At 73.5% G+C, this 57,671-nt stretch carries 44 protein-coding genes (1 of these 44 only partly in view); 19 read left to right on the top strand and 25 right to left on the bottom strand.

The genetic code is table 11. The annotated features are described in order from the left end of the window. Positions 1-388, top strand: partial view of an ATP/GTP-binding protein gene (locus tag ACFZB3_RS29815; protein ID WP_391380583.1) — the 3' portion only. 218 nt of this gene lie to the left of the window's left edge; 388 of the gene's 606 nt are visible here — the last part of the coding sequence; its start codon lies off the left edge, out of view; the stop codon is at positions 386-388. 3 nt (positions 389-391) lie between these two features. Here the strand turns inward: ACFZB3_RS29815 and ACFZB3_RS29810 are convergent, their stop codons facing one another. Further along, entirely contained in the window at positions 392-820 is a 429-nt protein-coding gene (locus ACFZB3_RS29810; RefSeq protein WP_391380581.1) for a TIGR03618 family F420-dependent PPOX class oxidoreductase, read from the bottom strand. A gap of 95 nt (positions 821-915) precedes the next feature. Here ACFZB3_RS29810 and ACFZB3_RS29805 point away from each other — a divergent pair, with 95 nt between their 5' ends. Both ACFZB3_RS29805 and ACFZB3_RS29800 read left to right on the top strand, forming a co-directional pair. After that, positions 916-1,329 carry a roadblock/LC7 domain-containing protein gene (locus ACFZB3_RS29805; protein ID WP_391380579.1) on the top strand — a complete coding sequence of 138 codons (414 nt, stop codon included), beginning with the start codon at positions 916-918 and terminating at the stop codon, positions 1,327-1,329. A gap of 125 nt (positions 1,330-1,454) precedes the next feature. Next, positions 1,455-2,324, top strand: coding sequence for a DUF6397 family protein (locus ACFZB3_RS29800; protein ID WP_391380577.1), 870 nt, complete (start codon positions 1,455-1,457; stop codon positions 2,322-2,324). Positions 2,325-2,400: 76 nt separating this feature from the next. Here the strand turns inward: ACFZB3_RS29800 and ACFZB3_RS29795 are convergent, their stop codons facing one another. Together ACFZB3_RS29795 and ACFZB3_RS29790 are read right to left on the bottom strand one after the other, a co-directional pair. Then, positions 2,401-3,267, bottom strand: a complete 867-nt coding sequence (locus tag ACFZB3_RS29795) for an acyl-CoA thioesterase domain-containing protein (protein WP_391380575.1) — start codon at positions 3,265-3,267, stop codon at positions 2,401-2,403. A 67-nt stretch (positions 3,268-3,334) separates the two neighbouring features. Continuing rightward, complete coding sequence (locus ACFZB3_RS29790) at positions 3,335-5,848, bottom strand: DUF3516 domain-containing protein (RefSeq protein ID WP_391380572.1); 2,514 nt, start codon at positions 5,846-5,848, stop codon at positions 3,335-3,337. Between the two features lie 145 nt (positions 5,849-5,993). Between ACFZB3_RS29790 and ACFZB3_RS29785 the strand changes: the two genes are divergently transcribed. Continuing rightward, positions 5,994-6,788, top strand: coding sequence for a metal-dependent hydrolase (locus ACFZB3_RS29785; protein WP_391380570.1), 795 nt, complete (start codon positions 5,994-5,996; stop codon positions 6,786-6,788). 41 nt (positions 6,789-6,829) lie between these two features. On the opposite strand, the gene ACFZB3_RS29780 is transcribed toward ACFZB3_RS29785, so the two are convergent. From ACFZB3_RS29780 to ACFZB3_RS29765, 4 genes are all read right to left on the bottom strand, one after another. After that, the gene (locus ACFZB3_RS29780) at positions 6,830-7,090 is read right to left on the bottom strand and encodes a type B 50S ribosomal protein L31 (protein ID WP_391380568.1); all 261 of its coding nucleotides are present in this window, start codon (positions 7,088-7,090) and stop codon (positions 6,830-6,832) included. Between the two features lie 45 nt (positions 7,091-7,135). Then, positions 7,136-7,606: a DUF5709 domain-containing protein gene (locus tag ACFZB3_RS29775; RefSeq protein WP_391380565.1), complete on the bottom strand. Its 471-nt coding sequence runs from the start codon at positions 7,604-7,606 to the stop codon at positions 7,136-7,138. A 249-nt stretch (positions 7,607-7,855) separates the two neighbouring features. Next, on the bottom strand, positions 7,856-9,637 hold the full coding sequence (locus ACFZB3_RS29770) for an ABC transporter transmembrane domain-containing protein (protein ID WP_391380563.1): 1,782 nt from the start codon (positions 9,635-9,637) through the stop codon (positions 7,856-7,858). After that, entirely contained in the window at positions 9,634-11,487 is a 1,854-nt protein-coding gene (locus tag ACFZB3_RS29765; RefSeq protein ID WP_391380561.1) for an ABC transporter transmembrane domain-containing protein, read from the bottom strand. Before ACFZB3_RS29765 ends, ACFZB3_RS29770 begins: the two co-directional genes overlap by 4 nt. 195 nt (positions 11,488-11,682) lie before the next feature. Here ACFZB3_RS29765 and ACFZB3_RS29760 point away from each other — a divergent pair, with 195 nt between their 5' ends. Then, positions 11,683-12,534, top strand: coding sequence for a L,D-transpeptidase family protein (locus ACFZB3_RS29760; protein WP_391380560.1), 852 nt, complete (start codon positions 11,683-11,685; stop codon positions 12,532-12,534). A 26-nt stretch (positions 12,535-12,560) separates the two neighbouring features. Here ACFZB3_RS29760 and ACFZB3_RS29755 read toward each other — a convergent pair whose 3' ends face one another. Together ACFZB3_RS29755 and ACFZB3_RS29750 are read right to left on the bottom strand one after the other, a co-directional pair. After that, the gene (locus ACFZB3_RS29755; RefSeq protein ID WP_391380559.1) at positions 12,561-14,624 is read right to left on the bottom strand and encodes an N-acetylmuramoyl-L-alanine amidase; all 2,064 of its coding nucleotides are present in this window, start codon (positions 14,622-14,624) and stop codon (positions 12,561-12,563) included. 225 nt (positions 14,625-14,849) lie between these two features. After that, positions 14,850-16,364 carry a M1 family aminopeptidase gene (locus tag ACFZB3_RS29750; protein ID WP_391380558.1) on the bottom strand — a complete coding sequence of 505 codons (1,515 nt, stop codon included), beginning with the start codon at positions 16,362-16,364 and terminating at the stop codon, positions 14,850-14,852. Between the two features lie 143 nt (positions 16,365-16,507). Between ACFZB3_RS29750 and ACFZB3_RS29745 the strand changes: the two genes are divergently transcribed. Further along, entirely contained in the window at positions 16,508-18,106 is a 1,599-nt protein-coding gene (locus ACFZB3_RS29745; RefSeq protein WP_391380557.1) for a peptide-N4-asparagine amidase, read from the top strand. 199 nt (positions 18,107-18,305) lie between these two features. Further along, entirely contained in the window at positions 18,306-19,655 is a 1,350-nt protein-coding gene (locus ACFZB3_RS29740) for a cation:dicarboxylate symporter family transporter (RefSeq protein ID WP_391380556.1), read from the top strand. Between the two features lie 53 nt (positions 19,656-19,708). Here ACFZB3_RS29740 and ACFZB3_RS29735 read toward each other — a convergent pair whose 3' ends face one another. Next, positions 19,709-20,161, bottom strand: coding sequence for a MarR family transcriptional regulator (locus ACFZB3_RS29735; RefSeq protein WP_391380555.1), 453 nt, complete (start codon positions 20,159-20,161; stop codon positions 19,709-19,711). A 95-nt stretch (positions 20,162-20,256) separates the two neighbouring features. On the opposite strand from ACFZB3_RS29735, the gene ACFZB3_RS29730 reads away from it, so the two are divergent. Both ACFZB3_RS29730 and mltG read left to right on the top strand, forming a co-directional pair. Further along, positions 20,257-22,170 (top strand): ABC transporter transmembrane domain-containing protein, encoded by a 1,914-nt coding sequence (locus tag ACFZB3_RS29730; protein ID WP_391380553.1) that lies wholly within the window; start codon positions 20,257-20,259, stop codon positions 22,168-22,170. Positions 22,171-22,427: 257 nt separating this feature from the next. Next, positions 22,428-23,336 (top strand): endolytic transglycosylase MltG, encoded by a 909-nt coding sequence (gene mltG, locus ACFZB3_RS29725; RefSeq protein ID WP_391380551.1) that lies wholly within the window; start codon positions 22,428-22,430, stop codon positions 23,334-23,336. Between the two features lie 12 nt (positions 23,337-23,348). Here the strand turns inward: mltG and ACFZB3_RS29720 are convergent, their stop codons facing one another. Continuing rightward, complete coding sequence (locus ACFZB3_RS29720; protein ID WP_391380549.1) at positions 23,349-24,425, bottom strand: NAD(P)-binding domain-containing protein; 1,077 nt, start codon at positions 24,423-24,425, stop codon at positions 23,349-23,351. A gap of 100 nt (positions 24,426-24,525) precedes the next feature. Here ACFZB3_RS29720 and ACFZB3_RS29715 point away from each other — a divergent pair, with 100 nt between their 5' ends. Continuing rightward, on the top strand, positions 24,526-24,954 hold the full coding sequence (locus ACFZB3_RS29715; RefSeq protein WP_391380547.1) for a secondary thiamine-phosphate synthase enzyme YjbQ: 429 nt from the start codon (positions 24,526-24,528) through the stop codon (positions 24,952-24,954). A gap of 48 nt (positions 24,955-25,002) precedes the next feature. Here ACFZB3_RS29715 and ACFZB3_RS29710 read toward each other — a convergent pair whose 3' ends face one another. After that, entirely contained in the window at positions 25,003-26,487 is a 1,485-nt protein-coding gene (locus tag ACFZB3_RS29710; protein ID WP_391380544.1) for a glycoside hydrolase family 76 protein, read from the bottom strand. Between the two features lie 131 nt (positions 26,488-26,618). Further along, entirely contained in the window at positions 26,619-28,130 is a 1,512-nt protein-coding gene (locus tag ACFZB3_RS29705; RefSeq protein ID WP_391380542.1) for a glycoside hydrolase family 3 N-terminal domain-containing protein, read from the bottom strand. A gap of 280 nt (positions 28,131-28,410) precedes the next feature. On the opposite strand from ACFZB3_RS29705, the gene ACFZB3_RS29700 reads away from it, so the two are divergent. The 5 genes from ACFZB3_RS29700 to ACFZB3_RS29680 are packed head-to-tail and all read left to right on the top strand — an operon-like array spanning position 28,411 to position 33,815. Next, positions 28,411-29,484: a phytanoyl-CoA dioxygenase family protein gene (locus ACFZB3_RS29700; protein ID WP_391380540.1), complete on the top strand. Its 1,074-nt coding sequence runs from the start codon at positions 28,411-28,413 to the stop codon at positions 29,482-29,484. Next, positions 29,466-30,785 carry a DUF6271 family protein gene (locus ACFZB3_RS29695; protein WP_391380538.1) on the top strand — a complete coding sequence of 440 codons (1,320 nt, stop codon included), beginning with the start codon at positions 29,466-29,468 and terminating at the stop codon, positions 30,783-30,785. Before ACFZB3_RS29700 ends, ACFZB3_RS29695 begins: the two co-directional genes overlap by 19 nt. 8 nt (positions 30,786-30,793) lie before the next feature. Further along, positions 30,794-31,978 carry a type III PLP-dependent enzyme gene (locus ACFZB3_RS29690; protein WP_391380647.1) on the top strand — a complete coding sequence of 395 codons (1,185 nt, stop codon included), beginning with the start codon at positions 30,794-30,796 and terminating at the stop codon, positions 31,976-31,978. Continuing rightward, the gene (locus ACFZB3_RS29685) at positions 31,975-32,652 is read left to right on the top strand and encodes a GNAT family N-acetyltransferase (RefSeq protein WP_391380536.1); all 678 of its coding nucleotides are present in this window, start codon (positions 31,975-31,977) and stop codon (positions 32,650-32,652) included. Before ACFZB3_RS29690 ends, ACFZB3_RS29685 begins: the two co-directional genes overlap by 4 nt. After that, a complete protein-coding gene (locus ACFZB3_RS29680) occupies positions 32,652-33,815 on the top strand; it encodes an MFS transporter (protein WP_391380534.1) in 1,164 nt (387 codons plus the stop codon). Before ACFZB3_RS29685 ends, ACFZB3_RS29680 begins: the two co-directional genes overlap by 1 nt. Positions 33,816-33,836: 21 nt before the next feature. Here the strand turns inward: ACFZB3_RS29680 and ACFZB3_RS29675 are convergent, their stop codons facing one another. From ACFZB3_RS29675 to ACFZB3_RS29640, 8 genes are all read right to left on the bottom strand, one after another. Then, a complete protein-coding gene (locus tag ACFZB3_RS29675) occupies positions 33,837-34,577 on the bottom strand; it encodes a methyltransferase domain-containing protein (RefSeq protein WP_391380531.1) in 741 nt (246 codons plus the stop codon). Beyond that, on the bottom strand, positions 34,564-35,424 hold the full coding sequence (locus ACFZB3_RS29670; RefSeq protein ID WP_391380528.1) for a LuxR C-terminal-related transcriptional regulator: 861 nt from the start codon (positions 35,422-35,424) through the stop codon (positions 34,564-34,566). The genes ACFZB3_RS29675 and ACFZB3_RS29670 overlap by 14 nt, the downstream gene beginning before the upstream one ends. A 196-nt stretch (positions 35,425-35,620) precedes the next feature. After that, positions 35,621-37,483 (bottom strand): hypothetical protein, encoded by a 1,863-nt coding sequence (locus ACFZB3_RS29665; protein WP_391380525.1) that lies wholly within the window; start codon positions 37,481-37,483, stop codon positions 35,621-35,623. After that, positions 37,480-40,971 carry a DUF5682 family protein gene (locus ACFZB3_RS29660; RefSeq protein ID WP_391380523.1) on the bottom strand — a complete coding sequence of 1,164 codons (3,492 nt, stop codon included), beginning with the start codon at positions 40,969-40,971 and terminating at the stop codon, positions 37,480-37,482. Before ACFZB3_RS29660 ends, ACFZB3_RS29665 begins: the two co-directional genes overlap by 4 nt. Before the next feature lie 4 nt (positions 40,972-40,975). Continuing rightward, positions 40,976-42,139 carry an AAA family ATPase gene (locus ACFZB3_RS29655; protein ID WP_391380521.1) on the bottom strand — a complete coding sequence of 388 codons (1,164 nt, stop codon included), beginning with the start codon at positions 42,137-42,139 and terminating at the stop codon, positions 40,976-40,978. Between the two features lie 46 nt (positions 42,140-42,185). Then, positions 42,186-47,138: a hypothetical protein gene (locus tag ACFZB3_RS29650; RefSeq protein WP_391380519.1), complete on the bottom strand. Its 4,953-nt coding sequence runs from the start codon at positions 47,136-47,138 to the stop codon at positions 42,186-42,188. Then, positions 47,135-47,989, bottom strand: coding sequence for a DUF4132 domain-containing protein (locus ACFZB3_RS29645; RefSeq protein WP_391380517.1), 855 nt, complete (start codon positions 47,987-47,989; stop codon positions 47,135-47,137). Before ACFZB3_RS29645 ends, ACFZB3_RS29650 begins: the two co-directional genes overlap by 4 nt. Before the next feature lie 208 nt (positions 47,990-48,197). Continuing rightward, positions 48,198-48,590: a DUF5997 family protein gene (locus tag ACFZB3_RS29640; RefSeq protein ID WP_391380515.1), complete on the bottom strand. Its 393-nt coding sequence runs from the start codon at positions 48,588-48,590 to the stop codon at positions 48,198-48,200. A 173-nt stretch (positions 48,591-48,763) separates the two neighbouring features. Between ACFZB3_RS29640 and ACFZB3_RS29635 the strand changes: the two genes are divergently transcribed. After that, on the top strand, positions 48,764-49,564 hold the full coding sequence (locus ACFZB3_RS29635) for a LysR substrate-binding domain-containing protein (RefSeq protein ID WP_391380513.1): 801 nt from the start codon (positions 48,764-48,766) through the stop codon (positions 49,562-49,564). A gap of 141 nt (positions 49,565-49,705) precedes the next feature. Then, positions 49,706-50,737: a methyltransferase gene (locus ACFZB3_RS29630; protein WP_391380511.1), complete on the top strand. Its 1,032-nt coding sequence runs from the start codon at positions 49,706-49,708 to the stop codon at positions 50,735-50,737. A gap of 153 nt (positions 50,738-50,890) precedes the next feature. On the opposite strand, the gene ACFZB3_RS29625 is transcribed toward ACFZB3_RS29630, so the two are convergent. From ACFZB3_RS29625 to ACFZB3_RS29615, 3 genes are all read right to left on the bottom strand, one after another. Continuing rightward, entirely contained in the window at positions 50,891-52,372 is a 1,482-nt protein-coding gene (locus tag ACFZB3_RS29625; protein WP_391380509.1) for a DHA2 family efflux MFS transporter permease subunit, read from the bottom strand. Between the two features lie 154 nt (positions 52,373-52,526). Then, entirely contained in the window at positions 52,527-53,204 is a 678-nt protein-coding gene (locus tag ACFZB3_RS29620; RefSeq protein WP_391380507.1) for an HAD-IA family hydrolase, read from the bottom strand. 15 nt (positions 53,205-53,219) lie between these two features. Next, positions 53,220-53,696, bottom strand: a complete 477-nt coding sequence (locus ACFZB3_RS29615; RefSeq protein WP_391380505.1) for an Lrp/AsnC ligand binding domain-containing protein — start codon at positions 53,694-53,696, stop codon at positions 53,220-53,222. Positions 53,697-53,910: 214 nt separating this feature from the next. Between ACFZB3_RS29615 and ACFZB3_RS29610 the strand changes: the two genes are divergently transcribed. After that, a complete protein-coding gene (locus tag ACFZB3_RS29610; protein WP_391380503.1) occupies positions 53,911-55,398 on the top strand; it encodes an FUSC family protein in 1,488 nt (495 codons plus the stop codon). 123 nt (positions 55,399-55,521) lie between these two features. Next, a complete protein-coding gene (locus ACFZB3_RS29605) occupies positions 55,522-56,553 on the top strand; it encodes a beta-propeller fold lactonase family protein (RefSeq protein WP_391380501.1) in 1,032 nt (343 codons plus the stop codon). A 175-nt stretch (positions 56,554-56,728) separates the two neighbouring features. Here the strand turns inward: ACFZB3_RS29605 and ACFZB3_RS29600 are convergent, their stop codons facing one another. Further along, positions 56,729-57,652 carry a sirohydrochlorin chelatase gene (locus ACFZB3_RS29600; RefSeq protein ID WP_391380499.1) on the bottom strand — a complete coding sequence of 308 codons (924 nt, stop codon included), beginning with the start codon at positions 57,650-57,652 and terminating at the stop codon, positions 56,729-56,731. Positions 57,653-57,671: the final 19 nt, after the last annotated feature.

The following is a 57,671-nucleotide window of genomic DNA, read 5'->3' as shown; positions in this document are numbered from 1 at the left end:
CTTCGGGCGGATCACCATCCGCTCCGGCCTCTCCCTGTACCTCTTCGGCACTCCGGGCCAGGACCGCTTCTGGTTCCTCTGGGACGAGCTGTCGCAGGGAGCACTCGGCGCGGTCGTCCTCGCCGACACCCGCCGCCTGGAGGACTGCTTCCCGGCGGTCGACTACTTCGAGCACCGGCACATCCCGTTCGTCGTCGCCGTCAACTGCTTCACCGGGGCCCGCTCCTACGGCGCGCACGACGTCTGCCGCGCCCTCGACCTGGACCAGGGCACGCCCGTGGTCCTGTGCGACGCCCGGGACCGGGACTCCGGCAAGGAGGTGCTGATCCGGCTCGTCGAGTACGCCGGGCGGATGCACACCGCCCGGCTCCTCGACTCGGTGGGCTGAGCCTCAGCCCGTGAGGTCCTTGAGCGCCACCACCTTCTCCACGGTGACCCGGACCAGCAGCTCGCCGGGGACGCCGTTGCGGGCGCCGAACTCCTCCGCGCGCTCCGGCCCCATGTAACGGGCCGAGATCCGGGTGGCCGAATCGCGCAGTTCGCCCAGGTCCTCCGACAGCCGGGCGCGCCCGTTCAGCACCACGAAGTGGAAAGGGGGCCGGTCGTCGTCCACACAGAGGGCGACACGCCCGTCACGGGCGAGATTGCGCCCTTTGACCGTGTCCTTGCCGGTGTTGAAGACCAGTTCGTCACCGTCCAGCAGGAACCAGACGGGCGCCACATGGGGGCTGCCGTCTGCGTTGACGGTGGACAGTTTGCCGGTGCGGGTGCCGTGCGAGACGAACGCCCGCCATTCCTCGTCGGTCATCTTCTCTGCCATGTCCCCATCCTCCTTGCCCGGACGCCGGTGGTGGGGAAGGCTGGCGGGGAGATCCTCCAGCCAGGGGGAGACGGCACACGGGGAGACGCTACGACATGGCCCAGAACCAGGGACTCGGCTGGCTGCTCGACGACCTGACCGAGCGCGTGGAGCACGTACGGCACGCGCTGGTCCTGTCGAACGACGGGCTGGTCACGGGAGCGAGCACCGGCCTTCGCCGGGAGGACGCGGAGCATCTGGCCGCGGTCGCCTCCGGGCTGCACAGCCTCGCCAAGGGCTCCGGACGGCACTTCGGGGCGGGCCAGGTCCGCCAGACGATGATCGAGTACGACGAGGCGGTCCTGTTCGTCACCGCGGCGGGGAGCGGCAGCTGCCTGTGCGTGCTCAGCGGTGCGGAGGCCGACATCGGCCAGATCGCCTACGAGATGACCCTGCTGGTCAACCGGGTCGGCGAACACCTCGCAGTGGACGCCCGGCAACCGGAGCGTTCCTCCGCCATAGACCTCTGACCTGCGGATTCACCCCTGCCGTGGAGTTATCCACAGGCCCGCCACGGGTCTCGCCGAACCGGCTACGGTTTTTCCACGGCGAGCGCACCCGGCGCGAGCCACCCGCTCCACGGGGGAGTACGACCATGTCCGGCACCACCCTTGCCCACAACCGCCAGCCCACCTGCGCGCCGAGCCGCGCCGCCCGCGAACTGGGCCTCAAGCGGGGTGAGTTCGACCTCGCGGTACATCTCGGACGGATCCGTACCGTGCCCGACGAGGGAGGCGGCGGAGGCCGCCGTGTCCCGCGGACCGAGATCGACCGGCTCCGGGGCCGATCCGCATCCCTCGGCGAGAGCGTGCGGGTCGTGGGGACGGCCGAGGGCGCGGCCCTGATGGGGATCCCGGCGGGCAGGTTCACCCGTGTCGCCAAACTCGGCCTGGTGACTCCGGTCAAGTGGTACCCGAACCGCTACCGGGCCGTGGTCTGGCTCTACCTTGCCGAGGAGCTGAGGCGGTTCGCGGCCGACGAGAAGAACACATGGCTGCTCACCGGCCGTACGCCCGCGGAGCTTGCCGACCGGCTGAGGGCCGGCGCGGACCAGCGGGCCAGGAACTGGCGCGGACGCCACTGCGGCTTCCTGCTGCGGCAGGCGGCCGGACCCTGGGAGCGGGCCGGGGTGGTGGCCGGCTTCCTGGACCCCGGCGAGATCGACGACGTGCTCCCCGACCCGCACGAGCGTGCCCACGTGACGGCCTTGCGGCCGGCCCCGCCCGCCCACGGCGCACCGGGCTCGCCGGCCGCGCAGCTCGCCGAGGACATCATGACGGCGGCCGACCCGGACGAGATCGACTGGTTCCGGCACGACCTGGCGCGGGAAGCGGCCCAGGCCCGCACAGGCCGGCCCGCGCCCCGCCCCGCCACACCGGCCCGGCACCCCGCGCCCGACCGGTCGGTACCCGCCCGCGGCCTGCGCGGCTGGCTGCTGCGCAGAAGCCCCCGGCCCGCCCACTGACCGACGGCCAGAACCGCACCCACACCGGCACCCCTGTCCCCGTCCCCGTCCCCGTTCGGTTCGGCGTCGGCGACGGCTAGAGCGAGCGGAACAGGCCCTCCTGGACGACCGACACCAGCAGCCGCCCTTCGAGGTCGTAGACCCGCCCGCGGGCCAGGCCGAGGCCGCCCGTGGCGATGGGGGACTCCTGCTCGTACAGGAACCACTCGTCCGCGCGGAACGGACGGTGGAACCACATGGCGTGATCCAGCGAGGCGATGTCGAAGTTCCGCGGCCCCCACAGCGGTTCGACGGGGACACGGACCGCGTCCAGGAGCGTCATGTCGCTGGCGTAGGTCAGTGCGCAGGTGTGCACCAGCGGATCGTCGCCCAGCGGGCCGACCGCGCGCATCCACACGGCACTGCGCGGCTCGGCGCCGGTTATCTCCTCGGGATGCCAGCGCAGCCGGTCGACGTAGCGGATGTCGAAGGGCTGGCGGCGCGCCATCCGCTCCAACTGCTCGGGCAGCTCGCCCAGATGCTTGCGGATCTCCTCCGCGAGCGTCGGCAGCGACTCCGGGTGCGGCACCTCGCGAAAGGGCGGCAGCTGGTGCTCAAAAGCACCCACCTCAGGCTTGTGGAAGGAGGCGGTCAGATTGAAGATCGTGCGGCCCTGCTGCACGGCGGTGACCCGGCGCGTCGTGAACGACCGCCCGTCCCGGACCCGTTCGACCTGGTACACGATCGGCACGCCGGGCCGGCCCGGGCGCAGGAAGTACGCGTGCAGCGAGTGCACCGGACGGTCGCCCTCCACGGTGCGGCTGGCGGCGACCAGCGCCTGGCCGGCCACCTGGCCGCCGAAGACCCGCTGGAGGGACTCCTGGGGGCTGCGGCCGCGGAAGATGTTGACCTCGATCTGCTCCAGGTCGAGCAGGTCGACCAGTCTCTCGGCCGGGTTGGTCATCGGTTGGATTCTCCTGTGCTGGGACCTGTGCGCGGACCTGTGCTCGGACCTGTTCCGGGGCTCGTGCTCAGAGCTGGCCGACGTCGGTGACACGGACCACCGCGCGGCCCTCGGTGTCGGAGGCCGTCAGGTCGACCTCCGCGCTGATGCCCCAGTCGTGGTCGTCGTTCGGGTCGTCGAAGATCTGCCGGACGCGCCACAGCGCGTTCTGCGGCTCCTCCTGGATCACCAGCAGCTTGGGGCCACGGGCGTCCGGTCCGGTGCCCAGGTCCTCGTACTCGTCCCAGTACTTGTCCATCGCCTCGCCCCAGGCCTCGGCGTCCCAGCCCGAGTCCGCGTCCATCTCGCCCAGCTCGTCGACCTGGTCGAGGGCGGCGAGCTCCACCCGGCGGAACATCGCGTTGCGCACCAGGACCCGGAAGGCGCGCGCGTTGGCGGTGACCGGCTTGACCTCGTCGGCCTTCTCCTGGGCCTCCTCGGCGGTCATCTCCTCCGGGTTGGCGAGCTGCTCCCACTCGTCCAGCAGGCTGGAGTCGACCTGGCGGACCGTCTCGCCCAGCCACTCGATCAGGTCCTGCAGGTCCTCGGACTTCAGGTCGTCCGGGATGTTGTGGTCGAGGGCCTTGTAGGCGCTCGCGAGGTAGCGCAGCACGATGCCCTCGGTGCGGGCCAGCTCGTAGAGCGACACCAACTCGGTGAAGGTCAGCGCCCGTTCGTACATGTCCCGGATGACCGACTTCGGCGACAGCGGGTGGTCGCCGACCCAGGGGTGGCTCTTGCGGTAGGTGTTGTACGCGTGGAAGAGCAGCTCTTCCAGGGGCTTCGGGTAGGTGATGTCCTGGAGGCGCTCCATGCGCTCCTCGTACTCGACGCCGTCCGCCTTCATCAGGGCCACGGCCTCGCCCTTCGCCTTGTTCATCTGGGCGGCCAGGATCTGGCGCGGGTCGTCCAGGGTGGACTCGACGACGGACACCATGTCGAGAGCGTAGGACGGCGATTCGGGGTCGAGGAGTTCGAACGCGGCGAGGGCGAACGTGGACAGCGGCTGGTTGAGCGCGAAGTCCTGCTGGAGGTCGACCGTGAGCCGGACGATGCGGCCGGTGGCGTCGGGCTCGTCCAGCTTCTCCACGATGCCGCCGTCGAGCAGCGAGCGGTAGATGGCGATCGCCCGGCGGATGTGCCGCAGCTGCTGCTTGCGCGGCTCGTGGTTGTCCTCCAGCAGGTGGCGCATCGCCTCGAAGGCGTTGCCCGGGCGCGCGATCACGGACAGCAGCATGGTGTGCGTCACCCGGAACCGGGACGTCAGCGGCTCCGGCTCGGACGCGATCAGCTTCTCGAAGGTGTTCTCCGTCCAGCCGACGAAGCCCTCCGGCGCCTTCTTGCGCACCACCTTGCGCCGCTTCTTCGGGTCGTCGCCCGCCTTGGCCAGCGCCTTCTCGTTCTCGATGACGTGCTCGGGCGCCTGCGCGACGACCAGACCGGCCGTGTCGAAGCCGGCCCGGCCCGCGCGGCCGGCGATCTGGTGGAACTCGCGGGCGCGCAGGGTGCGCACCCGGTTGCCGTCGTACTTGGTGAGCGCGGTGAACAGCACCGTGCGGATGGGCACGTTGACGCCCACGCCCAGGGTGTCGGTGCCGCAGATGACCTTCAGCAGGCCGGCCTGGGCGAGCTTCTCCACCAGGCGCCGGTACTTGGGCAGCATGCCGGCGTGGTGGACGCCGATGCCGTGCCGGACGTAACGGGAGAGGTTCTGGCCGAACTTGGTGGTGAAGCGGAAGTTGCCGATCAGCTCGGCGATCTGCTCCTTCTCCTCCTTCGAGGACATGTTGATGCTCATCAGCGCCTGCGCCCGCTCCACCGCCTGCGCCTGCGTGAAGTGCACGATGTACACCGGCGCCTGCCTGCTCTCCAGGAGCTCGGTGAGCGTCTCGGTCATCGGGGTGAGCTGGTACTCGTAGGAGAGCGGCACCGGGCGGGTCGCCGAGCGGACCACCGCGGTGGGGCGGCCGGTGCGGCGGGTCAGGTCCTTCTCGAAGAAGGAGACGTCGCCGAGGGTGGCCGACATCAGGATGAACTGCGCCTGGGGCAGTTCCAGGAGCGGGATCTGCCAGGCCCAGCCGCGGTCGCCCTCCGCGTAGAAGTGGAACTCGTCCATGACGACCTGGCCGACGTCCGCCTGCTTGCCGTCGCGCAGCGCGATGGAGGCGAGCACCTCGGCGGTGCAGCAGATGACGGGCGCGTCGGAGTTCACGGAGGCGTCGCCGGTGAGCATGCCGACGTTTTCGGTGCCGAAGAGCTTGCACAGCTCGAAGAACTTCTCCGAGACCAGCGCCTTGATCGGGGCGGTGTAGAAGGTGACCTCGTCCCGGGCCAGCGCGGCGAAGTGCGCACCCGCGGCGATCATGCTCTTGCCGGAGCCGGTCGGTGTCGACACGATCACGTTCGCCCCGGAGACCGCCTCGATCAGCGCCTCCTCCTGGTGGGGGTAGAGCGTGAGACCGCGCTCCTGCGCCCAGGCCTCGAAGGCTTCGTACAGGGCGTCGGGGTCGGCGGTCGGCGGCAGCTGATCGATGAGGGTCACGCCCCCATCTTGCCTGCCCCACCCGCCCAGGGGGGAATCGGCTTCGAGCACGAAGATCATGGCCGCTACGCTGTGTCGCCGACGGAGCGTCAACGCACCCGGTCAACTGGACAGCGGGATACGAGGAATGGGGCGGGGAACGGCCATGATGGGACCAGCACACTCACTGTCGGGAGCCGCCGCCTGGCTCGGCGTGGGAGCCGCGGCGGCAGCGACCGGGCATACGATGCCCTGGCCGGTGCTCCTGGTAGGGGCGCTGATCTGCGCGGGCGCCGCGCTCGCCCCGGACCTCGACCACAAGGCGGCGACCATCTCGCGGGCCTTCGGACCGCTGTCGCGCTGGGTCTGCGAGATCGTCGACAAGCTCTCCTACGCCGTCTACAAGGCGACCCGGATGTCGGGCGACCCGCGCCGCAACGGCGGGCACCGGACGCTGACCCACACCTGGGTGTGGGCGGCGCTGATCGGCGGCGGCTGCTCGGCCGCGGCGATCCTCGGCGGCCGCTGGGCGGTGCTGGCGATCCTCTTCGCGCACATGGTGCTGGCGATCGAGGGCCTGCTGTGGCGGGCGGCGCGGGGCTCCAGCAGCGACATCCTGGTGTGGCTGCTGGCGGCGACCAGCGCCTGGATCCTGGCCGGCACCCTGGACAAGCCGGGCAACGGCTCCGACTGGCTGTTCACCCAGCCCGGCCAGGAGTACCTGTGGCTGGGACTGCCGGTGGTGCTGGGGGCGCTGGTGCACGACCTCGGGGACGCGCTGACCGTCTCCGGCTGCCCGGTGCTGTGGCCCATCCCGATCGGCCGCAAGCGCTGGTACCCGATCGGCCCGCCGAAGGTGATGCGGTTCCGCGCGGGCAGCTGGGTCGAGCTGAAGGTGCTCATGCCGGTGTTCATGGTGCTCGGCGGCATAGGCTGCGCGGCGGCTCTGAACGTGATCTGACCCGTGGCCCGGCCGGCCACGGGCCCGGTGTGCCCCGAGGGTCAGCCCGTCGTCCCCGAGCCACCGCCGTAGCGGCGCTCGAACGCGGCGACGCGGCCCTCGGTGTCCACCGTGCGGGCCTTCCCGGTGTAGAAGGGGTGGCTCTCGGACGAGATCTCCACGTCGACCACCGGGTAGGTCTGGCCGTCGTCCCACTCGATGGTCTGGTCGCTGGTCGCGGTGGACCGGGTCAGGAAGGCGTATCCGGCGGCGCGGTCGCGGAAGACCACGGGGTGGTAGTCGGGCTGCTTGTCCTGCTGCATGGCGGCTCCTCGAAGGACGGGGCGGTGGGGCGGGGACGGGCGGGCTCAGCCGTAGGCGGTGTCCTCGTCGACGATGTGCATCGCGGCCTCCTCAGCGGAGGCCCCGGCGCCGTCGATGCCGATGTCGGTCGCGACCAGGCCGCTCTCGTCGTCCTCGTGCGCCCCCTCGTTCGGGGCCACGAGCCGGCCGGAGCGCAGGTCGCCGACCTCGTTGTCCAGCAGCTCGCCGTCGCTGCCCTGGCAGTCGCCGATGCCGTCGCCGTCGGGGACCGCCGGTTCGGGCAGCTCCTCGGCGAGCCGCTGGTCCAGGGTCTCGCCCCGGTGGCGCTCCGCCGCGGTCACCCCGGTGTGCTCCACCGCCCACGGCCGCTCGGGCGGGGACCAGCCACGGTCCAGGGGATCGCTGACGCCGTCGGACTCCAGCGTGTCCTCCACGTCGAGCAGCCCCGTGTCCTCGCGGATCTCGGATCCGTCGGGCTGGTAGACGTCGTCCCCCCATCCGTCGGCGGTGGTCACGGCTACCTCCAGGGAGTGAGGACGCGGTCCGTACGGCGGGCCGCCGGCATTCCGGCCGACGGGCGCGTGCGCCGAGAACCGGAAGGTTCCCGGCCGGCCCCCGAACCGGTGCCGCTCTCCAGCCTTCCACCCCTGCTCGCACCCGCGCAACGGCACGGGGCGCGACCTGCGGTGCGCCGCACCCCGTGCTCAGGCCGCAGCACCCCGTGCCCGGGCCGGTGGAGCCCATGCCCCGGCCGCCCCGGCCCGTCACCCGTGCCAGGACCGCCAGAGCGCCGCGTAGGCGCCGTCCGCCGCCACCAGCGCGTCGTGGCTGCCGAGCTCGCTGATCCGGCCGTTCTCGACCACGGCGATGACGTCCGCGTCGTGGGCGGTGTGCAGCCGGTGCGCGATCGCGACCACCGTCCGGCCGTCCAGGACCCGGGCCAGGGACCGCTCCAGATGGCGGGCCGCGCGCGGGTCCAGGAGCGAGGTCGCCTCGTCCAGGACCAGCGTGTGCGGGTCGGCCAGCACCAGCCGGGCCAGCGCGATCTGCTGCGCCTGTGCCGGGGTCAGGGCGACCCCGCCGGAGCCGACCTCGGTGTCCAGGCCCTCCTCCAGCGCCCGCGCCCAGCCGTCCGCGTCGACCGCCCCGAGCGCCGCCCACAGCTCTGCGTCCTCGGCTCCGGTCCTGGCGAGCAGCAGGTTGTCGCGCAGGGAGCCCACGAAGACGTGGTGCTCCTGGTTGACGAGGGCGACGTGGGAACGGACCCGCTCGGCGGTCATCCGGGACAGTTCCGCGCCGCCCAGGGTGATCCGGCCGTCCCGGGGCGCGTAGATCCCGGCGAGCAGCCGGCCGAGGGTCGACTTGCCCGCGCCGGAGGGGCCCACCAGGGCCAGCCGGGTGCCGGGTGCCACCTCCAGGGAGACCTGGCGCAGCACGTCGACGCCCTGCAGGTAGCCGAAGCGGACCTCGTCCGCGTGCACCTCCCGGCCGGCCGGGGCCAGCGCGGCGTCCCCGGCGTCCGGCTCGATGTCCCGGACGCCGACCAGCCGGGCCAGCGACACCTGGGCGACCTGGACCTCGTCGTACCAGCGCAGGATCAGGTTCACCGGATCGACGAGCATCTGGGCGATGAGTGCGCCCGTCGTCAGCTGGCCGACGTCGATCCAGCCCTTCAGGACGAAGACGCCGCCGATCATCAGCACCGAGCCGAGGACCGTGGTGTGGGTGGCGTTGACCGCCGGGAACAGCACCGACCGCAGCCACAGGGTGTAGCGCTCCCACGCCGTCCACTCCTTGACCCGGCGCTCGGACAGGGCGATGCGGCGGGCGGCGAGCCGGTGCGCCTCGATGGTGTGCCCGGCGTCCACGGACTCCGCGAGGGCGGCGGCCACGGCCGCGTACCCGGCGGCCTCGGAGCGGTAGCCGGAGGGCGCCCGCCGGAAGTACCAGCGGCACACGATCACCAGGAGCGGCAGGGCGAGCAGCACGGTCGCGGCGAGCGGCGGAGCCGTGACCACGAGGCCGCCGATCAGCAGCACGACCCACACCACGCCGATCGACAGCTGCGGCACCGCCTCCCGCATGGCGTTGGCGAGGCGGTCGATGTCCGTGGTGATCCGGGACAGCAGGTCGCCCGTGCCCGCCCGTTCCAGGACGCCCGGCGGCAGCCCGACCGACCGGACGAGGAAGTCCTCGCGCAGATCGGCCAGCATCCGCTCGCCGAGCACGGCGCCCCGCAGCCGCACCTCCCGGACGAAGACGGACTGCACGGCGAGCGCCAGCAGGAACAGGCCGATGGTCAGGCCCAGATGGAGCTCGCGGGCGCCGTCGGAGACCCGCTCGACGAGCCCGCCCAGCAGGTAGGGGCCGGCCATGGAGGCGACCACGGCCACCGTGTTGACGGCGATGAGGAGGACGAAGGCCCGGCGGTGCCGGCGGAACAGTTCGGCCACGTAGGCACGCACGGTCGCGGTGGCGCCGACGGGGAGGGTGGTGGCCGTGGTCGGGGCCGCCGGGTCGTAGGCCGGTGGCGCGACGCCGATCATGCGCTCTCCTCGATCTCTTCCAGTGCCCTGCGGCCCCGCAGCGCGGCTTCGCTCTCGTCCGCCCTGCCTCGCAGCGCGGCTTCGTTCTCTTCGGGTGCCGTGTCCTGCAGCACGGCCTCGTCGTCCGTCTCACGTGTCACCACCGCCCGGTACCGCCGCTCGGTGCGTACCAGTTCGCGGTGCACGCCGACCGCCGCGACCTCGCCCTCGTGGACGAGGACCACCCGGTCGGCCAGGTCGAGCAGCAGCGGCGAGGACGTGAACACCACGGTCGTCCGGCCGGACCGCAGTGCGCGGATGCCCTCCGCGATCCGGGCCTCGGTGTGCGAGTCGACGGCGGAGGTGGGTTCGTCGAGGACGAGCACTCCGGGGTCGGTGATCAGCGACCGGGCCAGCGCGAGCCGCTGGCGCTGCCCGCCCGACAGGGACCGGCCGCGCTCGCTGATCCGGGCGTCGAGCGGGTCGGTGACGTCCAGCGAGCCCTGGACCAGAGCCTCCAGGACGTCGGCGCACTGGGCGGCGGCCAGCGCGTCCTCGGCGCGCACGGACCCGGAGGCCGGCACGTCGAGCAGCTCCCGCAGCGAACCGGACAGCAGCACCGGGTCCTTGTCCTGCACGAGCACCGCGGTACGGGCGGCCTCCAGGGGGACTTCGTCGAGCGGTACGCCGCCGAGCAGCACCGAGGTGCCGGCCTCGGCGGGGTGGCCGCCCAGCCGTTCGGCGAGGCGTCCGGCCGTGTCGGGGTCGCCGCAGACCACGGCGGTCAGTCGGCCCGCGGGCGCGAGCAGACCGGTGGCCGGGTCGTACAGGTCGCCGTCCGGCACCGTGTCCGGCAGCGAGCCGCCGGTGTCCGTGGCCCGGTCCAGGGAGAGCACGCGAGCCGCCCGTTTCGCCGACGGGCGGGAGAAGGAGTAGGCCATGGCGATCTCGGTGAAGTGCTGCAGCGGGTAGTTGAGGATCATGACCGCGCTGTAGACGGTGACCAGTTCGCCGACGGTGACGCGGCCCTGCCGGGCCAGGTGGACGCCGTGCCAGACGACCGCGATCAGCAGCAGCCCGGGCAGCAGCACCTGGATCGCGGAGATCAGCGACCACATCCGGGCGCTGCGCACGGCGGCGTGCCGTACCTCCTGGGAGGCGCGGCGGTAGCGGTCGAGGAAGAGGTCCTCGCCGCCGATGCCGCGCAGCACGCGCAGTCCCGCGACGGTGTCCGAGGCCAGCTCGGTCGCCCGGCCGGCCTTGGTGCGCTGGAAGTCGGCCCGGCGGGTGGCCCGGGGCAGCAGCGGCAGCACGGACAGCGCGACCAGGGGCAGGCCGGCGGCGACGACCCAGCCGAGGTCCGGCTGGTAGAAGACCAGGGCGACGCCGACCACGACGACCGTCAGCGCGGCGGCGGTGAAGCGGGAGACCGCCTCCACGAACCAGCCGATCTTCTCGACGTCGCCGGTGGAGACCGCCACCACCTCGCCGGCCGCCACCCGTCGGGTCAGCGCGGAGCCCAGCAGGGCGGTCTTGCGGGCGAGCAGTTGCTGGACCCGGGCGGCCGCGGTGATCCAGTTGGTGACGGCGGCCCGGTGCAGGAAGGTGTCGCCGACGGCGATCGCCGTGCCGCACAGCACCAGCAGACCGCCCGTCAGGGCCAGCCGGGTGCCGGAGCGGTCGACCACGGCCTGGACGGCGAGGCCGACGCAGAACGGGAGCGCGGAGACGGACACGAAGTGCAGCAGTCCCCAGGCCAGTGCCTTGAGCTGACCGCCCAGCTGGTTCCGCCCCAGCCACCACAGGAACCGGGGACCCGATCGCGCGTCCGGCACGCCCGGATCGGAATACGGAAGATCTTGAATCTGCATGACGTCCCAGCGGCTCGGGTCGGGGGAGGTGGCGACAAGCCGTGAAAGGTTCGCGTCGGAGCGTCGTCGAAATCAAACGGTTTTTCCTGCCGGCCGTCGAAATCCGCTCCCTTCAGGCCAGGGCGCACTGTCCAACACGCGGTTTATGTCATGAAATTCAACTAGTTGCTCGGTATGTGATGCCAGGATGGCCGGGTGAAGATCAAGAGCGTCCGGCGGGCGACCGTCACGGCGGCGGCGGTCGTCGGGACCGTCCTGGTGACCCTGAGCGCCTGTCAGGCGCCACCCGGCGGTGGCGGGAAGAACGGCCTGCCGGGGCCGCGCTCCACAGCCCCGAGAAGCAGCCCGTCGGCAAGCACCCCGTCAGCAAGCCCCCGGTCAGCAGGCAGCCCGTCAGCCGCGCGGACCGCCGCGGCGGGCCCGGACTGGCAGCAGCCGGACCGGGCCGGGACCGTCGGGGAGCGGGTCCGGCTGCCGGGCGTCGGTGAGCTGTTCCAGGCGGAGATCCCCGCGGACTCCCGCCAGGCCGTCGCCGTGTACGGGGAGGGCGCGGACTCGGCCGACTCCACGGTCGTGCTGTACACCCGGGAGGACCGCGGCTGGCGGCCGGTGGCCAGTTGGCCCGCCCACAACGGGCGGTCCGGATGGAGCATCGACCATCACGCGGGTGACGGGCGCAGTCCGGTCGGCGTGTTCACCGTCACCGATGCCGGCGGAGTCCTTCCCGACCCGGGCACCCGGCTCTCCTACGCCCAGGGCCGGGCCCTCTACACACCCCCGCACTACTGGCGCCCGGCGTACCGGCACGACTTCGACTACGTCATCGCCATCGACTACAACCGCCTGCGGGGCACACCGCCGCACGACACCACCCACCCCTGGGGCAACAGCCGGGGCGGCGGCATCTGGTTGCACCTCGACCACGGCAGCGGCACCTCGGCCTGCATCGGACTGCCCAAGGAGGCCATGGCGCACCTGCTGCGCACCCTCGACCCGGCCCTCGATCCCGTCGTGGTGATGGGGGACCGGCCGAGCCTGCTCTCCTAGCGCGGCACCGCGCCCCGGTCCGGCGGTCACTGTCCGTCCGGGACGGCCTCGCTCCCGGCCGAGCCCGACGAGTCCGCCGAACCCGCCGAGTCCGCCGAACCCGCCGAGTCCGTCGAACCCGCCGTGCCGGTCGTGCCGGTGCTGCGCGAGTCCAGCACGTCCACGTCGTCCGCCCGGACGTAGGCGAGGCGGTGGCCGAACTGGATCTCGTAGTACCTCTGCTGACCCACCACCACGGGCTGGGGCGTGGCGGAGAAGGTGGACCGGTCGACGTAGGAGCCGCCGAGGCCGGACTGGGTCACGTACCGCTGGCCCGCCCGCAGGCTGTACGGCAGCGGCGACTCGTCCTCCTCCTCCATTCCGTCCGGGTAGGCCTCCTCCTCCGGCAGGGCCCGTCCGAACACCGGGATCTCGTCCAGGCCCTCCTTCGGCGTGACCATGCGGCCGGCGGCACCGACGGCCGTCGGGTGCACGGCGGGGTTCTTGAACCACGCCTTGTTGCCCTGGTACCAGATCGCCGTCCACTCGCCGCGGCGGTCGGCCACGGCGAAGGTCTGGCCGGTGGAGGCCCGCGAGCCCAGGTCGCTCACGTCCTCCGTGGACGGGTCGCCGTCCGGCCTGCGGCCGGGGTCCTGGATCAGCGGAGCCTTCTCGTCCGGCCGGGTGTACAGGCGGACGGCGCTGGAGCCGTGCGGCCGGCAGGGTTTGCCGTCGCCCTCGCAGCCGGTGTACCGCGGTTTGTGGGTGGCGTAGTCCGGCAGGATCATCACCATGGGGCTGTCCGGTCCGGCCGTCGCCTTCAGCGGTGCGCCGAGGAGGTCGAAGTAGTGCCGCCAGTCCCAGAACGGTCCCGGGTCCTCGTGCATCTCGGGGATGCTGTCGCCGGTCGGGGACGGCACGTTGTCATGGCCGAAGATGTGCTGCCGGTCCATCGGGACGCCGTACTTCTTCGCCAGGTAGCGCACCAGGCGGGCCGAGGAGCGGTACATCTGCTCCGTGTACCAGGTCCCGGGGTGGCTGAGGAAACCCTCGTGCTCGATGCCGATCGAGCGGGCGTTCACGAACTTGCTGCCGGAGTGCCAGGCCTCGTCCTTGGTCCTGACGTGCTGGGTGATGTGGCCGTCGCTGGAGCGGATCGAGTAGTGCCAGGACGCCTCGGTCGGGTCCTGCACGGTCTGGAACATGTTCGGGAGCGTCGACTCGGTGTCGTGGATGACGATGTACTCGATCCGCTGGTCCCGGGGCCGGTCGGCGAGGTCGTGGTTGCCGTAGTCGCCGTCGTCGTCGATCTGCTCGTAGGGCGCGGCGAGCCAGTCGCAGGTCAGGTCGGGCGGGCACTCGACCTCCTTCGGCCGTTTGGGGGCCTGCGGGCCGTGGTGCGGGCTGACACCCGGGGTGGCGGGGAGGGTGACCTCCTGTCCTTCGTCGGTGGTCCGGTGGGCGCCCCGGCGGATCAGGCCGAACACGTCGTTGGCGTAGGTCGTCGCCGACGTGATGTCACGGGTGCCGGGGAAACGTTCCACCGCCTGCCACCAGTCGTCCGGGTCGGCGCTGAGCGGCTTGCCGAGATGCCGTTGCGTGGCGGCCAGCAGTGCCGCGCCGCCGCGTACGTTGGCGGTGGCGTCCGTCCGCAGCTGTCCGGCGGGGACCTTGATCAGCCGTGCGGCGCGTTGCAGGTCCGCGGGCTGCACGGCGTGACCGTCCGCGGTGAACGCCGTTCCGGCGAGCGGGTCGGCCCGGCCGCCGTCCGGCGCCGCCGGGCCCGGTGCGGGTGACTGTGCCGGGGTGCGGGCGAGGGTGGTGTCCATCAGGTGCATCGGACCGTAGCCCCCCGCGACGCTGGGGGTGCCCGAGTGGGTGTCCCAGCGCGACTGCATGTAGGACACGCTCATGAGCACGCTGCGCGGCACGTGGAACTCGCGCGCGGCGTCCGTGAAGGCGGTCTGCAGACGCTGGTCCTCCGCGTCGTGGGCGCCGGACGCATGGAGGACCAGCAGGGGTGGCAGCAGCGCGGCCGTCGCGATCAGGCAGGCCGTCAGACGGCACGTCCGGAGGGCACTGGGCACACGTGGAGCGACAGTTCTTCTCATACCAGAGGGTCTCCAACCGCTTGCTGAGGGTCTCCAAGAACGCTCGTCGCAACCAGGGCAAGGGGGTTGCCCTTCACGTCACCCCTCGTACGTTTCCGTGCCCGGCGCGACACGGCGCGCCGAGCGTCGACCGGGTGGCCCAGCGCTCCGGCAGAGGCCACCCGGTCGGCGGGCAACGGCCCGGCGGCCGGCGCCGGCCGTGCGCCGGCCGTGCACCGGGCGGTCTCAGTCCTCGACCGGGTCCACCTGCCAGTCGGGATGCCCCGGCATCGGCGGCGTGTCGGGCCCGTACAGCCACGCCGTCAGAAACGGCGTCAGATCCTGGCCCGCGACCTCGGAGGCGAGCGCGACGAAGTCCCGGGTACCGGCCGCGCGCCCCCGGTAGCGGGTCACCCAGGTGCGTTCGATCCGGTCGAACGTCTCGTCACCGACCTTCTCCCGCAGGGCGTACAGCACCAGCGCCGAGCCGTCGTAGCGCATCACCTTGAACAGCGTCGGCTCCGTGGGCTCCGCCGGGGCGCCGTCGTCGTGGCGCCACTGGTCGTGCTGCTCGTACGCCGCCCGCATGGCGTCCGCCATGCTGACACCGCCGTGCTCGGCGGAGTACAGCCGTTCGTAGAAACGGGCATGACCCTCGCTCAGCCACAGGTCGGACCAGCGCCGGACGGCGACGCTGTCGCCCGTCCAATGGTGTGTCAGCTCGTGGACGAGATTGCGTTCGGCGTCGACCGGGTCGCCCAGCAGGTCGTCCTTCGGTACGAGGGACAGCGACTGCGTCTCCAGCGCCACCGGCAGCTCGGTGTCCCCGACCAGCACGCCGTAGCGGCGGAACGGGTACGGGCCGAGCCGCTGTTCCAGCCAGGCGAGGTGCTCCGGGGTGTGCGAGCGTGCCTCCTCGGTGTCCGTGACCAGGTCGTCCGGCACCACGTCCCGCACGGCCAGCCCGCCCGGCCCCCGGCCGGCGACGAAGGTGAACTTCCCGATCGCCAGCTGGACCAGCTGTGTCGCGATGGGATCCTCGGAGTCGTACGTCCACTGCACCCGCCCGTCGGGCTGCCGGACGCGTTCGACGAGCCGGCCGTTGGCCACCGCGCTCAGACCGGGCGGGGTGGTGATGTGGAAGGTGACGGGCGCCCGGAGGCTGGGGTGGTCGTCGGCCGGGAAGAGCATCTTGGCGCCGTCCGGCTGACCGCAGATCAGGGTGCCGTCGGGGGTGGGCACCCAGCCGTAGTCGCGGATCGCGTCGCTGCGGTGCCGTCGCTGGGTCGGGTCGGCCGTGTAGGCGACGCGGACGGTGAACGTCCTGCCGCGCGGGATCGGCCGTGCGGGGGTGACGACGAGTTCGTCGCCCTCGCGTACGGCGGTGGCCGGCGCGCCGTCGACGGTGACCCGGTGCAGGGTGTTGCCGGCGAAGTCCAGGTCGAATCGGGACAGGGCCTGGGTGGCGGTGGCGCTGATGGTGGTACCGGCCGGGAAGGGTGTCCCGGGGGCCCGCCAGTCGAGGTCGAGCGTGTAACGGCGGACCGTGTAGCCGCCGTTGCCGTCCAGCGGCATGAGCGGGTCGCCGATGCCGGGGGCGCCGGGGGAAGGGGCGGGCCCGGCCGGGGCCGCCGAGGCGCCGGGGGCGGCGGAGCCGTGGCCCGGGTGCGGGACACCGCCCGCACAGCCGGTGCCGGTGAGCGCGACGGCGCCGGTGAGGGCGAGGGCGGCGCGCAGGGCGCGAGCGGTCGTGATCTCCATGGCAGCACTGTGGCAGTGTCATCCGCTTATAGCACCATTTGTGGCAATGGTGTGCGCCCGTCCGGGCCGGGATGGCCGAACGGCCTGCTGTCGGTCGGTCCCGCCGTTGCGGTCGGCGGCCAACTCCCCGTAGAACACCGGCCATGAGAAGACGGATAGTCATGTCCATGCTCGCCGGAGCGACCCTCCTGGCGAGTGCCCTCCTCGGTACGGGGGCACCCGCCGCCCGCGCCGCCGACGTCCCGGCCGAGTTCGGCACCGACTGGCACGACCCGGTGACCGCGGCCCCGCCGGTGTCCGTGCCCAAGGGCGCCAGGACCTGCCAAGTCACCCTGGCCGAGGCGCAGTTCCGCGACTTCACCCCGTACCGGGGAACGTTCACACCCCCGCAGGGCTGCGGCGACCGCTGGAGCAAGGTCGTCCTGCGGCTGGACGGCAAGGTGAAGGGCCGTCAGTACGACCGCCTGGGCTACCTGCACGTCGGCGGCGTCGAGGTGCTGCGCACCTCCACCCCCGAACCCTCGCCGGACGGCATCGAGTGGCACGTGGAGAAGGACGTCACCCGCTACAGCGACACCTTCCGCTCCACCCAGGATGTCGAGATGCTCATCGGCAACGTTGTCGACGACACCTACACCGGTGTCATCGACGTCAGGGCCACCCTCACCTTCTACGCGGGACGCCCCGAGGCCTCGGTCCCCGACAAGGTGCTCACCCTGGCCGACGACGGCACCACCCTCACCACCCCGCGCAACAGCGAACGCATCGTCGCCGAGGTGTACGCCACCGGATCCGGCGGCGGCTGCGAGGAGTTCTGGTACCTGACGGTGGCCGACCCGGCGTCGTACTCCTGCAAGGCGGACAAGGGGCCCTACCGGGAGGTGCAGATCAAGGTCGACGGCCGACTGGCCGGGATCGCCGCGCCGTTCCCGAACGTGTGGACGGGCGGCTGGTCCAACCCGTTCCTCTGGTACGTCGTGCCGGGTCCGCGCGCTTTCGACGTCAAGCCGATCGAATACGACCTGACGCCGTTCGCGGGGATCCTCGACGACGGCCGCCCGCACCGGGTCGAGGTCTCCGTCGCCGGCGTGCCCGAGGGGCAGGCCGGCTGGAGCGCCCCCGTGAACGTGCTGGTCTGGCAGGACGCGCACCGGGCCCGGGTCACCGGCGGGCTCACCGGGGCCACTGCCTCCGAGCCCGTCAACTCCTCGGTGTACACCCCGGGTTCGGGGGAGTACCGGGTCGACACCGACGCCGGGCACCGGCTCACCGTCTCCGGATACGTCGACACCTCGCACGGCCGGGTGACCACCACCGTCAGCCGTACGCTGGCCAACACCTCCGTGCACCGCTGGAACGACGGTGAGACGACGGACGCGCTCGACGCCACCTGGACGGACGACCAGAGCGTCACGGTCCGGGAGGGCGGCGCGTCCCGCACGACCCGCACCCACCGCACGTACACCATGGCCGGTGCCACCACCATCGGCACCGACGACCGGCTGCGCACCGAACTCACCCTCGGCGACCGGGCGGCGGTCAGGCGGTCCGGAGGCGGCTGGTCACGCCTCGACGACACCTACCGCGGCGACGCGACCTACACCCTGAACGTGCCGCGCGACCAGCGGCACGCGGTCGGCACGTCGAGCGAGCGCTACCGGCTGTACGGCTCGGACGGCTGCTACGACCGCTCGCTGGCGACCGAACAGGGGGTGCTGACGGTGGATCGAAGCCGCTGCTGAGCAGTCGCTCGGGGCGGTCGACGCGGGCGGAACCGAGGTGTGGGGGACGCGTCACCCGGCAGGTTGTTTACACGGCTGTGACACGACGGTCTCGAACGGGATCAAGAACACCTCCACAGTGATCGACACGGAAACCGCTTTCCGCATCGCAGAAGTCCCGCTCGGCTTCGGCGAGTCGATCCCCCCACCAGGAGTGCCCGTGCCGCCGTCCCCACCGTCCCTGCCGCGTCGCGTCGCAGGCGTACTGCGTACCTCTCTCTTCGCGCAGGTCGCCTGCGCGCTCGTGCTCGGCATCGTCGTCGGGCGGCTGTGGCCCGGGTTCGCCTCGGACCTCCAGCCGCTCGGCGACGGTTTCACCCGGCTCATCAAGACGATCATCTCGCCGCTGGTGTTCTGCGTGGTCGTCGTCGGCATCGCCAAGGCCGGCGACCTGAAGGCCTTCGGGCGGATCGGGCTCAAGGCGCTGGTCTGGTTCGAGGTGGCGAGCACGCTGGCGCTGGTCATCGGCCTCGTCGCCGCCAACGTCGTGCAGCCCGGCGCCGGGATGCACGTCGATCCGGCCACCCTGAGCAGCAAGGCGGTCGACGCGAAGACGGGCGGCGGCTCGCTGCCCACGACGACCGAGTTCGTGCTCAACGCCCTGCCCACCAGTTTCATCGGCGCCTTCGCCGAGAACTCCCTGCTCCAGGTACTCGTCCTGGCCTGCCTGGTGGGCGCGGCGCTGCTCCACCTCGGGAACACCAGGGTGCCGCAGGTGCTGCCGGCCATCGAGCAGGCCCAGGAGATCATCTTCGCGATCGTCGGCTTCGTCATGCGCCTCGCCCCGATAGCCGTCTTCGGCGCGATGGCCGTCCTGATCGGCCAGTACGGGCTCGGCGTCATCGAGACCTACGCCAAGCTGATCGTCCTGTGCTACGTGGCCGCCGCGCTCTTTATCGCCCTGCTGGCGGTCGCCCTCAGGGTGGTCACCGGGCTGAGCCTCTGGAAGTTCGTCCGCTACATCCGCGAGGAGCTGCTGCTCGCGCTGGGCACCGCCTCCACGGAGTCCGTGCTGCCGCGCGTGATGCAGAAGCTGCGCAAGGCGGGGGCACGTGATGACGCCGTCGGTCTTGTGCTGCCCACCGGGTATTCCTTCAACCTGGACGGCGCCTCGCTCTACCTCTCCATCGGCACCCTGTTCATCGCCCAGGCCGTCGGCGTCGACCTGAGCCTCGGTCAGCAGATCACCGTGGTCCTGGTGCTGATGCTCACCAGCAAGGGCATGGCCGGCATCCCCGGCTCGGCCTTCCTCGCCCTGTCCGCGACCGCCTCCTCGCTCGGGGCGATTCCGGCCGGTGCCGTCGCCCTGCTGCTCGGCGTGGACCGCATCATGGACTCGATGCGCGTCGTCACCAACCTGCTCGGCAACTGTGTGGCCGTCTTCGCGGTCTCCCGCTGGGAGGGCGCGCTGGACGTCGTGCGGGCGAAGCAGGTGCTGGACGGCGAGGCCGCGGCCGTGGCTGAGGAGCCTGCCGGGACGCCGGCCGAGGAGCTGGTGCCCGAGGGGTGACCTTACGCCGGAGCGGCTTCCCTCTCCGGAGGGGGAAGCCGCTCCGTCATGCCTCAGCAGCGCTTCGCCGGCACCGGCCCGTCGACCAGCGTGTCCAGCAGCCCGCCCAGTACCTCCCGCTGCTCCTCCGAGAGCGGAGCCAGGATCTCCTCGGCCGCGGACCGGCGCGCCGCCCGCAGCTCGCGCAGGGTCTCGTGCCCCTCGTCCGTGATCTCGATCCGGGTCACCCGGCGGTTCGTCGGATCCGGCACCCGGCACACCTTGCCGCTCGCCTCCAGGCCGTCGACCAGCGTCGTCACGGCACGCGGCACCACCTCAAGGCGCGCGGCGAGGTCGGCCATGCGCGGGGGTGCCTCGTAGTGCGCGAGAGTGCGCAGCAGCCGAGACTGGGCGGGGGTGATGCCCAGGTCGCGCGCCGCCAGGTGGCGCTTCTGGATACGCCACACCCGGCGGGTGAGGCGCAGGAGTTGTTCGGCGAGCGGGCCGTCGGAGTCGGGGGTGCTCATACGGGAATAATATCAGGACCTAGTTCATTGTGAACATAGGTAACAGTGAGCTATGCTCCGTGAGTCCGTGCACACCATACCCATCCGTAGGAGCCATGCCCCGAGACGAGATCAACTGGACCCCCGACGGCGCTTCGGCCGGGCAACCCCGCCAGGTGCGCCGCATCCTCAGCCTCTTCCGCCCCTACCGCGGGCGCCTCGCGATCGTCGGCCTGCTGGTCGGCGCCGCCTCCCTGGTGTCCGTCGCCACCCCGTTCCTGCTGAAGGCGACCCTCGACACCGCGATCCCGCAGGGCCGCACCGGACTGCTCAGCCTGCTCGCGCTGGGCATGATCCTCAGTGCCGTCCTGACCAGCGTCTTCGGCGTCCTGCAGACGCTGATATCCACCACCGTCGGCCAGCGCGTCATGCACGACCTGCGCACCGCCGTCTACGGCCGGCTGCAGCGCATGTCGCTCGCCTTCTTCACCCGCACCCGCACCGGCGAGGTGCAGTCCCGCATCGCCAACGACATCGGCGGCATGCAGGCCACCGTCACCTCGACCGCCACCTCCCTGGTCTCCAACCTGACCAGCGTCGTCGCCACCATCGTCGCGATGATCGCCCTCGACTGGCGGCTCACCATCGTCTCGATGGTCCTGCTCCCGCTCTTCGTGTGGATCAGCCGCCGGGTCGGCAACGAGCGCAAGAAGATCACCACCCAGCGCCAGAAGCAGATGGCCGCGATGGCCGCGACGGTCACCGAGTCGCTCTCCGTCAGCGGCATCCTGCTCGGCCGCACCATGGGCCGCGCCGACTCGCTGACCGCCTCCTTCGCCGACGAGTCCGAGCAACTGGTCGACCTGGAAGTGCGGTCGAACATGGCCGGCCGCTGGCGGATGGCCGTGATCACGATCGTGATGGCCGCGATGCCCGCCGTCATCTACTGGACCGCCGGCATGGCCCTCCAGACGGGCGGCCCGCAGATCTCGCTCGGCACCATCGTCGCCTTCGTCTCCCTCCAGCAGGGCCTGTTCCGCCCCGCGGTGAGCCTGCTCGCGACCGGCGTCCAGATCCAGACCTCCCTCGCGCTCTTCCAGCGCATCTTCGAGTACCTCGACCTGCCCGTCGACATCACCGAACGGGACGAGCCGGTCCACCTCGACCGCGTGAAGGGCGAGGTCCGCTTCGAGGGGGTCGAGTTCCGTTACGACGACAAGGGCGGGCCCGTCCTCGACGGCATCGACATCACCGTCCCGGCCGGCACCGGGCTGGCCGTCGTCGGCCCCACCGGGGCGGGCAAGTCCACGCTCGGCTACCTGGTTCCCCGGCTCTACGACGTCACCGGCGGCCGGGTCACCCTGGACGGCGTCGACGTCCGCGACCTCGACTTCGACACCCTCGCGCGCGCGGTCGGCGTCGTCTCCCAGGAGACGTACCTCTTCCACGCCTCGGTCGCCGACAACCTGCGCTTCGCCAAGCCGGACGCCACCGACGAGGAACTGCACGCGGCCGCCCGCGCGGCCCAGATACACGAGCACATCGCCGCGCTGCCCGACGGCTACGACACCGTCGTCGGCGAACGCGGACACCGATTCTCGGGCGGCGAGAAGCAGCGGCTGGCCATCGCGCGCACCATCCTGCGCGACCCGCCGGTCCTCATCCTCGACGAGGCGACCAGTGCTCTGGACACCCGCACCGAACACGCGGTCCAGGACGCCATCGACGCCCTGTCGGCCAACCGGACGACCATCACCATCGCCCACCGGCTCTCCACCATCCAGGGTGCCGACCAGATCGTCGTCCTCGACTCCGGCCGGGTGGCCGAACGCGGCACGCACGAGGAACTGCTCGGACTCGACGGCCGGTACGCGGCACTGGTCCGGCGGGACGCCCGGCTGGAGACGGCGGGGGAGCCGGCACCGGACGACGGCGGAGCCGTCGAGGTGGCTCAGCGGGAAGCGGCCGCACGGCCGGTACGCAGGCGAGGCGACCGCGGACGCAGGCACGCGACACCGCCGACCAGCTGAAGCGGAAGCCGACGCCGACGGGCGGAGCTGACCGGCCGGGGCTGACCGGCCGGGTGGGCTGACCGGCCGGGGCCGACTGGACGGAGTTGGCCAGCCGGAGCCCACCGGTCGGGGCGGACGCGTCGGAGCCGGCCCGATCCGTGAGTCCGGCCCCGCGTGGGCGATTCGTGTCGGTCGGTATGGCGCGGCCGACACAGCGTGGCCGACAAGCAGAAGATATGTCGGGTTTGTGGCGGTATGAGAGCTAACGTGCCCGCATGCAGATGAACACTCCGCCACGGGACCCGAGTCGACGGACGCCCGCCGGCCGAGGCGCCTCGACACGCGGCAAGTCGGTCCGGCTGACCCGTCGGGGCAGGCTCGTCCTCGTCGTGACCGGCGCCGTCGTGGCCGGTGCCGCCGTGGTGGTGCCCCTGCTGGTCCTGGCCGGGGGCAGGTCCGGTGCCGAGACCCTGGTCATTCCCGAGGGCTGGCGCGCGTCCCAGGTCTACGCCGCCGTCGACAAGGCCCTCGCCCTCCCGGCCGGAAGCACCAAGAGTTCGGTCGGCGGCGCGGGCCTGAAGCTCCCCGGCGAGGCCGGGGGCAACCCGGAGGGCTATCTCTTCCCGGCCACCTATCCCCTGGACAAGGAAGCGACCCCGCAGTCGGTGCTGCGGTTCATGGTCGACACCGCCAACCAGCGGTTCGGCTGGGCACCCGTCGCGGCCGGTGCGCAGCGCGACGCGATGAACGTCTACCAGGCGGTGACCATCGCCAGCATCGTGCAGGCCGAGGCCGCCGACAGGACGGACATGGGAAAGGTGGCGCGTGTCGTCCTCAACCGGCTGCAACGCGGCATGCCGCTCCAGATGGACTCCACCCTCAACTACGCGCTCAACCGCAGCACCCTCAACACCACGGTGAACGACACCCGCATCGAGAACCCGTACAACTCCTACCAGCGCATGGGCCTGCCGCCCACCCCGATCGACAACCCGGGCACGGACGCGATGCGTGCCGCGCTCAACCCGCCGCCGGGCAACTGGCTGTACTTCGTCACGGTCAAGCCGGGGGACACGCGGTTCACCGCCGACTTCGCCGAGCACCAGCGCAACGTCGCCGACTTCAACGCCGTGCAGAAGGCCAGGACCCAGGGGTCGCCGCGGGTCACGCGACCGCCGCGGTGAGGCGCCGGTGCGTCACGCGGCGACCGGGTCCCCGGCCAGCAGCCGCCTGATGTCCCGTACGGCGTCGCGCCCCGCGCGGTTGGCACCGATGGTGCTGGCGGACGGGCCGTAGCCGACGAGGTGGACGCGCGGGTCGGCGACCGCGCGGGTCCCGTCGATCCTGATCCCGCCGCCCGGCTCGCGCAGCCGCAGCGGCGCCAGGTGGTCCAGGGCCGCCCGGAAGCCGGTGGCCCAGAGGATGACGTCCGCGTCGACGTGCCGCCCGTCGTTCCACGCCACACCGTCGGGCGTGACACGGTCGAACATCGGCTGCCGGTCCAGGACCCCGTCCGCCAGGCCCTGCCGGATCGCGTCGTTGAGCGGGAGCCCGGTGACCGAGACCACGCTCCGCGGCGGCAGCCCCTGCCGTACCCGCTCCTCCACCAGTGCCACCGCGGCCCGGCCCACGCCCTCGTCGAACGGGCCCTCGCGGAAGACCGGCGGACGCCGGGTGACCCAGGTGGTGGCGGCCGCGTACGGGGCGAGTTCCAGCAGATGCTGGGTGCCGGAGGCGCCACCGCCGACGACCACGACCCGCTTGCCGGCGAACTCCTCGGGCCCGGCGTACTGCGCGGTGTGCAGCTGACGCCCGCGGAAGGTCTCCTGGCCCGGGTAGCGCGGCCAGAACGGCCGGTCCCAGGTGCCGGTGGCGTTGATCAGCGCCCGCGTCGACCAGTCGCCCCGGTCGGTCTCCACGAGCAGCCGCCCGCCCTCGCCCTCGCGCACCGTGCGGACGTCGACCGGCCGGTGCACCCGCAGGTCGAAGGTGCGCTCGTAGTTCGCGAAGTACTCGCCGATGACCTCGGCGGACGGCCGCGCCGGGTCGGCCCCGGTCAGCTCCATGCCCGGAAGCGCGTGCATGCCGTGCACCTTGCCGTACGTCAGGGACGGCCACCGGTACTGCCAGGCGCCGCCGGGTGCGGGGGAGTGGTCGAGCACCACGAAGTCGCGGTCCGGCTCGAAGCCGGTGCGACGCAGGTGATAGGCGCCGGACAGGCCCGCCTGACCGGCGCCGATGACGACTACCTCGACCTCATGCGCATTGTTCACGCTTCTACCAACAGCGTGGATGCCCGTGGATCTTCCCGGCCCTGCCCGGCCCGGTCCGGCCGCCCGTCCCGGAGTCCGGCGCATGGGCCAGGATGGAGCCATGTCGGACGCCTTCACCACACGAGAGCTCGATGTCGCCACCGGTAGCCGGGAGCGGGTCGTCGACCTGACCGGCGACTGCGAGGCCTTCCTCCGCGAGGCCGCCGCCGGCCGCGACGGACTGCTGAACATCTTCGTCCCGCACGCGACGGCCGGCATCGCCGTCCTGGAGACCGGCGCCGGCAGCGACGACGACCTGCTGGCCGCCCTGCACACCCTGCTCCCGGCCGACGACCGCTGGCAGCACCGGCACGGCAGCCCGGGCCACGGCCGCGACCACGTCCTCCCGGCGATCGTCCCCCCGCACGCCACCCTCCCGGTGATCAACGGCCGCCTGGCCCTGGGCACCTGGCAGTCGGTGTGCCTGGTCGACACGAACCGTGACAATCCGCGGCGAAAGGTCCGGGTCACGTTTCTCGCGGGCTCCTGACCTCCCCTGACCTCCGTGGCTCGTGCAGCAGGCAACGCCGTCGGACGGTCAGGACGCCGCGTCGAGCAGATCGACGGCGCTCTGCTGACGGGCCGCGTCCACCTGGTCGAGCGGCCCGTACCAGCGCAGGCCGTACTGGTCGAGGGCGTTGCGGTCGCTCGCGCGGGCGCGGTCCGCCTGGCGCTTCAGGTAGGCGGTGTAAGGGTGGTCCGGCAGCACCGAGTTGAGCCTGCCGAGGCCGCGCACGTCGGCGCCCTTGAAGGACGGGCCGTCGGCTCCGCAGTCGCCGCCCTCGCACGGATCGCGCAGGATGCCGTCGGAGGTGTGCAGCAGCGAGGTCGTGGTGGCGGCGTCGGCGATCTGCCGTGCGCTGGTGAGCAGCTGGCCGTCGCCCGTGGCCCGGTACAGCTCGGCGAGCGCGCCGAGGACGACGCCCTGGTTGTACGACCAGACGGCCTGCCCGTTGTTGCCGCAGGTGGACAGGTCGATGCCGTCGTTGACCAGGTGCGAGCCGTTGACCATGCCGGTGCCCTGGAACCAGGTCCAGCCGGCCCGGGCCCGCCCGAGGTAGGTCGTGTCACCCTGGACGCGGTTGTGGAGAGCCGCGTTGAGCTGGATGTAGAGGGAGTTGGCGATCGCGTTCTTGTACGTCCTCGCCGTGCTCCACCACACCCCGCCGCCGCAGGTGGAGTCCCAGTAGGCGGCCATGTGGTCGGCGTCCGCGCGGGCCGTGTCCAGGTAGCGGCTGTCGCCGGTCAGGTCGTAGGCGGCGACCCAGGCGAGGCCCCACCACCCGGTGTCGTCGAGGTAGTCGTTGCGGAACCGGCCGCCCTGTGCGTTGACGTTCAGGTCGTAGGTGCGGGCGATCGCGTACCGGTAGCTGCCCATGCCGGTCACCCGGATGTTGTCGATGACCGCGGTCAGGGCGTTCGCGGAGTTCCACCAGCCGGTGGTGTCGAAGAGGCCGGTTCCGTAGTTGTAGAAGGTCATCAGCCCGGTGGCCGCGGCGGTGCGCGGCTCGCCCGCGTTCCAGGTGGTGCGGGCCCAGGGGGTGCACGCGATCTCGGCGCGGTCGCCGGCCTTTCCGCAGGCGCGCAGGGCGCCGACGCCGAGGTTGTTCCAGTCGTCGACGTTGTACATGAGCGTGCGCCAGCCGCGCTGCCCGGTGGGCACGGTGGTGTCGCCGAGCTTGCTGCCCGAGCTCCAGGTGCGGCCGCCGTCGAAGGAGCGGTCGAGCCACACCTCGTCGCCCGGGCTGCCGTTGTCGATGGAGGCCCAGCCCATGGCGTCGGTGTCGTCGAAGTGCAGGACGATCGACCGGGAGTAGATGCCCGCCGTGACCGGGGTGCGGTCACCCGGGGAGAGCGCGGGGTCCCGGGTGTCGCAGTACTTGTTGCAGATGGCGGCCGTCGCGCCGGTGTCGGCGGCGGCCGCCGGGGGCGTGAGGGGCACGAGGACGGTGAACAGTGCCGGAGCGAGTGCCGCCGCCAGTCGGCGAAGGAGGCGGCTGCTCGGTCTGCGCACGGAGGGCATGGGGCCTCCCTGCTTCGGGGACGGATGTGAGAGCGCTCTCGGAACGTAGGGAAGCGGCAGGGAGGCGTCAACGTGGCGCACGGGTACGGACGTTGCACCCAGGTCCGTACCAATGTGCACTCAGGTCTGCACTAAAGGGCACCCGCCAGCACCTCTGCGGCGGCCACCCCGGAGGCGGCCGTGGCGCCGTGCGTGAAGATCTGGGCGGCCGAGGGCACGACGGTGCCCGGCAGGCCCATCTCCACGACGATCGCGTCGGGCCGGGCGGCGACCAGTTCCGTGAGGGCCTGTGCCATCCACGTGTGCCGGGCGGCGTCGCGCACCACCACGACCAGGGGCCGTCCCGCGGCGGGGGCGAGCGCCCGCGTCTCCAGCGTGCCGCTTTGGCCCAGCAGCTCCGCGCGGCCCACCCGGACGGAGGTCGTCCCCGGCAGCCGCTCGCCCAGCGGGGCGGCCACGCCCCAGGGGGTCTCCTTGCCGATGGCCAGGTTGGTGGTGGGCACCAGTTCCACCACGTGCGGCGCGTTGACCAGGGGCAGGGCGTGCCGCACGGCTCCGGTCAGCCGGATGGCGCGGCGGGCCGCCGTGAAGCCGATGCCGTCGGCGTCCCAGACGGCCGCGCCGGCCGGGTCGAGCCCCGCCGACCAGGCCGCGAACTCCCGGACGCGAAGGCTCGCCTCGGTGAGCCGCTCCTCCGGCAGGCCGCCCGCGAGAACGGCGTCCGCGAGGGCGTTCACGAGCAGCGCGGCGGTGGCCTCGTCGGCGTTCTCGCCGCCGACACAGACGGCGTCGGCACCGGCCGCGACGGCCCGGACCGTGGCCCCGCCGATCCCGTAACGGCTGGTCACGGCGCCCATCTCGATGGCGTCGGTGACGATGATGCCGTCGAACCCCAGCTCCTGGCGCAGCAGTTCCTCCAGGATGCGGCGGCTCAGCGTGGCGGGCAGGTCGGGGTCGTAGGCGGGGACCAGCAGATGGCCGCTCATCACCGCGCGGACGCCCGCGTCGAGGGCGGCACGGAACGGCGGCAGGGCCTGCTCGGCGATCCGGTCGCGGTCGGCCTCGTAGACGGGCAGCCCGTGGTGGGAGTCGACGGCCACGTCGCCGTGGCCGGGGAAGTGCTTGGCGCAGGCGGCGACGCCGGCCGACTGGAGCCCCCGGATCCAGGCGCCGGTGTGCCGTGCCACCACCTTGGCGTCCACGCCGAAGGATCTGACCCCGATGATCGGGTTGTCGGGGTTGGAGTTCACGTCCGCGCTCGGCGCGTAGTCGAGGCTCACCCCGGCCGTGCGCAGCTGTCGGCCCAGGTCGGCGGCGACGGCCTCGGTCAGCTCGGTGTCGTCGACGGTTCCGAGTGCGAAGTTGCCCGGCCGGGTGGAGCCGGTCGCCGACTCGATCCGGGTGACGTCGCCGGCCTCCTCGTCGATCGCGATGATCAACTCGGGGTTCTCCGCGCGTAGTTGCCCGGTCAGGCGGGCGACCTGGTCGGGCGTGGCGATGTTGCGGGAGAAGAGCACGACCGATGCCAGCCCGTCCCCGATCTCGCGCAGCACCCAGTCGGGGGCCTCGGTGCCCACAAACCCCGGCTGCAGGACGGAGCGCGCCAGTCGTCGCAACTCCTGGCTGTGCTTGCTGGAGACCATAGCGTGCGCCCTCCTGTTGGTACAGACCAATGCGTCTCCGCCAGGCTAGCCGCCCCTGTCAAGGGGGCCCGGATCGCGCCCTGTTGGCGAAACGCGCCCTCAACTGGGGTGTTTGACAGGATGAGTTGGTCTAGTCCAAGTTGGAGGTACGCGAGTTCGAAGAGGGGCTGGTGCGGCCCGTGGTGCAGTGACCCTGCCGGTGCGGTCCCCGCCCCTCACTCCGCGCAGTTGGCGACCCGGTCGGGCCGCCGGTACCTGATATCGAGGTGTGGAGCACCGCATGCCCACGACTGACCGTTATCTCCATCGAGCCCCCTCGGACATCCCCTACTTCAGCTCGGACGGCGAGACCTACCTCGCCCAGACACCCCTGCGGGACCTGACGAAGACCCGCCCGCTGCGAGTCCTCTCCGAGGAGGACCTCGCCCACTGGCAGACGTACGGCTACGTGGTGGTGAAGCAGGCCATCCCCGCCGCCTCGGCCCGCGAACTGCTGGACTTCGCCTGGGAGTTCCAGGGCCTTGACCCCGAACGCCCGGAGACCTGGTACGAGGAGCGCGAGTACCGCTCCGACCTCGACCGGGACCTGCACATCTACGGCTTCGTCGAGGCCTACCACCACCAGCTCATCTGGGACAGCCGCCAGAACCGCCGGGTCTACGACGCCTTCGTCGACGTCTGGGACTGCGAAGAGCTGTGGGTGACGCTCGACCGGCTCAACCTCAACCCGCCCAACATCAGGAACCGCGACCGGGCCCTGATCCCGGGCACGGCCGAGGGCTTCGACATCGAGCTGCACTGGGACGTCGACACCACGCTCGGCATCCTGCCGCAGCGGGTCCAGGGGATCATCGCCCTGACCGACACCAGGCCGGAGCTGGGCGGCTTCCAGTGCTGCCCCGAGCTGTTCAAACGCTTCGACCAGTGGAAGGCGTTCCAGCCCGAGGACCGCGACCCGATCCGGCCCAGGATCGACCGCGCCGAGTTCCCCGTGGTGCGCCCGGAGCTCGAAGCCGGCGACCTGCTGATCTTCAACGGCCTGCTGGCGCACGGCGTGGCACCGAACACCTCCGAGCAGTCGGTACGCGCGGTGCAGTACCTGTCGATGATGCCGGCGCTGGAGTCGCACGACGCGCTCAGGCGCTCCCGGGTCGAGTCGTGGCGCACCCTCGCCACGCCCGACTGGAACGCGACGCTGCTGGGCGACGCCGCGCGGCACGAGTCCCTGCGCTACGGCAGGGCCACGCTCGACGAACTCGGCGCCAGGCTGCTGGGCAGCACGTCCTGGAGCGGGGCGGATCTCGACGGTGCGGAGCGGCCGGCCGGAGAAGAGACATGCGCCGAATCTGCCTGACCCTGCCGACCAACAGGCCCTGCGCGGCGACGATCACGGCCGTGGCCGAGGAAGCGGCCTACGCCGCCCGGCACTTCGACGCCGAGGTGCACCTCCTGATCCTGGACTCCAGCGCCGCACCGGCCCACGCCGAACACGCCGCGGCCGTGGCCCGGATACCCGGCGATCCCCGGATCACCGTCCACCATCTCGACGAGGCACGGCAGCGGGACTTCCTGCGGACCGTGATCGACCGGTCCGCGGCCGTGAAGCCCGACCTCCTGCTCGACCTCATGCTCCCGGCCGGCGTCTCCTACGGCGCCTGCACCAACCGCGCCTTCCTGCTCGCCGCCGCGCTCGGCTGCGAGTCCGTGCACCGCAGGGACTCCGACAGCCGGTACCAGGTGGTGGACGGCGAGCCGGTCTTCCCCGTCCACCACGAACTGCTCTCGCTCGGCAGGCGCGCGGCCGACGCCGCCCGCCATGTCACCGAGACCGCACTCGCCGCCGACCGCATGGACCGGCGGGTGGCGATGGTCGGCAGCTCCTTCGTCGGCGAACTGTCCGTGGACATCGGCGAGATACTCCGGATCGACCCGGACGTCTACCACGACATGGTCGGTCTGTGGGCGCCCGCGCACTGGTCGCCCGAGCAGAAGCGGGAACTCGTCGAGGAGTCCTTCCGGGGCGCGGGCACGGACGCCTTCACCGCGGACCACTCCACCCTGACCCTGGTCGACCCCATGCGCGTGGACATGTGCAACATCGCCTTCCACGGCGTGCACGAACGCGTGCCCCTGCCGCCGGCGACCGACACCATCGGCAGCGACTACTTCCTGATCCACCTGGTCCACGACGCCGCACAGCCCGGCGTCCTGCACAACCGGAACATCGTCAACTACTACACCGGCGAACGCCGTACCGACTCCGGGTTCGTCGCGTACCAGCTGCGTTTCGTGAAGTTCCTGCTGTCGATGCTCTACTTCAACTCCGTCTACGACGACATGGCGCGGGCGGGCGAGTCGCTGCTCGACGGGCAGGGGCAGGTACGCGCGTCCGTGGTGGCCCGGCTGGCGAGGGAGAGCGCGGGGCTCGACCGGAGCGAGAACGTCCACCGGCTGGACGTCCTCGACACCGCCTACCGCAAACTCGGCGGCCGGTACGCCGAGTTCGCCGACCTGCTGGCCGGGCGCCGCGAACGCCTCCTGGCCGAAGCGCGCGGCGACATCGAGGACTTCGCCCTGCTCACGGAGGCATGGGAGCCGCTGGTCGGCGCGGCCCGCCGTACCTCCGTACCCCCGACGTCCGGGCAGCGGCGGTGACGGCGGCCATGGCCCACGCCTCCGCGCCCCTGCTCGCCGCACTGGCGGACGCCACCGAGGACGGGATCTTCTTCGACCTGGCCGGGATCCGGCGCGGCTACGCCACCCTTCGGCGTGAACTGCCCGGCATCGACGTCCGGTTCGCCCTCAAGTCCTGCCCGGTGGACGAGGTGCTCGGCTGCCTGGCGGGCGAGGGCGCGGGGGTCGACGGGGCCAGCCCCGGCGAACTGGAGCAGGCGCTGCGCGCGGGCGTGCCGGTCGGCAGGACGCACTACGGCAACACCGTCAAGTCCGACCGGGACATCGCCGAGGCGCACCGGCTCGGCGTCCGGGACTTCGCGACCGACAGCGCCGAGGACCTGGCGGCCATCGCGGCCCACGCCCCGGGAGCCCGCGTGTTCTGCCGGCTGGCGACGAGCGGCGACGGCGCGCTGTGGGGACTGAGCAACAAGTTCGGCTGCTCGCCCGCGGACGCGGTGCGGATCCTGGAGACGGCCCGGGAACTGGGGCTGACACCCTCCGGTCTGTCCGTGCACGTCGGCTCCCAGCAGATGACGGCCGACGCCTGGCACAGCGCCGTCGAGTGCCTGGCGGACGTCCTCGCCGTCCTGGGGCGGCGCGGCATCGTCCTGGACCACGTCAACCTCGGCGGCGGGCTGCCGGCCCTGGGCTACCTCGACCGGCACGGCCTGCCCCTGGAACCGCCGCTGGACAAGATCTTCGCCGTCGTCCGGGAGGGGATGCGCCACCTCAGGAAGGTCCACGGCGAGCACCTCTCGTTCGTCATGGAGCCGGGGCGGCACCTCGTCGCCGACCACGGGGCCATCCGCGCCCACGTGGCCCGCCTGTCCGAACGGCGCGGACCGGACGGCGAGCGGCAGCACTGGCTCTACCTGAGCTGCGGCAAGTTCAACGGCCTCTACGAGATGGACGCGCTGCAGTACCCGCTCGTCTTCCCCACCCGTCCGGAGGCCGGGACCGAGTACGTCCCCGCCGTCCTGGCCGGGCCCAGCTGCGACAGCGACGACGCCTACCCCCAGGGGCACGCCCTCGTCCGCGTCCCCCGGGACCTGGCCTCCGGCGACCCCGTCTGGGTGCTCTCCAGCGGTGCCTACGCGATCAGTTACACGACCCAGGGCTTCAACGGCTTCGCCCCGCTCCCGTACACCTGCGTCGACGGAGGACACCGGTGAGCGGCGACGGCGTACGCATACGCCACATCGCCGACGCCGACTGGGACGCCATCACCGCGATGGAGTCCCGGGCCTATACGGAACTCGGCCTCACGGAGGGGCGCGCGGTCCTGCGCGCCAGGGCGGACGCCTCTCCGGAGACCTGCTTCGTCCTCGACGTCGGCTCCGAGCCCGCCGGATACGTGCTGGCACTGCCGTATCCGCCGTTCAGATACCCGGACCTGGAACGGGCGGAGGAGCCCGCGGTCGTCGCCCCGGACCCGCCGCGCAACCTGCACCTGCACGACATCGTCGTGGCGGAGCGGCAGCGCGGCAGGGGACTGGGGCAGCGCCTCCTGACCCACCTCACCCGCACCGCGGGCGCACGCGGGTTCGAACGGATCTCGCTGGTCGCCGTCGGCCGCAGCGAGCCGTTCTGGTCGAAGCGAGGGTTCACCGCGTACCCGGGGATCTCCCCGGGCGGATACGGCGCGAACGCCGTCTACATGTCCCGCCCGCATGCCCCGGACATGCAGGACTCAGGCGTGCAGGACCAACAGGACCCAGGCGTGCAGGACCAACAGGACCGAGGCGTGCAGGACCCAGGCGTGCAGGACCCGGGCCTGTACGACCGGGGCGTGCATGTCCGAGACCGCCACGTCCAAGGCGGCGGCCGTGCCTACGAAGCGAGTTGATGTGCGTGTTCCCTGTCCGTGACCCCTTCCAGCGCAGCCAGTTGGCGATCGCCGCACTGTTCTGCTCGCTCGGCTTCCAGTACGCCACCTGGGCCTCCAGGATCCCCGCCGTCAAGGCGGACCTCGATCTGACCGCGGCCGAGGTGGGGGTGCTGCTGATGGCGGCCGGGATCGGCGCGGTGGCGTCGTTCCCGCTGGTGCCGGTGCTCATGAAGCGGCTGGGCTCGGCACGGCTGGCGCTGCTGTCGGCCCTCTGCCTGACCCTGCTGCTCCTGGCACTCGCGCTCGCCCCGGACTATCCGGTCGCCCTGCTGGTCATGGTGGCCGACGGGGTGTTCGTCGGGTGCCTGAACGTGGCCATGAACGCGCAGGGAACGGCCCTGGAGACCCGGTACAGCCGCAACACCATGGCCCGGCTGCACGCGACGTTCAGCGCCGGCTCCCTGCTCGCCGCGCTGCTCGCCTCCGGCATGAACGCGGCCACCTCCTCGGTCACGGCGCACTTCGGCGTGGCCGCCGTCGTCCTCGTCGTGCTGACCGCTCTCGCGCGCCCCGGTCTGCTTGAGGACGAGGCTCCCGCGGCGGAGAAGCAGAGCAGGAGCCGGGCAGGGTGGAGCCTGCCGTCCCGGGTGACGCTCTGGATGTGCTGCGCCATGGCGTTCGGCACGGTGACCGAGGGTGCCATGAACGACTGGTCCGCCCTCTACCTGCGAGAAGTCGCCAAGGCGACCGCGGAGTTGGCGCCGATGGGCATCGCCGTGTTCTCCGGCATGATGGTCCTGGCCCGCCTCTTCGCGGACGGCTGGCGCAGCCGCTGGGGCGACGGCCGCGTGGTGCTGTTCGGCAGCGCCCTCGCCGCCGCCGGGCTGGCCTTCGCCCTGCTGAGCGGGGGAGTGGCGGCGGCGCTCGTCGGGTTCGCCTGTGTCGGACTGGGCTGTGCGGCGGTGACCCCGTGCGTCTACGTCGCCGCGGCCAAACAGGGTTCGGAGGCGCTGGCCCTCGTCGCGGCCATGGGCACGACGGGCCTGCTGGCCGGGCCACCGCTCATCGGATTCGTGGCGAGTTCGAGCAGCCTGGTGTGGGGCCTCGGAGTCGTCGCCGCGGCGGCCGTCGTGGTCTCCCTGTGCAGCACGCGGATCCAGTGGACCCCGGTGAGCGGCTGACCGGCGGCCCGGCCGGGGTGGTCACTCGGGTCTGCGCCACACCGAGACGTGCTTCGTGGCGTCCTGGGTGAACGGCGAGCCGTCCCAGTCGGCCACCCGGCGCTCCAGCGCGAGGCCCGCGATCCGGGCCATCAGGTCCAGCTCCGCGGGCCACGCGTACCGGTGCCGGGAGGCGCCCCGCCGGTAGCGGCCGTCCTCGCCGTCGCGGGTGAGGTGGTGCGAGACGAGGATCTGCTCGACCAGGTCGAAGGTGTCGAAGCCGAGATGCCCCGCGGACACGTCGAAGGGCACCGCGACCTGGCCGGGCGGCAGCAGCCGCAGCGGCGGCACCCCCAGCTCGATCACGAACCGGCCGCCGGGCCGCAGATGCCGGGCCGCGTTGCGGAAGCACTCGACCTGCTCGTCCTGGGTGAGCAGGTTCGAGATCGTGTTGTAGACGAGGTAGACCAGGGCGAACTCGCCGGGCACGGTGGCGGTGGCCATGTCCCCGACCACGACCGGCAGGGTCTCCTCGCCGGCCTTCCGCCGCAGGATCGCCACCATGTGCTCGGAGAACTCGATGCCCGCCACCGGCACCCCGCGCTCCCGGAGCGGCACACCGACCCGGCCCGTGCCGATGGCGAACTCCAACGCCCGCCCGTCTCCGGCGAGTTCCGCGAGGAAGTCGAGGGTGGGGCCCAGCACCGCGGCCGAGGACATCTCGGTCTCCTCGCCGTCGTAGCGGTCGGCCTCGGCCTGGCTCCACAGCTCACTGCTCGTCACGGGCGGCCACTGTGCCCGGCGGGCGGCGACGCTGTCCACGGGATTTCCCGGCCGGCGCCCGGCCGGGCGCCGGAACCAGCCCCAGCCGCTGGGCGTGCAGCACCGTGCCGAGGCGGTCGCGGGTGCCGAGCTTGCGGTAGATGTTCTCGACGTGCTTGTGCACCGTGCGCGCCGAGATGCCCAGCCGGCGGCCGATCGCGTCGGCGGTCAGGGCGTCGGTGAGCAGGAGGAGAACGGTGAGCTCCCGGGGCGTCAGCGCACAGTCCGCCACGTTCTGCTCCGCCTCGCCGGGCGCCGCCGACGACCGGCGCCACTGCTCCAGGAGCCGGCGCTGCTGCTCGACGGCGGCCAGCAGCGGCTGCGCGCGCTCGGCGATCCGCACGTGGTCGTCGGTGAAGTCCGCACCGGAGCGGTAGACCAGGCAGCCCGTGATCGGCGCGACCGAGCCGGGCAGCGGCAGCGCCAGCACCTCGTTCAGGTCCAGGCCGGCACCGAGCACCCGAGCGGTCTCGCTCACCGGCCAGGCCCGCCCCGCCAGCCGACGGGCCGTCACCGGGGTACGGCCGAGGCCGGCCGCGTAGTGGTGGGCGAACGGATAGCCGGACCGCAGCACCTCCAGCGCCTCGCCGCCGAGCCGGTCCAGCGCGTCCGCGGCGGCGGGCGACAGGCCGAGCGTGCCCTTGCCCTCGCTCCAGTCGTCCAGCTTGTAGATCAGCGTCTCCCCGCCGCACAGGCCGGTCACGGCGTCGGCCAGCAGCGGCCAGAGCCGTTCCGGCTCGCGCTCGTTGAGCGCGGCGACGGCCAGTCCGGTGAGGCGTTCGTAGGCCCTGTCCAGCCCGTGTACCACGTGTTCCTCTCCGCTCGTGCCCCTACGCAGTTATACGCATACCCAGGCGGCGGCCGGGTGCCGCATGCTTCAACCGGGCACCGGCACCGGATCGGACGACTCCGGTCACGCGGGCCGCCGGCACGGGGGAGCGGCGGCCCGCATCCGGTCGTCGTCGTATCCGATCGTCCCCGTATCCGGTTGTCCTCGTATCCGGTCACCCGCCCCAGGCGGCCGCGCACAGCACCCGGTCGATCTCGTCCGCGTAGCGCTCCGCGGCCAGCCAGGCGCGGGCGAAGCGGCCGGTGTCCGCCGGAAGGAGACGGCCGAAGGTGTCGCGCGAGCGTTCCGCGGCCGCGGCGAGCAACTCGTCGAGGACATCGCCGGCCGTGCCCAGACCGTGCCGGTGCAGTCGGCGGGCGTCGGCCGCGGAGTCACCCGGGAAGGCCAGCACCCGTCGCCCGCCCGAAACCGCCTGTTCGATCCGGCGGCGCAGCAGGTGCAGGGGCGCCTCGTCGGGCGTGTGCACCGCGTCGCTCGCCGCAGCAGGAGACGGCGACGCAGCCGCCGGAGCCGGCAGGTCCGCGCGCTGGAGGCGGTCCAGCCCCAGGTCGACGCGGTTCCCGGCGCTCGTGGGGTGCTCCGTCGCGAGGAGTTGGGCGCGGGCGTGCGGAGCCGCGGCGAGGCGTGCGACCACCCGCAGTCGGCTGCCCCCGGCTGCGGCCAGCAGCCGCAGGTTGTCGCGGTGCGGGAGCGCCGGATGGTCGTGCGCCGCCGTCAGCCGCAACGGCACACCGCCGCAGTCGGCCAGCAGGCAGTCGCCGGCCGCCTCGCGCACCGCGCCCACCAGCGTCACCTCCAGGAAGAGCAGATCGTGGCCGCCGCCCAGGGCACGCCCGACCTGCTCGGCCACGGGCACCGCCCACAGCCGGTCCAGCGGATCGGCCCGCCACTCCGCCCCCGACGCGCGCACCGCCCGTACCGCCGCGCCCGCCCCCAGCCGGCCGGTCGGCGACACCGTAGCCCCCGACACCGCGAGCCCGGCCCGGGCCAACTCGCGGTGCGTGAGCGCCGTGTCCCCGATCCGCACGGCACGGTCGGCGGCGCCCACCGCCCGGCCCGCGCCGCCCGGCGCCACGTCCGAGACCGTGTAGAGCCGCCCCGCGGCATCGGCGGTCCAGGTGACGGCTCCCGCGTAGCCGCTCGCGGTGAGCACCGGCTCCGAGAACAGGCCGTACAGCCGCAGCGAACCGTCCGGTGTGTACGGCTGCCGCGCCGTGCCGCGCAGCCCGGTCAGCTCGGCATCCGTGGCATACGGCACACGGTGCGCCACGAACAGGGCCTCCGACACGGCGCCGACGAGTTCGGCGAGCCGGAACGCGGGATCGGCCGCGCGGGCCGCGCGCAACGCGGTGACCACGGAGACCGCCGCCGCGGCCGCCCGGGGCAGACCCGCGAGCCGCGCGGTGTGCGCGGCACGCAGCAACTCCGCCTGGAGCACGGCACCGGAACCGTCCGTGCCGGCGTCGAGCACGGCGGCCACGGCATCGAAGACGGCGTGGGCGGCGCGGTGTTGGGGGAGCGTCGGCGATTCGTCGGGGACGGGTGCCACACGGCTGCCCGGGGCGGGCGTCGCCTGCAAGCCGGTGCCGTCGGTGCCGTCGGTGCTGGCGGTGCTGGCGGTGCCGGCGGTGCCGGCGGTGCCGGTGGTGCCGGTGGTCCCAGCTCCCGCAGTGTTCTCCGCGGTCTCCGCGGTCTCCGCGGTCTCCGCGGCCTCCGCCATGTCGGCCACCGGCGCCGCCGAGGCCGCCGCCGCGCGGTGTAGGCAGTCCGGGGCCAGCAGGCAGCCGCAGCGGATGGCGGCCGCGTCGGCCACCACGCCCCCGGGGGCGTGCAGTTCGAGCTCGGAGCCCTCGTCGTCGACGGTGACGCGCACGGTGTCGCCGTCGCGTACGAACGGCCGGTCCGCCAGCTTGGCGATGCCCGCGTCCAGTCGCCTGCGCAACCGGGGCGAGAGGGCCGCGACCAGTTCGGCGGTCACGGCGGGGGCGACGGCGGGCAGCTCCCGTTCCGTGCTCATGCGATCTTCTCCCCTACCCAGCGGGCGAGTTCGAGCGGGCTGAGGGCGGCGACCGGCATCCCGGCGGCGACCAGCTGTCCCGCGATTCCGGTGGAGTAACGGGGGCGCCCCGAGTCGTCGAGGCTCGCGCAGCCCAGGACCTGGCAGCCCGCCCCGACCAGCGCCCTGACCTCGGCGAGCAGTCCGCCCACCGGATAGCCCTCCTCGAAGTCGCTGACCACGACCACGAGCGTGCGGGACGGCACGGTCACCAGTTCGCGCGCGTGCCGCAGCCCGGCCGCGATATGGGTGCCGCCGCCGACGCTCACCTCAAGGAGCAGCGACAGCGGGTCGTCGACGTGCCCGGTGAGGTCGACGACCTCGGTGGAGAACGCGAGGAAGTGCGTGGACAGGGTCGGCACCCCGGCCAGCACCGAGGCGGTCAGCGCCGCCCAGACCGTCGACGCCTCCATGGACCCGGACACGTCCGTGACCAGGATCAGCCGCCAGTCGGCGGTGCGCCGGGCCCGGGTCCGGAAGACCGGGCGCTCCGGGATCACCCGGACCGTGCCGTCGGCCGTCCGGCGGGCGGTGGCCAGATTGGCGCGCAGCGTACGCGCCAGGTCCAGGCCGCCGCCCGGGCGCCGGCTCGGCCGGGGCAGGGCGGTGCCGTGCAGCGCGGGGCGCAGCCGCGTCGCCAGTTCCCGGGTCAGCGCGTCCACCAGACGCCGGACCAGAGGGCGGAGCGCGGCCAGCCGGGCCTCGGGCAGTCCGCCCGCGTGCCGCAGCACCGAGCGGAGCAGGTCCACGGAGGGCCGCACGCGGTCCGGATCCAGCTCGGCCAGCACGTCCTGCCGTCCCGTCGCGGCGGCCGCCGCCAGCACCTCCTCCCGGATGCCCGGCCCGAACAGCGCCGCCAGTTCCTCCGACCACTCCCGCACCCCGGGATACGGGGCCTCGCGCCCGCCGCCCGTGCCGCCCAGGTCACTCCGGCTGCCCTCGCCGCGCCCGCGGCCGTACAGCTCGTCCAGCGCGGTGGCCAGGGCACCCGCCGACTTCGGGAGTTGATCGGCGCGGCGGCCGAGCAGCAGCCGCCAGCGGTCGGCGGGGGCCAGCCGGCGGTCCGGCAGGGCCACCGGGGCGTGGGCCGGCGCGGACTCCCGGTGCGCCCGCGGCGGCGGCAGCAGGCCGAGCGTGCGCAGGGTTTCGCGAGCGGTGAGGTCGGCGCGGGTCCAGGTGGCCAGCGCGGCCGGGTCGACCGCTCCGGTGTCGGCCACCCGGTCGACGCCGAGCCGCTCCTCGACCCCGGTCAGCAGACGCTCGCGGTCGGCCGGGCTCAGCGTGTCGAAACCGCCGCGCAGGGCCGGCAGCCGGTCGAGGAAGTCCTGGTCGGACAGCTCCGACACCCGCTCGACCAAGGGCTCCAACGCCGGTGCCGCCGCCTCCAGCAGCCGCCCGGCGGCCGTCAGCAGTCCCGTCAGCCGGGCGGTGAGCGCGGACCGGGACCCGGCGTCGGCCGCCCCGTCCACCCAGGAGGCGACCCGGCCGCCGAACGCCCCCGGATCCTCCTGGCCGAGCAGGACGCGAACGGCCCCGGCGGCGCCCCGCATCAAGGGGGAGCCGTCGGTGGCCAGCCGGGCCAGCGCGTCGGTGAGCCGGATTCCGCCCGACAGGTCGGCACGGTGCGCGAGTTCGAGCAGGGCGCGGGCGTCGGCCGGGTCCTCGGAACCGGTCAGGCCGTCGACCTGGCGCACCGCGGCCGCCGTCAGCAGTCCGGCGACGGCGACGGCCCTGGCGGTACGGTCCCCGCCCGCGTCCGGGCCGGCGATGTGCCCGGTCCGCAGCCGGTCCAACAGGGCCAGTCCGGCGAGGAGTTCGGGCAGGGTGCCGGCGTCCGGCAGCACTTCGGCGGTGTCGTCGAGCCGCTCCTCGACGAGACCGGGCAGGCCGCAGAGCGCCGCCTGCTTCAGGCCGTCGAGCACCTGCGCGGCCGTCGGGCCGCCCGCGTCCCGTTCCTTGCGGCTCCGCTCGCGCAGCAGGCCCTCGGCCGCCTGGGCGAGGGTGACCCCGCGGACACCGGCCGCCGTCAGCATCGCGGCGGTCGCCGGGGTCCAGCGCACCTCCCAGCGCGAGGTGAGGGCGTCGGCCCCGCCGGTCCCGGTCACCGGCCTGGGCTCGGCGTACGGCACGGAGCACAACGTCAGGCGGCGCAGCAGCAGTTCGCGGCGCCGGTCGAGATCCGAGCGGAGGGGATCGAGCCGCAGGTCCCGGGCGGCGTCGGGGCCGCCGTCAGCGGGACCGGGCAGGCCGAGTTCGCCGAGCTCGGCCTCCACGGCCGGGGCGAGACCGCTGCGGGGCGCCTCCGGCGCGGGACGGCCGACGCGGGTGCCGACCAGGACGTTCTCCATCGCCCTGGCGACGGCTCGGCCCCGGCCGTACGGCTCGCCCTGTGCCAGCACGGTCTGTGCCGCCTCAACCAGCTCGCCGCGGCCTGCGGCGGGGAGGTTGCGGAGGCGGGCGAGGTCTCCGGCCAGGCGGGTGATCTCTCTGGCGTCGGCGGGGCCGGAGGGGTGGCCGAGGCCGCGGAGTTCGGCGCAGATGCGGACTGCCGCGCTGGTCAGAGCAGCTTCCAGAGCGCTGGGGTCTCCCGCTGTCGCCAGGACCATGTGCTGCCATTCGGGGTCGCGGATGCCGGCCGGGTAGCCGGAACGCTCGTCCAGGAGGGCGTAGGTGTAGGGGATGAGGGAGGTTGTCCATTCGGGTGCAGGCAGGTGGGGGTTCGGCGCGCCCGCGCGGCCGTAGCCGGACATCGAATTCGGCCCAGCGCCCCTCGGGTCGGCTGCCAGAGCCGGGGTGTGGAAGGCGCCGACCACCACAGCTGCTCGCTCGCCGTTCGCCGTTGCGGTGGCCAGCCGGGAACGCATCCACTCCTCCCGCCGCAGATCCACCTCAGGCACGGCCGACTCCTCCCGCAGCGCCCACCCCGTCAGCAGGGCCGCCCGCCGCAGTGCCTCCGGTGCCGAACCGGGTGCGGCGGCCTCCACCAGCCGGTCCCACAGGTCGTCGCCCGGCCGCCCGGTGAGCCGGGAACGCAGGGCGTCCGACAGCCGGCCCGGCCCCTGTGCGGCACGCTCCCCTTCCCGCTGGCCCCGATCGGCGAGCGGCAGATCGCAGGCCACGACCGGCACCCCGCTGCGCGCCGCCCACCGCACCGCCGCCAGTTCCGGGGAGAAGTCGGCGAACGGGTAGAACGCCGGGCCGCCGCTGCCGTCGGCCGGTGCCGCGGCGAGGGCCACCGGGGCCCGGGTCTCCTCGTGGGCCAGCCACGGCAGCCACTCCTGCAGCTCCGCGGGCAGTTCCACGAGGAGTACGTCCGGGTCCGCCGTGTCCAGCAGGGCAGGGACGGCGGCGGCCAGCGAGGGCGCGTGGTGCCGCACGCCGATCAGGTACGGCCCCGCCGGGTCGGTGAGAGCGGCCAGGGCCGCCTCGGGGGAGGGGAAGTCGGACACGGCGTCACGCCTCCAGGACCGTACGCAGGTCCCACAGCGTGCGCCAGGTCGCCGAGCCCTGTTCCGCGCGCCGTCGCACCGGACCGTCCCAGTAGCCGCGCAGCCGGGCCGCGTCGGCGGGGTCGTCCTTGCGCACGACGCCGAGCAGATGGCCCGGGAGCAGGCCGAGGACGTCGCGGTCCCCGGGGAAGTAGGCCGCCGCCAGGGCCAGCGCGCCCGCCACCGACACCGCCTCCGCGGTGCTCATCACCGTGGACGGGCGCTCCACCTCCCAGCCCTCCGCCGACCGTCCCTCGCGCAGGTCGCGGAACGCGGTGACCAGGGCCTCCAGGACCGCGTCGTCGACCTGGAAGGGCGCCCCCGCCCGTTCCACCGACGCCCGGGCCTGGCCGCGAACCAGCGCGGTCTCGGCGTCGAGGTCCGCGATCGGGCCCACGGTCTCGAAGTTGAAGCGCCGCTTGAGCGCGGCGGACATCTCGGAGACGCCCTTGTCCCGCAGGTTGGCCGTGGCGATGAGGGTGAACCCCGGCGCGGCATGCGCCAACGCGTCGTCCGTGCCCGCCAGTTCGGGCACCGCGATGCGCCGCTCGGACAGCAGCGAGACCAGCGAGTCCTGCACCTCGGGGAGGCAGCGGGTGACCTCCTCCACGCGTGCGACGGCACCCCGGGACATCGCGGTGAGGACCGGCGAGGGCACGAGCGCCTGGCGGGTCGGGCCCTGGGCGAGCAGCAGGGCGTAGTTCCAGCCGTACTTGAGCTGGTCCTCCGTCGTGCCCGCGGTGCCCTGCACGACCAGGCCGCTGGTGCCGCACACCGCGGCCGACAGCAGCTCGGACAGCATCGACTTGGCGGTGCCGGGCTCGCCGACCAGCAGCAGCCCCCGCTCACCGGCGAGGGTCACCACACAGCGCTCGACGAGGGCCCGGTCGCCGACGAACTTGTCCGCCACGACCAGCCGGCGCGGCACCCCGTCCGGTGCCTCCGCGTCGTCGGGCAGCCGCAGCGCCCGGCCGCCGCTGCCCATGACGAAGGTGACGACGGCCCGGGGTGTGAGCCGCCAGGCGGGCGGGCGCGGACCGGCGTCGTGGGCGGCGAGGAAGGCCAGTTCGGTGGCGTACCGGTCCTCGGGCGGGACGATCTGGCGCAGGGGCGCGGTGCTGACGGTCATCGGCGGTCGTCCTTCGGAGCGGTTCGGGCGGTGGTGCGGATCGTGGTCATCGGCGGCGGCCCCCGCGGGTCGCCCGTGTGGTCAGCTGCTCGTACGCGGGGGCGTCCCCGGCGCGTACGCGCTCCCAGGCGCGGGCGAACAGCTCCGGCACCGGGACCAGCGGGAGGGTCCGGTGGCCGTCGGAGACCGGGTAGAGGGCTTCCTTCCAGGTCTCCGACGGCAGGGCCGGAGCCCTGAACTCGCGCCAGCCGCCGGGCAGGAAGAGGGTACGGCCGGCCCGCGGGCGCTTCGCCTCGACGACGAGGCCGGTCGCCGCCAGCTCGGTGCGCGCCTTCTTGATCCGGGCGGGCTTCCAGCCGGTCCAGCGCGCGCAGTTGCGGTCGGTCGGGTCGGGCAGCGCGAGCAGCTGGAGATAGAGCGCGGCCGCGTCCGCGCCGAGACCGTGCGCCGCGGCGACCTCCGCGACCAGCGCGGGCACGGAGACCGTGGGGTCCTGGGCGTATCCTGCGGGGCCCTGTGCCGCCACGGCCCGGGCGAGGTCGTCGCCGAGGAGGGTGCGCACGGCCCGCAGCCGGGACGCCCGCCCCTCGCCGAGCAGGCCCTCCAGGAGCCCGAAGACGGGGTCGTCGGCTCCGCTCAGCGCGCCCGGCCGGAGCAGCACGTGTTCCGTGTCCGCGTACCAGGGGCGCAGCACCAGTGCGTCACCGGCCCTCGTCAGCCCGTGCGCGTCGGCGCCGCCGGTCTCGGGCAGGCCGAAGACCTTGCGCAGTTGCACGCTGGTCGGGCCGCCCTTCTCCGTCCACTCCAGGTCCAGGTCGAGCAGCAGCTCGGGGTCGGCCAGCCGGCGGCGCAGCGCGCCGAGCCCGTCCGGCAGCCCGGCCCGCAGCGGATGCCCGTACGGCAGCACGTACGCCAGCGCGGCCAGGCTCTCCATGGCTCCGGCCAGCGTGTACGAACCGGGCACCGCCGACGGGTCGGCGGGCGCGAGGTCGCCGTCCTTGTCGGGCCGGAACACCGTGGTGCGGGCGAGCCAGGGGGTGCGCGCGGGGTTGAGCACGGCCTCGGCATGACCGGCGCCCGTGCCGGCGAGATCGGTGCTGAGGTCCTCCGGCAGGCGCACCAGGGAACCGAGGCGTTCCGCCCACAGCCGGACCGCGGCACCCGTGTCGGGGCCGGTCGTCCACAGCTCGGCGGGGTCGTCCGGCAGCAGCACGCCGAGGAGCGCCCGCTGCTCGTCCTGGCCCAGCGAGTTCAGCAGCTGTGCGCCGAAGCTCCGCTGACGGGGTTTGAGGCCGACGGCGGCGAGTGCCCCGGCATCGGGGGCGTCCGGATGACCGGCCAGCAGCACGGCGGCCTGGAGCGGGCCGAGCGCGCCGTTCGTCGCGGTCGCCAGCGCCTCGGGGGCCTCGGGCCGCCAGGGCGCGGCCCCCTTCTCCCGGACCAGCCGGGTCAGTTCGGCCAGCCGGTCCGCCGCGATCCCGATGGCGCACCGGGTCTCCCGGACCAGCGTGAAGTGCCCGACGGCACCGAACGCCCCGGACGGGTCGTGGTCCAGCGCCAGCCACTCGACCGTGCCCGGCCGGTCGTCGACGCTGTGGCAGCCGAGCACCGCCACGGTACGGCCGTCCCGGCGCAGCACCTGCCCCACCCGCTGCTGCTCGTCGTGCGGCTCGCTCAGCACGGCCACACGCAGTGTGGTCCCGAGCCCGGCGAGCGGTCCCTCGGTCAGCGCCTCGAACAGCAGGAGCAGCGGCTCGCGCTGGGCATCGGTCAGGGCCGGTGAGGCGGCGCGGTAGGCGAGCGGCCGCAGGGCCCCCAGGACGGGCGTCCATTCCGCGCCGATGGTGGGCACGGTGTGCTCGTCGCTCCGCCAGCCGCCGCCGACGGTGGCGAGCCGCTCGCGTTCCGGCAGCGGTCTGCCGTCGGCGGGCCTGCCGGACAGCACGTGGTTGACCGCGCGGATCTGGCGCAGCGCGGCCCAGCCGCCGTGCCACGCGTTCTGCAGGTTCACGACCCCGGCCGAGGCGTCGCGCAGCGCCCGGTCGTCGCCGTGGGGCGGGGAGTAGTCGGCGAACATGCCCTCGGTCCGCTGCCGGGGCTGCCGCGGCCGCTCCTGCGGGGGCCTGGCCAGGGACCCGGCCGTCTCGGCGACCCGCAGCGCCGCATGGACGAGGGAGGCGACACCGGCCAGCAGCCGCCGGTCGGTCACTCCGGGCAGCGCCCGTGCCAGCGCGGCCACCGTGACCTCGTGCACGGCCGGCACCGCGGCCCTGGCCCCTTCGTCCTTCCCGGCCGCGGCGAGCGCCTGCCGCCGTTCGTCCAGCGCGGTCGCCGTCGCCCGCATCAGCTCACCGGCCGACGCGTCGGTCAGGGCGCGCAGTACGGCCGACCCCCGTTCGTCGCGGGGGCGCAGCGCGTGCCAGAACGCGACCGGCGGCACCAGCCGGGTACCGGCCGCGTACGCCCCGCCGGACTCGCCGAAGGACACCCGCCCGAGCTCGGTGCCGTCGTCCGCGTGCAGGGCGACGCTCTGGTACATCTGCGCGGCGACCGGCTCGGCCCCGCCCGGCAGCCGCAGGGCGCCCAGCGGCACCCCCGGCACCCGGCCGTTGCGGGCCGCCCGCAGGGTCGCCGTCCGCCCGTCCGGCGTACCGGCGGTCGTCCGCGCCTCGGTACCCTCCCCCTCCGTGCGCACCCACCGCCCGAGGACCGTGCCGTCGGTGCCGAACGGGCTGTGTTCCAGACCGGGTTGCAGCGGCAGCACCTCGCAGGAGCCGTGCAGCAGCGAGGCGTCCTCGCGGACGGCCGACGCCAGCAGCGCGGGCAGCGAGGCCCGGCCGTGCTCCCCGGTCGCCGGGTCGTACTCCAGCCACAGCGACTGCCGGCCCTGCCTGCCCTGACGCCAGTACGTGGTGCCGTCGCCGATGACCGGGCGGCTCGGCGGCAGCACCGTGTCCCCCGCGTGCAGCGTGCGGCCGCCCGTGGCCCGGCCGCCGCCGGGCAGCGGGATCGACGCGTTGGCCGCGTCCATGCCGGACCACCAGCTCGGGATCTGCTCACCGCCGAGCGGGACCACCTCGGACGGGCGGTTCGACCAGTAGCCGTGCTGCTTCGAGCCGTCCCGCCACATCACCAGCAACTCGCCGTCGGCGTACCGGAACCGGGGCCGCTGCCAGCGGTCCAGCTCCGCGGGCAGCCGCAGGTCGTGGGTGAGCAGGATCCCCTCGGGGCCGACGACGATCGCCTTGTGACCCCGCACCAGGATCAGCGCGGGCCATGCCTCGGTCACCGACAGGGTGTTGTCGCGGTCCTTGCGCACCTCGCCGTCGAGCAGCGCCAGCGCCTCGTCCAGCGCGGGCCAGCCCAGTTCGTCCAGGATCCCGGCGCGCAGCGTACGGCCGAGGACCGGGACGATGTCGTACTCCGTGAGCCGGCGCACGGCCTGCGGGCTCTCCTGCACCACCGTCCGGAAGGGCCGCAGCCGCTCCAGCTTCGCGTCGACGCCGGGCAGTCCGGCGCCGGCGGCGAACTCCGCGGTCGCCTCCTCAAGCCACTCGCGCAGCACGACGCCCAGCACCGGATGCGCGGCCACCTTGGGAAGCTCCGCCGGTCCCTGTCCCCGTCCGAGCCCCTCGACGGCCTCGGACAGCATGGCCCGGTAACGCGATTCGGCGGCGACGGCCTTCAGGTCCCGCTCTCCGGGCCGCTGGTCGCGCAGCCAGACGGCCAGCGGCAGATGCACCTGCGTGTCCGCGTCGGGTACCGTCAGCGCGACGCCCTCCGCCACGCACAGGTCCAGCAGGTCGAGGTCCGCCCCCGCCTGCCACCGCCCGGTGAAGAGGTCGACCGGCCGGCCGCCCGCCCGCAGCCGGGGCGCCATCCGCTCGACCAGCGCCAGCGTCGCGAGGGAGCGGTGCGAGTACCCCGCCCCGTGCTTGCGGTACTGGGCCCACCGGCTGAGCCAGTCCGCCGCGTCGACCTCCGCGCGGCCGTCCTCGGTGAGCAGCAGGTCCGCCCCGCACTCCGCCAGCAGCGCCAGCCAGAACTCCTCGTCCGCCACCTCCCGGCCGAGGCCGGCGGGCATGATCTCCAGCAGCCGTACCCGGATCTCCGGCCGCCGCTCGGCGAGGACGGCCAGCACGCTCCGGTAGGCGTTCCAGAAGGAGGCGGGCGCCCGTACCGCGGCCGGGGACGCGAGCAGGTCGGCGACCAGGGCGCACTCCTCCGTGACCCGGTCCAGTCCCGCCGCCCTGATCAGCCCGCGCGCGTCCTGCGGCAGCGAGGCGTACGGCGGCATGCCGGCCGCGCAGCGCTCCACCGTCAGCTGCCGGAACTGGGCCCAGGCGACAGCCGGTTCGAGCCGCCGCGCGAGGTCCCTCACGTACTCCTTCAGCGCCTTGACGGTGAGCGCCCCGGCGAAGGCGAACTCCAGGAACACCGCCCGCTGCCGCTCCTCGTCCACGGTCAGCGCGTGCACCCGCTCGGCCTCGCGGGCCTTGCCGAAGAAGGCGGCCGCGTAGGTCGTGTTCTCGTGCTGGAGGAAGATCCGCGCGGCCTGCTCGTAGAAGGTCGGCAGGAAGTGCGGGACCGCGCGGCCGAGCCGCTCGCCGAGCGCCTCGAAGCCCTCCTTCGCGTTGCCCGGCTTGGACTTGGCCTGCCGGGCCAGCCGCTCGACGTCCTTGACCAGGGCGAGGGCGTGATGGCCGTTGGCCGGGTCGTGCACCAGCGCCCAGGCCGGGAAGCCCAGGGTCTCCCGGCGCACCTGACCGACCTCGGGCGCCTCAGGCTCCCGGCCCAGGCCGAGGAACTCCAGGGCCAGGTCCTCGGCCGCACCGAGGGTGCCCGGCACCAGCCGCACCACCGCGCGGCCGTCGAGGGCGGGGTGCGTGTAGGTGCGTGCGGTCAGGACGTCGGCGTCCTCCCGCGCGGTCGTGCCCGGGGGCAGGATCGCGCCGGCGTCGAGCAGCGCGGTCGTGGTGGTGTCGTCGTACCCGGTCATGCCGCCCGCTCCTCGTCCTCGACGTCCCGCCCGGCGTACAGCGCCGCGGCCATCCGCATCCCCTCCGACCAGGCGACCGGGCCGACCTGACCCAGCCGCAGCGTCCGGCCCGCCGGATCGGTCCACGCCAGCGGGCCGGTCTCGGTCTCGAAGTAGCTGTCGTAGTCGCCGATCCAGACCCGGGCCTCGACCCCGCGGCCCTCCTCCAGCACCGAGCACACCGCGTACCCGCCGCGCACGCGGTACCCCAGCTGCGTGGCCCTGCCGTGCAGGAACCGCAGCTCCTTGAAGACCCCGCCCGCGTACTCCTCGATCTGGGTGCCCTCCGCGTCCGGCGCGGCCGGGCGGTGCCAGACCTCCCGGAAGAGCTGCTGGGCCTTCTGCTCGACGCCGAGTTCGACGGCGAACTCCCGCAGCTCCGCCAGGTCTTCGAGGAGCACCGGGTGCGGCAGCCGGACCAGTTCGGGGGCGATGCGCACGGTGTCGCCGTCGAGGTCGACCAGGCCGAGCCCGCGTCCGGCGCCGGCGTCCCGCAGGAATCCGGCGACCTCGCCGTCGGCGCCGGTGACCACCAGGTCGCGCAGCGCCGCCTGCCAGGCGGGGTCCGGCCAGACCTGCGTGAGGACGGCGAGCGGGACCGGCAGGGACCGGGTCATCCACCGCTCCACGTCGGCCAGGCACTGCCGCTCGTGCCGCTCCAGCCACTCGGCGAGCTGCCGCAGCCCCAGGACGGCCGGATCGTCCGCCAGCTTCGCGGGCACGGACTTCAGCCGCCGCCCCGCCGCGTTGCGGCAGACCACCTTCCCGTCGTCCAGGGCCACTTCGTAGTCCCCGGCCGTCACCCACCCCATGCGTGCCTCCCCGCACCGCAGTGATCAAGTGATGGCGACTGTAGGGGAGACCACTGACAACGCCCGCCGCGGTCTGTGCCGGTTGGGGAAATCGCAGCTCGGCGAGGGCAGGAGGGCCGGCAGCGGGACCGGGCGGGCACGGCGACGGCCCCGGTCCGCAGGCGGGGTTGCCGGGTCCGGGGCCGTAAGGAGGCAGGCGGGAGGGGCCTCAGCCCTGACCCGACTCCTGCTCCCGCTTCAGGTTCTTCAGCCGCACGGTCTCCTTGCGGACCTCGGCCTGCGTGGCGCGCTCCTTCTCCAGCCACTCGGGCAGTTCGCGCTTGAGTTCCTCGATCTGCTCGGTGGTGAGCGGTTCCGTCACCCCGCCGCGCGCCAGTCCGGCGATGGACACCCCCAGCTTGGCGGCGACCACCGGACGCGGGTGCGGCCCGTCGGCCTGCAGCTCGCGCAGCCACTCGGGCGGATTGCTCTGGAGTTCGGCCAGCTCGGCGCGCGAGACGACGCCCTCCTGGAAGGCGGCGGGCGTGGCGGGCAGGTACACGCCCAGCTTCTTCGCCGCGGTCGCGGGCTTCATCGTCTGGGCGGTCTGGTGCGAACTCATGAGGTCAAGGGTATCGGCCGGGCGCGGCAGCCCCGACCACGGCCGACGGCGCGGGCCGCGCACCGCCCCGGGGCAGCCCGCCCCCGGGCGGAGCCGGGGCTTCCGCGCCCGCTGCCGAGGGTCCGGGCGCGGCCGGTGCCGGGCGGCCGTCCGCCGCCCGTTAACCTGGGCTGGTGACAGGCTCGGAGGAAACACCGTCGTTCCGGCTCGCGTACGTCCCCGGCGTGACGCCCGCCAAATGGGTTCGGATCTGGAACGAGCGCCTGCCCGGCGTCCCCCTCACCCTCCTCCAGGTCCCCGCCGCCGAGGCGCCCGGCCTGCTGCGCGCGGGTGACGCGGACGCCGGTCTCCTGCGGCTTCCGGTGGACCGTACGTTCTTCAGCGCGATCCCCCTCTACAGCGAGACCACCGTGGTCGTCGTCCCCAAGGACCACGTGATCACGGCGGCCGAGGAGGTCACCGTCGCCGACCTCGCCGACGAGGTCCTCTTCCACCCCCTCGACGACGTCTTCGACTGGGACGCCCCGCCCGGCGAGCCCGCCTTCGAGCGCCCCGCGACCACCGAGGACGCCGTCGAGCTGGTCGCCGCCGGTGTCGGCCTCCTGGTCGTCCCGCAGTCCCTGGCCCGCCTGTACCACCGCCGGGACCTCACCTACCGGCCGCTCACCGACGGCCCGGAGTCGACCGTCGCCCTGTCCTGGCCCGAGGAGGCCACCACGGACCTGGTCGACGACTTCATCGGCATCGTCCGCGGCCGCACGGTCAACAGCACCCGCGGCCGCCAGGCAGCGGGGACCCCGAAGCCGGCGCAGACGGCGGGGGCCGCACCGGAGAAGGCCGGACGGACGCGGAAGCCGGCCGCCACGGGCAAGGCGACGCCGGGCGCCCGCACCGCACGCGCGCGTGCCACCGGCGCGAAGTCCGCCAACCCCGCCAAGCCCGCGAAACGCGGCAAGCCCCGCCGTCGCTCGTAGGCGGCGGCCGGACCGGCCCCGCCCTGCCTCACACCCGCTCCCGATCTGCTCCCGCGCGCCCCGATCACGTTCCGTGATAACGGTCCCGCGCGGTGTCACGATGCCTGCGGACATCCCGGACATCCACCGCTGGAGGCGCCCGTGAGCCCGCAAGCCGCCCCGGACGAATTCGTCGACCCCCGTGCGTCGTCCGCGTTCCTCGTCGACGAATCGCTCGGCTACCTGTTCCCGGCCGCCCTGCGCGCCGCCGCGGTCGTGGGCGTGGCCGACCACCTGGCCCACGGCCCGCGCACCCCGGCCGAACTGGCCGAGGCCACCGGCACGGACCCGCGCAACCTCCACCGGGTGCTCCGGCTGCTGGCCACCCGCGGTGTCTTCGAGGAGGACGCGGGCGGCCGCTTCCGGCTCACCGCCGCCGGGGACGCGCTGCGCACCGACGCACCCTGTTCGGCGCGTTCCGCCGTCCTGATGAACACCGACCGCAGCATGTGGCTGCCCACCGCCGACCTGAGCCGGTGCGTGACCGAGGGGACCTCCGCGTTCGAGCACCTCTTCGGGCTGCCGTTCTTCGACTACTTCGGGCAGGACGAGGACACCGCCGACGTCTTCCACTGCGGCATGGCCGCGATGTCCGACGCCGAGAACGAGCCCATCGCCGCCGCCTGCGACCTCCCGCCCACCGGGACGGTCGTCGACGTCGGCGGCGGCCACGGCGGGCTGCTGCTGGCCGTCCTCGACCGCCACCAGGGTCTGCACGGCGTGCTGTACGACCGCCCGCACGTGCTGGCCGGACACCGGCTGGACACGCCCGGGACCGCCGGACGCTGGTCCACCGAGTCCGGCGACTTCTTCACGGCCGTACCGGAGGGCGACGTCCTCGTACTGAAGCGGATCATGCACGACTGGGAGGACGAACAGTGCGTCACCGTCCTGGACCGCTGCCGCGCCGCGCTCGCGCCGGGCGGGCGCGTCCTGGTCGTCGACGCGGTGGTCCCGCCGGGCAACGCACCCCATCAGGCCAAGGCGCTCGACCTGCTGCTCATGGCGTGCCTGGTGGGCCGGGAACGCACCGAGGCGGAGTTCGCGGCCCTGTTCGAGTCCGCCGGTCTGAAGCTGTCGAGGGTGGTGCCGACGCCGACCGTGCTCTCGGTGGTGGAGGCGGTGGCCGCGTGAGCGCTCCGCCGGAAGCGCCGCCGTCTGCCGTCTGCCGTCTGCCGTTTGTCCACTGCGGCGCCGTCGTGGCTGGTCGCGCAGTTCCCCCCAGCCTTCGGCCGGGGGGTACCCCAGCGCCCCTTCGGACGCTGCATCGGACCTGCTTGGCCATGGTCAGGGCGCCAGGCTCTCGGCCTCCGGCATCTCCTGTGTCTCCTGCGTCCGCGGCGCCTTCGCATGCTCTCCCAGATCGGCCACCGCCAGGCCCAGCGCCACCAGGATGAACCCGACGGAGGTGAGCAGGCCCAGCTGAAGCGCCTCGGTGGCCGGGCCGTGGTGCGCCAGGTGGGCGAAGTACACCGAGCCCACCACCGCGATCCCGGCCGCCGAGCCGACGCGCTGGCCGGTCTGCAGCACCCCGCCGGCCGCACCGGCACGCTTCACCGGGACGCGGGTCAGGGTGAGCGTGGTGTTGGGGGAGACCGTGATGCCGGAGCCGAGGCCGCCGACGATCATCGGCACCGCCGCGGCCCACCCGAAGCTGTCCAGCGGCACCAGCCGCACCACCGCGATGATGCCGAGCAGCCCCAGCGCCACCCCGGCGAGCCCGACGACCACCACCTTGCGTCCGTGGCGCACCACCAGCCGGCCGCCCAGGGCCGCGCCGACGGCCGAGGCGACCGCGAACGGCAGCACCGCCACCCCGGCCGCCAGCGCGCTGTATCCGGCCGCGTTCTGCAGGAACAGGGCGAGGACGAAGAAGACCGTGGTGAAGCCGGCGAAGTACGACAGGCTGATCAGCGCGCCGAGGGTGAAGGACCGCATCGAGAACAGGCTCAGATCGAGCAGGGGCGCCTGTCCGAGCCGGCCCTGCCGCCGCTCCCACACCCAGAACAGGCCGAGCAGCACCGCGCCCAGCGGCAGCAGCGCCCACTTCTCCCGTCCGGTCCACTGCTGCTCCTGCACCAGCGGCAGCATCAGCGCGAGCACGCCGCAGCCGAGGAGCAGCACCCCGAGCGGGTCGAACCGCTCCCGCCGGTCCGCCGACGCCGGGAAACGGGGCAGCAGCCGCAGGCCCGCGGCGAACGCGGCGACGCCGATGGGCAGGTTGACGAAGAACACCCACCGCCAGCCGTCGTCGGTGCCCACGGCGTCGATGATCACTCCGCCCGCCAGCGGGCCGACCGCCGTCGAGACCCCGATGACGCTGCCGAGCAGCCCGAAGGCCTTGGCGCGTTCGGAGCCGTGGAACATCTGCTGGATCAGTGCCGAGGTCTGCGGCGCGACCATGCCCGCGGCCGCGCCCTGGATCAGCCGGAAAACCACCAGCCGGTCGGGGCTCGTCGCGAGCCCGCAGGCCGCCGAGGCCACCGTGAACACGGCGAGCCCGACCAGGAAGGCCTGGCGCCGCCCGCGCAGGTCGCCGAGCCGCCCGGCCGGGACCAGCGCCAGCCCGAAGACCAGCGCGTACCCGGAGACGACCCAGGCCTGGGCGGCCTCCGTGGCGCCCAGGCCGTGCTCCATCGAGGGCAGCGCCACGTTGACGATCGAGGTGTCGAGCAGCGAGATGAAGCCGGCTGCGAGACAGACCCCGAGCGCCTTCCACCGCCGGTCGTCGGTGGCCGGTTGCTGCGGGTCTGCCCAGGTCGTGGTCATGCGGCCACGCTAAGCAGGCATTCCGGGCATCGCACGACCGGCGGAGCGAACGGATGGCCGGACTGGTCCTTCCGGGTGACGGCCCGGGCGGCTGCCGAGGGGCGTCCACAGCCGGGTGTCCGTCGCCGGGCGTCTGCCGCCGGGCGGCCGCCGTTCAGGACGACGTGAGCCAGTCGTAGGCCGCGCGTGCGGTGAACTCCGCCTGGCCGCCGCGCAGCAGAAGGTCGGCCGTGCCGAACCGGTCGGCCTGGGCGGTCACATAGGGCACTGCGATGCAGCGCATCCCGGCGGCGTGCGCCGCTGCCACGCCCGGAGCGGCGTCCTCCAGCACCACGCACTCGGCCGGTGCGGCGCCGAGGCGGCGGGCCGCCTCCAGGAAGACGTCCGGTGCCGGTTTGCCGCGCGGCACCTCGTCGGCGGAGACGGCCGTGCGCAGATACGTGCCGAGGCCCGTGCCGGCCAGGATCGCCTCGACCGCCTCCGGAGAGGAGCCGGAGGCCACCGCGGACGGGATGCCCTCGGCCGCCAGCAGCTCCACGAACTTCCGCATCTCCGGGTACACGCGCGTGCGGGACCGGGCCAGCTCCAGATAGCACCGGTTCGCCTCCGCGAGCAGCTCCGCCACCGGGGGCCGCAGTCCGTGCCGGTCGCGCAGCAGGGCCACCGTCTCCAGCGTGCTGATGCCCACGAGGCGCTCGTGCTCCGCCCAGGTGTACTCCGTGACGCCGTGCCCGGCCAGCAGCTGCCGCGTCGCCTCGTAGTAGTTCGGCTCGCTGTCCACGAGTGTTCCGTCGAGATCGAAGATGACCGCGAGGCCGCCGAGATCGCTCATGGGACCAGGATGCCGTTACCCGCGTGCGGCCCGGCCGACGGACTCCACCAGCGGCAGCAGCCGGTGCGGAACCCTCTCGCGCAGCGCCACCTCGGTGCGGGTGCGCACCACGCCCGGCAGGCTGATCAGCTTCTGGATCACGTCCTCCAGGTGCGCGTTGTCCCGGGCCACCACCCGGGTCAGCAGATCCCCGCCGCCCGTGATCGAGAACGCCTCCACGATCTCCGGTACGGCGGCCAGCGCGTCCCCCACGTCGTCCAGATGTCCCTGGGTGACCTCGATGTGCACGAAGGCCAGCACCGGGTGGCCGAGTGCGCCGGGGGAGAGGGAGGGACCGGTGCCCGTGATCACACCGTCCCGCTCCAGCCGGTCCAGCCGGGCCTGGAGCGTGCCCCGGGCGACCCCGAGGATCCGGGCGTACTCGCGCACGCTGGTGCGCGGCTGCTCCAGCAGCAGCCGCAGGATGCGGGTGTCGAGCTCGTCCACGGTCATGGCCCACGACTGTACCAATGGCTCAGCGGAGTTCCCGCCCGACCTGGACCATTGGCATTTCGGCTGCCATCAGGAGTCTCGCCGGATCGGACCATTGGCACAGCGGAATCGACGTCACTTGAGCCAGCTGCCCCTCCGGTGCTCTCATGGGTGGGTCGATGGCGCTGCGGATCCCCGCGGCGCCTTTTCCGTGCCGTCCGCGGGAGGGGAAGCAGTGCTGAAGAGGGTGTTCGTGGCTCCGGACCCGGGGCGGGTGCGGCTGCGGTTCGCCGCGCGCGCCGTGCTGGGCATCGGCCTCGCCGTCGTGGTCTGCGCACTGGCCGGGCACTCCCTCACCGGCGCCGTCACCGGCGGTCTCGCCGCGCTGCTCGCGCTGTTCACCGTCGCCGACACCACGGTGCGCGGACAGGCCGTCACCACCGCGCTGCTGCCCGCCGTGGGCCTGCCGGTGCTCGCGGCCGCGGCCGAGCTGCACGACCTCCCGGTCGTCCGCGACCTGGTCTTCCTCGCCGTGGTCGGCGCGGGCGTGTACGCGCGCCGCTGGGGGCCGCGCGGCCACAGCCTGGGCGTGTTCGCCTTCATGACCTTCTTCGTCGCCCAGTTCCTGCACGCCACCCCCGGACAGCTGCCCGAGCTGTACGCCGCCGTCCTGCTCTCCGTGCTCGGCGCCGCCGCCGTCCGGTTCGGCCTCTGGTGCTACGAGCGCCGGCTGCCCACGCCGCCGGTTCCCGCTCCGCCCGCCGGCACCGGCCTGGCCCGGGTGACCACCCGGCAGGCGGTCCAGGCGACCGCGGGCGCGGGTTTCGCGCTGGTCGCCGGCCAGCTGGTGTCCGGCCAGCGCTGGTACTGGGCGGTCGGAGCCACCTGGTGGATCTTCGTGAACACCGCTTCGCGCGGCGAGACCCTGGTGCGCGGCTTCCGCCGGGTCCTCGGCACCCTCATCGGCATCGCGCTCGGCCTGCTGGTCGCCGCCCCGGTGCACGGCGCCCCGGTCCCCACCGCCGCCCTGGTCGCCGTCGCCGTCTTCGGCATCTTCTACACGGCCGCCGTCTCCTACACCTGGATGATGCTCTGGGTGACCTTCCTCGCCGGACTGCTCTACGGCCTCCTCGGCGTCCTCACCCCCGGCCTGCTGGCGCTGCGGCTGGCCGAGACCGCGGTGGGCGCCCTCGGTGCCGTACTCGCCGTGCTGTTCGTGCTGCCGGTCACCACCCACCTCACCACCGACGCCTGGATCCGGCGCGCCCTGCGCTGCGTGCACGCCGGCACGGCCGAGGCCGCCGCCCGGCTGGCCGGCTCCGCCACCGCCGACCCGGCACCCCGGGTGGCCGAACTGGAGCAGCTCCTCGCCCGGGTACGGCTCTCGGTCGCGCCGCTCGTGCACCCGCTCAACCCGATGCGCGGCCGCAAGCGCCGCGCCCGCCGCGTCCTCGCCCTGCTGGACGACTGCGCCCGCGAGATCCGGGGCCTGGCCGCGGTCGCCGCCGACCCGGAGGCCTCGCACGACGCCCGGCTGGCCGCGGCCTGCTGGCGCGTCGAGGCCGCCGTCGAGGCGCTCACCAGGGGCTCCGAACACATCACCGCTCCCACCGAGCCGCCCGCCGAACCCGCCCTCGCCCATCTGCACGGCCTGGAGCGCGCCCTGTCCGAACTCGCCGAGCCGCTGCGCACCCCCTCGGGCTCACCCCTGGTCGGCGCCTGAGACGCGCCGCCCCGCACGCCCTGGTCTAGACCGCAAGCTGCTACCGTCGGCCCCGGGCGGGCTCGTACGGACTCGCACCGGCTCGTACCGGCTCGTGGTGGCTCGCAGCGATAGGGGACAGCGGTGGCAGACGGCGACAGGCGGCGGAGGGCGTTCATCGGGTCGTTCACGGCCGCGGGCGGCCCGGGGGTCGTCACGGCGGCGGTCCGTCCGGACAGCGGCGCCCTGGCCCTCCTGGAGAGCGTCGACGGTGTCCCCGACCCGTCGTATCTGGCGCTGGCGCCCGGCGGGCGCACCCTGTACGCGGTCAGCGAGACCGCCGACGGCGCGGTGGCCGCGTACCACGTCCACGACGACAAGCCGCGCCTCGCCGGGCCGCCGGTCCCGGTCGACGCCAGCGGGCCCACCCACCTCAGCGTCTTCGACGGCCATGTCCTGACCGCCAACTACGGCTCCGGCAGCGTCACCGCCGTCCCCGTCCGCCCCGACGGCACCCTCGCCCCCGCCCCCTCCGGGCTGCTCCAGCACACCGGCTCGGGGCCGCACGAACGGCGCCAGCGCGGCCCGCACGCCCACCAGGTGCAGCCCGACCCCAGCGGCCACTGGGCGGTCAGCGTGGACCTGGGCACCGACTCGGTCCGCGTCTGCACCCTGGACGAGGGCACCCCCGCCCTGCACCGGGAGTTCGCCCTGCGCCCCGGCTCCGGCCCCCGCCACCTGGCCTTCCACCCGGGCGGGCGGTACGCCTACGTCGTCAACGAACTCACCCCGACCGTGACCGTCTGCCGCTGGGACGCCGGCTCCGGCATCCTCAAACCGCTCACCGAGACCCCGGTCCTGCCCGGTGCCCCGGCCGGCGACGCCTACCCGTCCGGCATCGCCGTCTCGCCCGACGGCCGTTTCGTCTGGACGGCCACCAGGGGCGAGGACGTCCTGACCACGTTCACGGTCGACGGGGACCAGCTGCACCTGACGGCCACGGTCCCCTGCGGGGGCCACTGGCCGCGGGCGATCACCGAGTCGGGCGGCTTCCTCTACGCCGCCAACGAGCGCTCCGGCAACATCACGTGGTTCACCCTCGACCGGCGGACGGGCCAGCCCCGCTACGACGGCTCGGTGGAGATCCCGGCACCTTCCTGCATCGTCTTCGACTGAGGCGGCCCCGTCTTCAGCGCCCCGTCTTCAGCGCCCCGCAAGGGGCGGGGGGCACCGCGCGGCCGGCCCCCGCCTCCCCGCAGCCGGACACCGACCGCATCCCCCGGCAAGAAAAGGGACCCGCTCCCCTCAAGGAACGGGCCCTCACCTCATGTCGGCCGACGCGCGAAGCGCATCAACGCACCGGCGCACCCTGCGGCTGCTGCGGAGCGATCCCAAGCGCCGTCGTGTACTTGGCCAGCGCCAGCTTCCCGATCGCCGGGTACGCTCCCAGCGGCTCGGCGGTGGCGCAACCGGCCTCCTCCGCGGCCGCGGCCAGCAGCGCCGCGTCGATCTCCGGCCCTATCAGGTACGGCGCCAGCGCCAGCTGCTGCGAGCCCGAACCCCGCAGCTGCTCGGCGACGGAGGCGATCGAACCCTCCTGGTCCAGCGCCGCGGCCATCACCGGCACGGCCAGCCGCGCGGCGAGCAGCATGCCGGTGATCCCGGCGGCCTGCACGGCCTCGTCGCCGCCCACGGACGCGAGGACGATGCCGTCCGCCGCCGTCGCCACGGTGAACAGCCTGGCACGGTCGGCACGGGCCAGCCCCGCCTCCGAGAGGCGCACGTGCAGCGCCTCGGCGAGCAGCGGGTGCGGGCCGAGGACGTCGGTCAGGTCGGCGGCGACCCGGCTCTCCATGACCGCGTGGCGGACCTGGCGCAGCAGCGCGCTGTCCGGACCTGCCAGCAGCGGTACGACGACGGCGACCGGGCCGTCCGGGGCCTTGATCCCCTCGACGCCGGCGGCGACGGCCTGCTCGTAGCGGGCGGTGCGCTCCTCGGCGGCACGGGCGAGCACGGACTGGAGGGTGGGGAACTCCGCGTCCTCCCCGTCCAGGTACCCGATGCGGGCGTCCAGACCGGGCAGCTCGGAGCGGGCGATGCTCACGACCTCCTCGGCGAGGCCGCGCGTGGCCGCGCTGGGCGTACCCGGCACCGCGAGGACGAGCGCGGGCGCGTCCTCGGGAGCCACCAGCGGCTCGGGGCGGCGGTGCCGTCCGGGCTGGCGGGGGCGCGGCATTCGTACAGGCAGGCCGGCGGGCCCAGTGGGGGAGCTCATGGCGCCGCATGTTACTGGC

Source organism: Streptomyces sp. NPDC008092, from assembly GCF_042957285.1.
Lineage (GTDB): Bacteria > Actinomycetota > Actinomycetes > Streptomycetales > Streptomycetaceae > Streptomyces.
This window is presented reverse-complemented; position numbering and strand designations above follow the sequence as displayed.

Excerpts from the sequence above, each read along its gene's own strand:
- ACFZB3_RS29695 (WP_391380538.1), top strand. The coding sequence starts at position 29,466 with ATGCGCCGAATCTGCCTGACCCTGCCGACCAACAGGCCCTGCGCGGCG.
- ACFZB3_RS29710 (WP_391380544.1), bottom strand. The coding sequence starts at position 26,487 with ATGCCCTCCGTGCGCAGACCGAGCAGCCGCCTCCTTCGCCGACTGGCG.
- ACFZB3_RS29745 (WP_391380557.1), top strand. The coding sequence starts at position 16,508 with ATGAGAAGACGGATAGTCATGTCCATGCTCGCCGGAGCGACCCTCCTG.
- ACFZB3_RS29705 (WP_391380542.1), bottom strand. The coding sequence starts at position 28,130 with ATGGTCTCCAGCAAGCACAGCCAGGAGTTGCGACGACTGGCGCGCTCC.
- ACFZB3_RS29680 (WP_391380534.1), top strand. The coding sequence starts at position 32,652 with ATGTGCGTGTTCCCTGTCCGTGACCCCTTCCAGCGCAGCCAGTTGGCG.
- ACFZB3_RS29785 (WP_391380570.1), top strand. The coding sequence starts at position 5,994 with ATGATGGGACCAGCACACTCACTGTCGGGAGCCGCCGCCTGGCTCGGC.
- ACFZB3_RS29750 (WP_391380558.1), bottom strand. The coding sequence starts at position 16,364 with ATGGAGATCACGACCGCTCGCGCCCTGCGCGCCGCCCTCGCCCTCACC.
- ACFZB3_RS29795 (WP_391380575.1), bottom strand. The coding sequence starts at position 3,267 with ATGACCAACCCGGCCGAGAGACTGGTCGACCTGCTCGACCTGGAGCAG.
- ACFZB3_RS29690 (WP_391380647.1), top strand. The coding sequence starts at position 30,794 with ATGGCCCACGCCTCCGCGCCCCTGCTCGCCGCACTGGCGGACGCCACC.
- ACFZB3_RS29655 (WP_391380521.1), bottom strand. The coding sequence starts at position 42,139 with ATGACCGTCAGCACCGCGCCCCTGCGCCAGATCGTCCCGCCCGAGGAC.
- ACFZB3_RS29620 (WP_391380507.1), bottom strand. The coding sequence starts at position 53,204 with ATGAGCGATCTCGGCGGCCTCGCGGTCATCTTCGATCTCGACGGAACA.
- mltG (WP_391380551.1), top strand. The coding sequence starts at position 22,428 with ATGCAGATGAACACTCCGCCACGGGACCCGAGTCGACGGACGCCCGCC.
- ACFZB3_RS29765 (WP_391380561.1), bottom strand. The coding sequence starts at position 11,487 with ATGCAGATTCAAGATCTTCCGTATTCCGATCCGGGCGTGCCGGACGCG.
- ACFZB3_RS29780 (WP_391380568.1), bottom strand. The coding sequence starts at position 7,090 with ATGCAGCAGGACAAGCAGCCCGACTACCACCCCGTGGTCTTCCGCGAC.
- ACFZB3_RS29665 (WP_391380525.1), bottom strand. The coding sequence starts at position 37,483 with ATGAGCACGGAACGGGAGCTGCCCGCCGTCGCCCCCGCCGTGACCGCC.
- ACFZB3_RS29770 (WP_391380563.1), bottom strand. The coding sequence starts at position 9,637 with ATGATCGGCGTCGCGCCACCGGCCTACGACCCGGCGGCCCCGACCACG.
- ACFZB3_RS29735 (WP_391380555.1), bottom strand. The coding sequence starts at position 20,161 with ATGAGCACCCCCGACTCCGACGGCCCGCTCGCCGAACAACTCCTGCGC.
- ACFZB3_RS29805 (WP_391380579.1), top strand. The coding sequence starts at position 916 with ATGGCCCAGAACCAGGGACTCGGCTGGCTGCTCGACGACCTGACCGAG.
- ACFZB3_RS29730 (WP_391380553.1), top strand. The coding sequence starts at position 20,257 with ATGCCCCGAGACGAGATCAACTGGACCCCCGACGGCGCTTCGGCCGGG.
- ACFZB3_RS29755 (WP_391380559.1), bottom strand. The coding sequence starts at position 14,624 with ATGAGAAGAACTGTCGCTCCACGTGTGCCCAGTGCCCTCCGGACGTGC.
- ACFZB3_RS29810 (WP_391380581.1), bottom strand. The coding sequence starts at position 820 with ATGGCAGAGAAGATGACCGACGAGGAATGGCGGGCGTTCGTCTCGCAC.
- ACFZB3_RS29715 (WP_391380547.1), top strand. The coding sequence starts at position 24,526 with ATGTCGGACGCCTTCACCACACGAGAGCTCGATGTCGCCACCGGTAGC.
- ACFZB3_RS29640 (WP_391380515.1), bottom strand. The coding sequence starts at position 48,590 with ATGAGTTCGCACCAGACCGCCCAGACGATGAAGCCCGCGACCGCGGCG.
- ACFZB3_RS29600 (WP_391380499.1), bottom strand. The coding sequence starts at position 57,652 with ATGAGCTCCCCCACTGGGCCCGCCGGCCTGCCTGTACGAATGCCGCGC.
- ACFZB3_RS29800 (WP_391380577.1), top strand. The coding sequence starts at position 1,455 with ATGTCCGGCACCACCCTTGCCCACAACCGCCAGCCCACCTGCGCGCCG.
- ACFZB3_RS29700 (WP_391380540.1), top strand. The coding sequence starts at position 28,411 with ATGCCCACGACTGACCGTTATCTCCATCGAGCCCCCTCGGACATCCCC.
- ACFZB3_RS29625 (WP_391380509.1), bottom strand. The coding sequence starts at position 52,372 with ATGACCACGACCTGGGCAGACCCGCAGCAACCGGCCACCGACGACCGG.
- ACFZB3_RS29650 (WP_391380519.1), bottom strand. The coding sequence starts at position 47,138 with ATGACCGGGTACGACGACACCACCACGACCGCGCTGCTCGACGCCGGC.
- ACFZB3_RS29615 (WP_391380505.1), bottom strand. The coding sequence starts at position 53,696 with ATGACCGTGGACGAGCTCGACACCCGCATCCTGCGGCTGCTGCTGGAG.
- ACFZB3_RS29645 (WP_391380517.1), bottom strand. The coding sequence starts at position 47,989 with ATGGGGTGGGTGACGGCCGGGGACTACGAAGTGGCCCTGGACGACGGG.